Here is a 55217-nt window from a genome sequence, read left to right as displayed (position 1 = left end):
GCACAAGCAGCACGGGCGTACTGCGCCGGCCATCTTCGTGACGAACCGTTCGACGAACGACATCTCGAAGAAGAAGCAGAGGGATCGGGCGAAGAACGACTTCGGGGTGGACCTGGAGATCGTCGACCTCGGCGATCTCGTCGTCGAGCTTGAGTCGGACGACCTGCGCTGGGTGGCCGAGACCGAGCTGGGGGTCCGTCCGCGCCGGCCCAGGGCCCTGGCCACTGCGGAGGTGTACCTGGATCGGCTCTCCCGCACGGTGCCGGGGATGGCCGCTGAGCTCCGCGGCACTGCCGAAATCGAGAATCAGCTCCGCGCCCGGCTCGCCCCGGAGTCTTATGAGAGGGCGGGATGTGAGCTGATGTCCGTTTCGTCGTTGTGGATGAAGTAGCCTTCGCCTGACGACTTCGGACGTGGCAGGTGAACAGCCCTGGCTCTGGCTCGGTCAGGATGTTGCGCCCGGTCAGGCGCCCAGGTCCATCGCCTCGCACACGCCCCGTGCCCGCAATCGCCCGTGGTCTGCAGGTGGGCATCGTCTACGCGGTCTGGTCGAGTCTGGGCACCACCCTCATCGTGCTCGTCGGCGCATTGTTGCTAAACGAACCGTTGACACTGGCCAAGGTGACCGGGGTCGCCCTGGTGATCGCGGGGGTCGTGATCCTCAACCTCGGCGGTGCGCATTGACCGGCTCCGGGCACAGGTCGGCCCGGGCGGACTTCAGCGGGCGAGCAGTCCGCGGAGAACCACCCTTTCCACAGCTGCGACGAGTTCCGTCACATGGGAGGCGTCAGCGCGGAGTCGGTCGGCGCGCCAGGAGAGGCCGAGAACGCCGTTCATGGCCGCCCACAACGCGGTGGCGGTGGTGACGGGATCGAGGTCGGCGGCGAGCGAGCCGTCGGCCACCCCGTCGGCCAGGGCGGCGGCGAGTTTGGCGTTCTGCTCGTCGACGAGCGCGGCGACCCGTTCCAGGGCCGCGGGTTCGTCCGGCGGCTCGGCCAGCAGGCGGAACTGGTGCGGGCGCTCGGCGGCGAAGCGGACGTACGCGGCCGAGGCGGCCCTGATGCGTTCCACGGGGGTGCCCGGGGCAGCGTAGGCGTCGTCCATGTAGGTCCGGTTGTCCTCGAGTGCCCGCTCGGCAACCGCGATGAGAACGGCCGCGCGGCCGCCCACGCGGTTGTACACCGTCTGCACGGCGACATCCGCGCGTTCGGCGATGCCTTCCAAGGTGACCGCCTCGGGGCCTCCGGCGGCCAGCAGTTCCTCGGCGGCGTCGACGATGGCCGCACGGGTTGCGGCGGCCCGACGTGTCGTGCGTGTGACCTTGATTGTCATGGTCTTCGCTACTTTACGAGGTGTTCGAACGGCCGGACCCCCCTGGGCCGCTTCCTTCAGCGGATTTCAGTGGGAACCGGCCTGGTGGCGCTCGTGCACCGCCGGGTCGTGCCAGCCCGACGCCGAGGCGAGGCCGAGGGCGCGCTGGACCGTCTGAGGGCGGAAACCGACACGTTCGAGTACCGGCCGGAACAGACCGGGAGCGTTCGCGGTCAGGGTGAGGGACCTGGGGACGACGACGCGGTCCGCACGGCGCTCGATGCCGCGGACGATGCCGGCGATGACCTTCTCCAGCGGCACCATCTTCCACAGCCCCTTGGAGTTGCCGCCCCAGAGGGCGTGCCCGGCCGGGTCCGCGGTCACGTCGTCCATCATCGGAGTGCGGAAGAACGTGGGGTGGGCGCTGCCGACACCGACACCCAGGTGGCGAACCTCCAGGCGAAGGCTGTCGCACATCGCCCACACGCCGGCCTTGCTCGCGGTGTAGGAGATCTGGAGCGGCGAGTGCACGAAGGCGGCCATGGACGAGACGGCGAGCAGGTAGCCCTCGTGGCGTTGCACGTGGGGGAGTGCGGCACGGAAGGTGCGCCAGACCCCGTTGAGGTTGACGTCGATGACACGTTCGTAGGCCGACGGGTCGATGGTCGCCATCGGGGCCATGGTGTCGATCCCGGCGCCTGCGATGACGATGTCGAGGCGCCCGAAGTGCGTGGCGGCCTCGTCCATGGCTTGCTGCAGGCCGGCGAGGTCGCGTACGTCGGCGTGCCAGCCACGGGCGACTGTTTCGTCTCCCAGGTCCTGGGCTTGGGCCGTGGTAGCCGCGAGGCTGAGGTCGAGCAGCGCGAGGTTGGCGCCGCGCCCGCGCAGGGCCCGGGCGAGGGCAGCGCCCAGGCCGCCTGTGGAACCAGTGAGGACGACGGTGCGCCCGGCCAGGTCGTAACGGGTCATGACGGCCTACCTCGGTGAGTTGGTCTGCGGGGACTTGCCTGTGGGGTCGGCGGATTCCTCGAGTCGGCGCAGGAGTCGGCGCAGTTCGGGGTGGCGTTCGGCGATGAGATCGGTGACGGGGTTAAGGACGCCGCGCAGGGCCGAAAACGGTGCCCACCTGCGGGGGACCATGACACGGGCCGAGCGGTTCTCGATGCCGCGGACGACGGCGTCCGCGATGCGCGTGGGGGCGATGGCCTTGCCGAGCAGGGACGGGAAGGCGATCTCGCGCATGCGGGTGGTGATGTCGTTGCTTCCGAAGGCTGCTCCAGCGATGGGCGTGTGGACCCAGCCGGGGTAGAGCACCCCGGCGCTGGCGCCGTGGATGCCGAGTTCGGCGCGCAGGGCGCGGCCGAACTGCTCGACGCCGGCCTTCGACATGGCGTAGGGGGCGTTGGTCATGCCGTTGAAGTAGGCGTACACCGAAGCGGTGACCAGGACGTGCCCGCGCGCCGCGATGACGTGCGGCAGTGCGGCGCGAACGGTGCGCCAGACGCCCAGCAGGTCCACTTCGACGACGCGCTCGAACATGGCCGGGTCGATGGTGGCGATCGTCGCCGGCGGATCGGCCGCGATCCCCGCGTTGGCGAAGACGACATCCAGGCCGCCGAACCGGTCGACCGTACGGTCCACCGTGTCGGCCAGTGCGGCGCTGTCGGTGACATCCACCGACAGCGCCAGTGTCCTGTCGCCGCCGAGGTCGCGGGCGAGGGCCGATATGGCGTCGATGCCCCGGTCGGCGAGGACCACGTTGGCTCCGCGCGAGTGCAGCGTGCGGGCGGTGGCCGCACCGATGCCTCCGGCTGCGCCGGTGATGAAGACGGTCTTCCCCGCAACCGGGTAGGTGGGCATCTCGTACCTCTTTTAGGGTGTCGTGGGTCCCGGGGCTTCACCAGCTGCGGAGCCGATGGGGACGTGCCGCGCCAGGAAGGCGAGCTGGTCCGTGACAACGCGTTCGAAGGGCTCGCCGAGGTAGATGTCGAAGTGGCCGTCGGGGTAGAGGCGGATCTCGCCGCGCGGGGCCCTGCGGGCATGGCGCAGGGTCGGCCGTGCGGGGGCCACGCTGTCGTGCTCGCATACGCAGAACAACACCGGGCATGCGATCTTCGCGGTCCGGCGGCCCGGCCGGTAGCGGAGGATGTCCAGGGCGAACCGCGCCGCAACCTGGTTAGAGAAGGGCGCGTCGTTGGGCACGAGGGCCAGGTAGCCGGGCTCGGCGTCCGCAGCGGCCATCAACGCGGCGGATCCGGGCGGCCCCGCCGTCGCGACCATGACGGGAGGGCGCCCAAGGCGGGCGCCGACCACGTCACGGACCGCGCGGGCCATCACCTTCACCGAGGTGTCCGGGCGCATCGCCAGGGCAGAGGCGACACCGTCGGTGAACAGGCCCTGAGCGATGACGGCGGCGACATCCGGGTCCTGCGCGGCTGTCGCCAGGACATGGCCGCCGCCGAAAGAGGTGCCCCACAGCACCACGCGCCGGGGGGCGACCTCCTGCCGGGAGCGGGCGAAGGCCACAGCCGCCTGCCAGTCCTGAAGCTGTCGGCGGATGCTCAGGAGCTGGCGGGGCTGGCCCCCGCTGGCGCCGAAGTGTCGGTAGTCGAAGACCAGGCAGGCGTATCCCGCGGCGGTGAAGCGCTCGGCATAGGCATCCAGACGCATTTCCCGGACCCCACCGAGACCGTGGGCCATGACCACCACGGGACGCCGCCCCCCGCCCTCGGGCAGGTACAGCCAGGCGTGACACTCGTCCGGCCCTGAAGGAAACGTCACATTCAATCGGGCGGTCATCGGACCTCCGTAACACGGCTCGCATCGTGGGCTCGCGGAAACTTGGAAGTGCTTCCAATGTTGGAAGGTAATCCAATATTGCGGGGCTGTAAAGCAAGTCGGCGGCAACGAACACGCCACGTCTCCGCTGGGTCCTGAGCCACGCCCTACGTCAGCGCCGCGCTGACCGACTGGTCGGCGAAAGGGACGATGACCGGCGGAACAGCGAGGCCGGCGTGCCCCTCGGAGACGGGGCCGCCATGTCCTTGGCGGACGTCGCGACGCGCATGCGACCCGAACGCTGTCGGCCCACAGGGCGGTCGGTGGTCTAGGCAAAGAACGGCCGACGGTCCGAGTGCGCTTCCACGGCCTCGACCTGGACGCCGAGGGCAGCGTGTTGCTGTCGCGGCGTGTGGCCAACGACGAGCCCGAGCTGCTCACGTTCATCGGCGCTGTCTTGGCCCTGGCGGACGGAAGCCAGGTGACCTGGGCGATCGACATGACCGGCGCGAACTGGCGTTGCTGCTCGCCCTCCTGCGCAACCACGGCCAGGAGGTCCTCTACCTGCCTGGCCACCTGGTGAACCGGGCCGCCGACGTTTACCGCGGCGAGGGCAAGACCGACGCCCGGGACGCGCATGTCATCGCGGACCAGGCCCGAATGCGCCGTGATCTGCGGCCGATCCGCTCGGCCCTCGTCTGACGACCACGGACATGGCAGGGTGAACAGCCCCGGTTCCGGCTCGGTCAGGATGTGGCGCCCGGTCAGGCGCTTGAGCTTCAAACGGACATTGTTGATGTTGTTCGGAGCCGGGTCCAGGTCCATCGCCTCGCACACGCCCCGTGCCCGTAGCGGACCGCCTGCCTGGGCGAACACCGCCATGATCTCCTGGTAGGCCGCCCCGTCCGGCAGCTCCGGGGCGGACGCCGACGGCGCGGGCGGGTCGGGGTCGGGCAGTTCCAGCAGCGTCTTGCGGGTGATCCGCACTTCCTCGGCGGCCCGGCCGAGTTCGTCCAGCACGGCGGTGAGCCGCGTGATCTGCTCACGGGTCTCTTCGGCCTGCTCGACGATCTCCCGCTCGCGCTCCTCCAGACGTACCAGCACCGCCCCCAGGGTCAGCTCCCCGCTGGTCATGCGCCGCGCCAGGAGGTCGCACTGCCGGTCAGCCGACGGGCCATCACGCCGCTTATCGCCCAGTAGACCCGGGACTCGGCCGAGGCAGGTCAGTGCTCGTAGTCGCGTACCAGCCGCCGGTGCAGCATCAAGATCCCGTTCGTCTGCTCCACCCGCCGGCGGATCGGCTGCGGGACGAACCCGGTCTCGGCCGGGTTGCGCTCGACGACTTCGACGTCGATGCCCACCCGCTGACCGTGGTCCACGACGGTCTTCTTGAACCCCTGATCCACCAGAGCCTTCGTCACGGTGCCGCCGCTACCGGCTGCGACCTTGTCGAGCAGAGCGGTGCCGAAGGCGTTGTCGTGGACGGAGGCGGCCAGCACCACCACGGCGATCACCAGACCCAGCACGTCCACGGCAAGCCCCCGCTTACGTCCCGGCACCTTCTTCGCCGCATCGCGCCCCGTCGTCTCGGCCGGCACCCCGGCCGCCGCGTGCAGGCTCTGGGTGTCGAGCACCACCAGGCTGACGTCGGCTAATCGGCCCCTCTTCTCGCGGACCTGCCAGCGCAGAAGGTCGTGAATGACCTGGTCAGTGCCATCGTCACGCCACGTGTAGAAGTAGTACTTCACCGCCCCAGCAGGCGGCAGGTCGTGCGGAAGGTACTCCCACTGGCAGCCGGTCCGGGACTGGTAGAGCAGCGCGTTGACGATCTCCCGCATCGCGTAGCGGCCCTCATGTCCGCTGACGGGGGGTGCTGGGCCTTCCATGCGGTGATCACCGGCTCGACCAGCGCCCAGCGTTCGTCGGATAAGTCGCTCTTGTAGGACTTGCGGTCGCTCACGCAGCCAGCTCAGTACGGCGCCAGCCCCGCGACCCGGCGGAGGCGGCAAGGCCACACGTTCAGGCGACGACAGAACGGACATCACCTTTCATTCCGCCCTCTCAGACCACTGCGCCACGCGACGGCGACCATCGAACTCACCGCCATGACGAGATCCACCCCCGGCGCCCTGGCCGAACGCCTCACCGCCATCGCCACGCAACTGTCCACATCCCAGGCACCGCCACCGCACAGCTGACCCAGGACGCGAAGCGCGTGCTGGTCCTGCTAGGGCCTGAGCACGATCTTGCCGTGGGTGTGCCGGCGTTCGAGCTCGGTGTAGGCATCGCGGACCTGCTCCAGCGGGTAGACGTTCGCGATCGGCACCTCGACGTGTCCGTCCGCGATCAGGCCGGCCAGCTCGGCGAGCACCTTGGCGCCCGGCCCGGCCGCTGTCCCCCCGTCGGTCTTCACCCCGTACTTTGCGGCGGCCGCGAAATCGGCGATGGTGTCGATCCGATCCGTCGCGACGCCGAGGGCGAGGGCCAGCTCGACGTACCCGTGGCCGTAGGTGTCGATGAAGGCGGCCACGCCACGGGGCGCGACGGCCCTGATCCGGTCCGCGACGCCGTCACCGTACGCGACCGGGATCACACCGTGGCTCTTCAGCCACTCGTGGTTGCTCTCGCTCGCCAGGCCGACGACCGTGGCCCCGGTACGGCGCGCGAGCTGGACGGCGAGTGAGCCGACGCCGCCGGCGGCGCCGGAGACGACGACGGTCTCGCCCTCCTTGGGCTGCACGGCCTGTACCGCCCCCCACGCGGTCACGCCGATGACGTACAGGCCGCCGGCCACCTCCCAGGAGACCTTCTCCGGCTTGAGCGTGAGGTCGCCCTCCTCGACCAGGACCAGCTCGGCCTGGGACGCCCGCTTGTTGCTGAACCCGATCACCTCGTCACCGGGCCTGAATCCGCCGCCCCCGGCGCCCACCTCCTCGATGACTCCGGCGAGGTCGCTGCCCTGCCCGGAGGGGAACGTCGACGGGAACATTTCTGCCAAGGCCCCTGTGCGGATGACCGCCTCACTGGGGTTGATGCCTGCCGCCTTCACGCGTACGAGGACCTGCCCGTCCGCAGGCGCGGGGCGTTCCACCTCGTCGACCCGCAGCACGTCGATCCCGCCGAACTCGTTGTACCTGACAGCCTTTGGCATGATCTCTCTCCTTCGACGCCGGGTCCCGGTCCAGGCGAACGCGCGGGGGCTGGGGCTACGCCCGCCGAAGCTCAAGCACAGGAATGGTGCGGACCCCAGCGGTGCGACGTTCGTAATCGGCGAAGCCTGGGTAGCGTCGCGCCTGCTCGGCGTAGATGCGGTCGCGTTCGGCGCCGTGCACATCGCGGACGGTCACGTTGTATGTGTCGGTTCCGCGTTCGACGGCGCCGACACCGCTGGCGGTCAAGTTGCGATACCAGTCCGGGTTGGTGGGTCCTCCGCCCGTGGTTGCGAAGACGTAGACGATGTCCGGCTCGGTGTCGTGCGGGAGGTACATCGCCGGATTGACGTACTCCCGCCCGCTCTTGCGACCGCGGTGATGCAGCAGGACCAGAGGGGCGCCCTCGAACACTCTGCCGACCCTGCCCTCGTTCGCCCGGAACTCCGCGATGGTCTTCGCGTTCCAGTCGTGCGGTTCGCTCATGTCGAATTCCTGTCGTTCGGCCTGCTTCCCATGAGCGTCCACTGTGAGTCTTACCGCCGCGCAGGTGAGGAGGCATCACCGGAATGAGGTGATTCGCGCGCCTGGCACATGAGAAACACTGTTCGTGGACCGCGCGCACATCCGGGGGCGATCTACCATGAAAGCCGAGGTCTTCTTGATCCCCACACCTGCCCGCAGTGAGACGGTAGGGAGGCCGGCATGGAATTCGAGAACGGATCCGGGCGAGGGGACGGCTCACGCTATCTGCCGATTTCCGAGCACGGCCTGATCGGTGATCTTCGCACCGCCGCGCTTGTCGGGACCAACGGCACGATCGACTGGTACTGCCCGCCGCGCTTCGACGCACCAAGCGTGTTCGCGTCCCTCCTCGACGCCGAGAAGGGTGGATCGTTCGAACTGGCCGCCGACGTGCCGGCGCGTACGCGGCAGTTCTACTTCCCCGACACCAACGTGCTGATCACACGGTTCTACGCCGCCGACGGCGTGGCGGAGATCCAGGACTTCATGCCGATCCTCGACGAGTCACGCGAGGCCGCCAGGCACAGACTGATCCGGCGGGTGATATGCGTGCGGGGAAACCTCCCGTTCGGAGCGCGAATAGCTCCGCGCTTCGGCTACGGCGCCGAAGCCCACACGGCACGCGCACAGGCCCACGAGGCCATCTTCGAGTCCCCGTCGATCTCACTGGCGCTGACCTCCACCGCCCCGCTCGAATGCGACGGCACCGACGTGTGGTCGCACTTCAAGCTCCTCGAAGGCGAGTCCGTGGTGTTCGCCCTCGACCAGATCAGCGACGACGTCCGCCCGCGGGCCTGTCCGCACTCCGAGGCGGAGGAGCAGTTCCAGGCGACGGTCAAGTTCTGGAGCCACTGGCTGGGCCAGTCCCGCTACCGCGGCCGCTGGCGGGAGATGGTGCACCGCTCCGCCCTGGCGTTGAAACTGCTCACCTACGTGCCGAGCGGTGCGATCGTGGCCGCGCCGACGACCAGCCTGCCCGAGCAGGTCGGTGGCGAGCGCAACTGGGACTACCGGTACGTGTGGGTCCGCGACGCCGCCTTCTGCGTGTACGCCATGCTCCGCCTGGGCTTCACCTCGGAAGCCGAGGCATTCATGGGCTTCCTGTCCGAACAGGGCATCGGGAAGGGCACCGGCCCCACCGGCCCGCTGCAGATCATGTACGGCATCGACGGCCGCAGGGACCTGCCCGAGTCCGAACTCGCTCACCTCGAGGGGCACCTGGGATCCGCTCCCGTGCGGGTGGGAAACGCTGCCACCAAACAGCTCCAACTGGACGTCTACGGAGCGCTGATCGATTCCGTCTACCTGTACGACAAGTGGGGGCAGCCCATCAGCAGCGACCACTGGGACGAGGTCGGCGCCGTGGTGGACTGGCTCTGCGACCACTGGGACCAGCCCGACGAGGGCATCTGGGAGACCCGAGGCGGCCGGAAGAACTACGTCTACTCGCGGCTGATGTGCTGGGTGGCGATCGAACGGGCCATCCGGATGGCCAACCGGCGCGGCCTGCCCGCCGATCTTCCCCGCTGGCGGCAGAACCGGGACGCGATCTACCGGCAGATCATGCGAGAGGGCTGGTCGGCCGAGCGCGGTGCGTTCGTCCAAGGGCTGGGCGACGACGTGCTCGACGCTTCCGTGCTCATGATGCCGATGGCCAAGTTCATCTCGCCCACCGACCCCAAGTGGCTCGCGACCCTGGACGCGCTCACCACGGATCTGGTCTCCGACTCGCTGGTCTACCGCTACGACCCGGAGGCCAGCCCGGACGGACTGCGGGGCTCCGAGGGCACGTTCTCGATCTGCTCCTTCTGGTACGTCGAGGCGCTCACCCGCGCCGGACGCCTGGAGGAGGCCCGGCTTGCCTTCGAGAAGATGCTCACCTACGCCAACCACCTCGGCCTCTACGCCGAGGAGATCGGCCGGACCGGGGAACAACTCGGCAACTTCCCCCAGGCGTTCACCCATCTCTCGCTGATCAGCGCCGCCTTCAACCTCGACCGCGCCCTCGGCTGACTCCGGCCGCCACCTTGCTGCTCGCAGGCCGTCTCGGGCAGGTATCAGCGTCGCTCCGCCGCTGGGTCAGGCGTGTACCTGGGTCCCGGCACGTGTGCCCACTGGCGGGCCGGCGTGAGCCTTCAGGGGCCTTCTCCCCGCAGGGATGTCTCAGCGCCGCGACCCGCATCGGAAATCACCGGATGCCGGTGACGGGCGATCACCTCGCGGGCCGTGATCCTGGGAACGATCGAGAAGACGGGCACCGCGTCGGGGCAGGGCTCACGGCCGTGGCATCAGCACGCCTTCACCGGACCAGACATGAAGAGGTCGTCATGACCACCGCATCGCCGAAGCCGGGACAGTACGCCATCGACGGGCCCCGTTCCGAGATCACCTTTGTCACCAAGCACATGTTCGGGCTGGGCACCGTCCGAGGCAGCTTCCGGCTGCGCGATGGAAGCGTCTCCCTCGCCGAGCCGCTCACCGGAAGCCGCGTACACGCCGTCGCCGACGCGGGCAGTTTCCACACCGGCAACAGCAACCGGGACCGACAGGTCGTGTCCAAGGCTCTGCTGGACGCGGACGCCTACCCCGAGATCGTCTTCACCTCAACCCGGGCCGAGCTGGACGCGGCCGGCGCCTGGGCCCTTCCGGGGCAGCTGAGCGCCCATGGCGTCCGCGCCCCTGTCACCTTCACCGTGACCAAGGCCGAGGTCGACGGCGACGAGATCGCCGTGGTGGCCACCGCGACCGTCGACCGCTACGCCCACGGCGTCACCAGGCTCAAGGGCGTGGCGGCGCGCTACCTGCAGCTGACCGCCACCGTCCGCGCCCGCCATGCCGACGCAGGCTCGGCCTAGCACAGACGCGAGGATCGTGCCGACGCGACGATGCCGCTGTCCTGAGACTGCGCACCTCAGTTGGCACCTGCGCACTTGAGTTGGCACCTTGCGCGCCGGAGTTGGCGCGCAGGTTACTCCCGCTACACCCCTGATCTGGGACTTTCTCTGGTTTCGGCTTCTGCCGGTGTTCGGGTCGGCTGTGCTCTTCGTGTGGGATCGGCTACTGCCGCCAGGCTGCGACGAGGTTCTGCACGGGGTCGCCGCCCTCTCGTGCGAGGTAGAGCGCACGTGTGCTGACCCAGAGAACGGTCGGGCCCAGGTGTGTCGGGTAGCGCTTCAGCATCGCGTCGAAGAACTCGGCCGGGGTGTCGTGCGCGGCCAGGGCGGCCTCGGCGTCGTCGAGATACCGGCGGGTCTCGACGATGAGCCGATCCGCGTCGTCGTCGAGGTGCTTGTTCTGGTGGCTCGCCACGATGCGGCGCGGCTTCAGCGTGGCGACGGTGTCGATGGCCTTGCGCCAGGGGCCGAAGTCGCCGTCGGGGGACTCGGCGAGGTACATGTGCACTCCGTTGTAGAGCACGTCGCCGGCCACCACCAGGTCGAGGTCCGGCACGTGCAGAACCGCGTTGTCGTCGCTGTCCGCGTGCCCCACTTCGACGATGCGGAGGTCATGTCCTTCGAGGGTGAGGCGGTTGCCGGGAGCCGTGACGGCCGTGACCGGGGTCGGGGGGATCTGGCCAGGCCACAGTACGTCCCACAGCACCTCCCGGGCGTACACGTTGTTGTGCATCCGTGCGATGGCGCCTGCAGTGGCGACCACCTGGGCGCCGAAGCGCTCAGCGAGCACCCGGGCGGTGAACCAGTGGTCACCGTGCCCGTGGGTGGCGAAGATGTGCGTCAGCCGCTTCCCGCTCGCCTTGACCCAGTCTCCGACCTGCTCCGCCTGCTCGCGGGTCAGCGGCGGGTCGACGAGCGCGGCGTCCTGACGGCCGTGGATCAGGGTGACTGCGAGGGGCTGGAAGGCGCGGGGCTGTCCGTTGGGCAGCGGCCCGGGACCGTTCATCGGCAGCGGGTCCGCCACGAACACGTCGTAGCCGATGTCAGTGTGGGTGGACATGATCTCTCCCGTCGATCACTGACACGTGGTCAGGCGATGGGTGTGGTTGTCGGGGTGGTGTGCCGGCGGTCGAGGAATTCCGCGACGTCGTGCGCGAACTCTTCGTGGTGCTGGAAGAGGAAGCCGTGGGCCGCGTCCGGGTAGATCTTGATCTCCGCACCGGGGATGAGCCCGGCCAGAAGGTGGGAGTAACGCGGGAGGATCATCGGGTCGCTGTCGCCGTTGGCGACGAACACCGGCGCCTGGATGGCCGTCACCCGCTCCAGGAGCGAGAAGGTGGGGACGCCCCAGGCGGAGACGGCGTCGTACTGCGCCTGGCGGGTCTGCCAGGTCGTGGGCGCGTCCAGCTCCGCCCGGGAGAACATCCGCCCCATGGCCTTCTCGCCCGCCGACCGGCTCTCCGGCGAACGGGTGTAGAAGACGTCGAGCACGGATGCGGGTACGACCTCCGGCTCGCCCACGGCGTCGATGACCCCTTTCGTCCAGCCGTGCATGCCGGGTGCGCCCTGCGGCGCCGCCGAGGCGAGTACGACGCGCCGTGCGAGCGCGGGCCGGATCAGCGCGATCTCCTGGGCCACGAAGGAGCCCAGGGAGAAGCCGAGGATGTCGACCCTGGCCAGCTCCAGGGCTTCGGTGAAGGAGATGGCGTCCAGGGCCATCTGCGCGATCGTGCCGGGCGTCGTGCCGCTGGAGCCGCCGACGCCGGTGTTGTCGAAGGCGATGACGCGCCGGCTGCGGGCGAGGGCGTCGACCAGCGCGGGATCCCAGTAGTCGAGGTTGCCCCGGAAATGCATGAGCAGGACGAGCGGCACACCGCCCTCGCCGACCTCGCGGAACGCGTACTCGATGCCGTTGGAGGCAGACACCGTCTTGATGGGCGCCTGCGCGTAGGAGTGTGTCATAGCGGTGTCCCTTCAGGGCCGGCCCCGCCAGAGCCGCGATCGATACTCGGGCGCCAGGTGTCGCGAGCGCCATCGAAGGTATATCGATCGCTTTACTTGACACCCAAGCTACGCCGCTTCCCGGCAGATGTAAAGCGTTCGCTATACTTCTGGACATGGGGGCATCGACATCGATCACCGGGGTGGCCCGCGGCGGGCGTGGCGCGCGTGAGCGGATCCTGAGGGCTGCCGAGGAGCTGTTCTATACGCGCGGCATCCATGCCACCGGCGTGGCGGCCCTCATGAAGGCTGCACGCGTCTCGCCTCGGACCTTCTACGTGCATTTTCCGACCAAGAACGCGCTGGTGGAGGAGTATCTCCGTCGGTTCGAGCGGGATAAGTCGATCGCCTCTGAAGCAGAGCTGGAGCGCGGCGACTTGACTCCGGCGCAGAGACTGCTGGCGATCTTCACCCCCGGCGAGGGCGACCCGCCGACGCTCATCCGCGGATGCCCCTTCCATAACGCCGTCATCGAGGGCGCCGGAGAACTCACGGAGGTCGCCCTCCTCGCGCAGCGACACAAGCAGGCTTTCCGCGATCGCCTGGTGGCCACGGCCGCAGAGGCCGGAGCAGCCGATCCGGAGTCCCTCGGCAGGCAGCTCGCCGTGATCTTCGAAGGCGCGAATGCGCTGGCGGCTTCCTGCAATGACGCGCAGGCGTTCCTGGATGCCCGGCAAGCCGCCAAGACGCTCTTGGACGTCGCTCTGAGCGCTGCGCCCGGCGGGTGAACCGCAGCGGGCCCGGAGCCCGAAGCGCGCCGCCGCGCCATGCAGCAGACCTTTCTTGCGTGGACCACCAAGATCGGCGAGTTCGACGGCTACGTCTTCGTCACGCCGGAGTACAACCACTCGGCGCCCGGCGTGCTGAACAACGCCATCGACTTCGCCTACGCGGAGTGCGATACCCAGGCCGCCGCTTTCGTCTCCTACGGGACCGTCGGCGGGGTCCGAGCCGTCGAGCACCTGCGCACCATCGCGAGCGCGCTCCAGCTCGCCCACGTCGAGCAGCAGCTGTGCTTCTCTCTGCTCACCGACTTCGAGCGGCTCTCCCTGTTCAACCCGGCGCACACCACGACGGCGCGGCCACCAGGCTGTTCGAGCAGGTGGAGGCATGGTCGGAGGCCATGAGGACGCTGCGCTCCTGAGCCGACCCGTCTCTGGCCCGTCAGGCGGTCCCCGGCGAGCGGGTGGCGTCGAGCTGGGCCCACCAGGCGGGGGCACACGCCACTGCGGCGTCGACCAGGTCCTCCTTTGTGACGGACGGGTCGGCAACCCATGCCGTGATCGCGCCGGCGAAGCCGTGGGCCAGGAACTCTGCGACTACCTGGTGCTTGACGCCGGGGAGGTCGGGGCCCGCGGCGCGTGACAGGAAGGAGACGGCGTAGTCGCTGAAGTGGCGCACCAGCGCGTCGTAGACGCCCCGGTCCGCCGGATCGACGAGGGCATGGCGGTAGACGTCGCCGAAGCGCTCGACGTGATCGGCGACCTCCGCGGTGGCCAGGCGCAGCAGCTCCGGGCCCGGAGCGCCTTCGGCGCGACGCCGGTCCTCCAGGCGGTGGCCGGTCTCCAGGTCCGCGTAGAGCGCCTCGACAAGCGGATCGAGCGGGGTGCTGTAGCGGTTGTAGAACGTCGCCCGGGTGACACCTGCGCGTTCGGCCAGCTCGGCGACGGTGATCCGGGAGACGGGTCGCTGCGAGGCGAGCTCGACGACGGCCTGTCGCAGGGCGCTGGTGGTCCGGGTGACGCGCGGATCGGTTCCCTTGGTCATCGTGCTGCCTTCCCGGGACGTCCCCCGTCCGGTTGCGGTGGCCACCGGCCGGTGTTTTTATACAGATGTCAAATAGTTTCACGAGGGAGTCGACATGGCCTCCCACACCTCGATCTCACCCCAGGAAGCCGCCGACCGGCTGGCCATCCGTGAGCTGATCGACGCCTATGCGCACTGCGCCGACCGGCGCGATGCCAAGGGACAGATGGCGCTGTTCACCGAGGACACCCGCTTCCTGGTCTACATGGACGCGACTGCGGCCGAGCCGACCCAGGATCTGCACGGACGCGAGGCCCTCGCCCCGGTCTTCGAGCATCTGAACACGTACCGTGCCACCACCCACTTCAATGGCCAGAGCACCCTCTCTCTGGCCGGCGACCGGGCGACCGGCGAGAGCTACTGCCTGGCCCACCACATCTCGTCCGGCGACGACGCACAGCGCACCATCATGATCGCGTCCATCCGCTATCTCGACGAATTCGTCAAGCAGGATGACGCGTGGTACTTCGCCGAACGCCGTCTGATGGTCGACTGGACCGAGACCCGCCCCAGCACGCCCTGAACCTGCGACGTGATCGAGGAGCGGCCGCCGGTGGGGAGTTGACAGCGGATGAAGGATGAAGACGCCCCCGCCGCAGCCGGGAAACCCACGTTCTGGAGGCGGTTGCGGCACCAGCTGTGGCAGCCGCCGCGCCCCCATGGCGAGCAGCCGCGCGAACGCGCCGTGGGCCCGCTCGAGCTCTTCTACGACTTGGTCGTGGTCGCCCTGGTAGCCCAGGCCGCCCACCACCTTGCCGAGCACCTCACCTGGCGCGGTATCGGCGAGTACAGCGCCGTTTTCGTGCTCGTGTGGATCGCCTGGCTCAATGGAAGCCTCCATCATGAACTGCACGGGCACGAGGACGTCCGAGCCCGAGTCACCTTCCTGCTGCAGATCCTGGTGATGGTCCCGCTGGGTGCGTTCATCCCGGGGGCGGGCGGCGCCGAGGGCGCCGCGTTCGCCGTCGCGGCGGGGGTGCTGTTCGCGGTGCTGGCGTTGCTGTGGCTGCTGGCCTCCCTGCGCGACCGGCCCGAGTACCGCCGCTCCAGCAGGCTCTACGTCATCGGGACAGCTGTGTGCGCCGCGGTTCTCATCGTGAGCGCTGTACTCCCGGCCGCCGCGCGGGTCTGGACCTGGGGGGTGCTGGCTGCCGCCTATCTGGCATGCTTCGCAGCCGTGGTGTTGAAAGCCGCACCGGTCGCGCTCGCTGCGCTCAGCGTCACCCATGCACTGATCGAACGGTTCGGCCTGCTCATCATCATCGTCCTCGGTGAGACAGTGACTGGCGTCGTGAGCGGCCTCGCAGCCGAGCCGGTCGACGCCCTCACCCTGACCGTGGGACTGATTGCCGTCGTGGTCGGATTCGGCGCCTGGTGGACCTACTTCGACTTCGCCGGACATCGCGAGCCCCGGCGGACACCCGCGGCCACAGTCCAGTGGATGCTCACCCATCTGCCACTCACGGCCGCGGTCGCCGCCATGGGCGCGGCCATGGTCAGCCTCGTCGAGCACGCCCACGACCCCAGCACCGCCCCCGCCACGGCCTGGGTACTGTGCGGCGGTGCGGCCGTTGTGCTCATCAGTACAGTGCTCGTCTCCGCCACCCTCCAGGCATGGCGTACCAGACAGGGCCTCTACCGTCCGCTGTCACGAACCTGCGCGGCGGCTGCCCTCGCATGCCTCGCGCTCGGCGCTGCCCGCCCCGCGCCGCCGGTGCTCGCCCTCATCCTTGTCTTGATCTTCGGAATCCCTTGGGGGCTCGCCGTTGCCTACCGCCTGCGCCACGAGGAGACGGTTGCCCAGGAGTAGGCCAGGTCCGCTGGACAGATGAGGGAGGCTGGCGCGGGATCATGCGTCATGAAGGCAGCCGGCTCGGCGGGGCATCGGGCGCGGCGTCCCGGGTGCTCAGGGGCCCTCGCCACGTCGGGCAACGCACGGGGTGAGGTAGTCGCCCTGGGGGAGGGAGGTGAATGCGAGTTCTTCGGCACCAAGCACTACCTTGCGGAATCCTCGCACTCCATCAAGTCGCCGGCGAAGCCGCGCGTCCGCATTCTGAAGTGTCAGCGGCTCACCTTCCGAGTGTGGTTGCGGGGAGGTCAGTTGGCGTAGAAGCGCTGGTAGATGCGTTCTGCCAGCATCATGACGGTGACGTTGGTGGTGGCTGAGGGGACTTCGGGGATGATGGACGCGTCGGCGACCCGCAGTGCGCTGACGCCCTTGACGGCGCCGCCGGAATCGACCACGGCCCACGGGTCGGCGTGGCCGCCCATGGGTGCGGTGGAGGTGGGGTGGCCGTAGACGGCCGGGTTGGCGGCGATGATCCGGGCCAGTTCGGCGTCGTCGGTGACCGTGTCGCCAGGGGTGAGTTCTGCGGCGACGTACGGTGCGAAGAGCGGGTTACGGGCGATGGCGCGGCCCAGTTTGACTGCTTCCAGCATGCGCCGGGCGTCGCGGTCGGTGCCGAGGTAGTTGGCGTCGATGAGCGGGGCGAGGGCGGGGTCCCGGCCGGCCAGCTTCAGCGTTCCCGTCGACTCGGGACGGGTGAGGGCGGCCAGCAGGACGATCGCTCCTCCGGTGGGACTGAGCGATCCGTCCATCAGGTGGGTGGCGCTGACGTGGAGGTCCAGTTCGCCACCGACGGCCTCACTGGAGGCTGTCCACAGCAGGGAGCCGACGGCGGGGGCCGATTCCAGGTGGCCGGGGGCCAGAGCGTAGGCGTTGTAGTAGCCCGGCTGGTCCTGGAGGCGCTGTCCGACGGGCAGGTCGGCGACGACCGGGATGCCCAGCGCGGTCAGGTCGGCGGAGGGGCCGATGCCGGACCGCAGCAGGATGGCCGGGCTGCCGTAGGCCCCGGCGCACAGGATCACCTCACGGCTCCGGTACACCGTGCCGTCCGCGGCGAGTACGCCGGTGGCGGTCGTGCCGTCGAAGAGTACGCGGTCGATGTTCACGTCGCCGCGGATGGTGAGGTTGGGCCGCCGGCGCACGTCGGCGGTCAGGTAGACCAGGGCCGTGTGCTGCCGGACTCCGTCGACCACGTTCAACGGGTAGCCGTCGGTCCCGTTCTGCTCGACGCCGTTGAAGTCGTGCACTCGTTTGAACCCGTGCGCGACAGATGCCTCGACGAAGCCTCGCAGGGAGGGCGTCAGTTCCTCGTCGGTGCGCTGCCGGATCGGCAGGGGGCCTGTGCGTCCGTGGTAGGCGTCGTCGCCGGTAGGGGTGTTCTCCAGAAGTCTGAACGCCGGGAGCACGTCGTCGTAGGACCATCCCTCGACCCCGTGCTCGCCCCATGCGGCGAAGTCCACGGGCCGGGCTCGCAGGGCCACGCCGGCGTTGACCGCGGAGCTGCCGCCGATCACCTTGCCCCGCGGTGTCGGAAGCTCGGGCTGCTCGGCGCTGCCGTACGAGGTGTAGCCCCAGTCGTGGTCCGGGTCGGCGACCCTGCCGGCGTCCAACAGAGCGGGCGGGTAGGCGTCGGGCGCGTAGACGCGGCCGGCCTCCAGCAGCAGGACGGCTCGCGCGGAATCCTGGCTCAAGCGGGCCGCGAGGACCGCACCGGCCGAACCTCCGCCCACGACGATCACGTCGGCGGTCTCGGGCACATGCGACATGCCGGTCTCCTTGTGTCGCGGGCGGTCGAGTCCGGCCGCCCTGAGGCGCTTGGTGGTCTCCCGCTACCCGGTGAGCAGGTCCGCATCGGTCAGGTGGGCGGACAGGAACTGGCCGGCCCGGTTCAGCGCGGTGTCTGCTTCGTCGAGGAGCGGGCGGAAGGTCTGGAAGACGTGCGGCACCCCGGCGGTGATGTCCAGGGTGACGTCCACGTCCGCTGTGGCCGCCTGGCGGGCGAGGCGTACGGCGTCGTCGAGGAGGACTTCGTGGGAGCCGACCTGGATGAGCAGGGGCGGCAGCCCGGACAGGACCGCGAAGACGGGACTGATCAGGCCAAGGGCGGGATCCTCGCCTGCCGTGTAGTCCGTGACCCGGGGCTGGAGGAGTTCCCGGCTGAGCGTTGCGTCGACTTCCCGTTTGGTCTCGATGGTCGCCCCGGCCAGGGTGAGGTCGGCATACGGTGACATCGCGTAGGCCGCGGCGGGCAGGGGCAACCCCTGGTCGCGGGCGTTGACCAGGGTGGCGACCGAGAGCCCGCCGCCCGCCGACTCTCCTGCGAAGACCACGTCGGAAGGGGCGGTGCCGCGGCGCAGGAGGGCTTCGTAGGCCGACAGGGCATCGTCCACGGCCGCCGGAAACGGGTGCTCGGGTGCGAGCCGGTAGTCGACGGAGAAGACCTTGGCCCCGGCCCGTCGGCCGACCTCCGAGGCCAGGCCGGCGGCGCTGAACGCGTCCCCCAGTACGTAGACACCGCCGTGGAAGTACAGAACCACGTGCCGCGATGCGATTCCCTCGACCGTGATCTCGACGGTCGGGACGCCGCCCAGCTCCGTCGTGGTCACGACCACGTCCGAGGCCAGAGGCTGTGCCGACGCCAACGCATGCAGGAGCCTCCGCTGCTCGGCGACATCGCTGTCCGAGGGAATGGCCGACTGGCGCAGGATCGCGTCAAGCTGTCGTCGCTGCTCGGCAGTCATGAAGGGTCTCCCATCGGTTGAGGGCGGTCCGGCAGCACGTGGTACCGGCCCTGCCCGGACCCGTCCGCCGGCTCCTGACGGAACAGTGGCCGGACCCTGTGCACGTCGAGGAGTTCGAGGCCGAGGGCCTCGCATTGGAAGAGGACGCCGTAGAGCGCCGCAGCGTCCGGCACCGGGCCGGTGAGCACGGTCTCGGCGCCCCGCCGCTCGGAGACGAACTCGGGGACGAACGCCGGGAACGCCGTCAGCAGGGTGGGACCGAGGTGGCCGCGCACCCGGAGCTGGTACAGGACGGGGTCGTCACCCATGCGTTCATCGTCGTCACGCACCGGGTGAGAGGTCATCACCGGAATCCGGTGGTCCTGGGCAGTCACTGCCGACCGCTCGACAGCAACCCGAGCTCGCGGCCCCGCCGTACGGCCGAGGACCGGTCTCCGGCACCGAGTTTGGAGTAGATCCGGCGGACGTGGGTGCTGACGGTGTTGATCGAGACCGACAGCTCTCCGGCGATCTCGGGCCGGGTGAGATTCGTCGGCAGGTAACGAAGGACTCGAAGCTCGCTGGGGCTGAGTTCCTCGGCCGGCCCCCGGCGCGGTCGGGCGGTCCTGGCCCGGGCGCTGCCGCGGGTGGCGTCGAGGATGTCGGAGACGAGGGCGGCGTGCGAGGTCTTCGCCTGCGGCAGGGCCTCCAGCAGTTCCCATGCGCCGGTCATCGCGAACGGCAGGACAAGCCGGTCCGGCTCGGCCAGATCCAGCGCGTGTTCGACGGCCGCGTACGCCGCCGGGTCGTCGTTCAGATCGCGGCAGGCAAGTGCTTCCAGGAGATGGGCCTCGATCCGGGTGAGGTGCGAGATGACGGGGGCGGTGCCGTCGAAGACGGTCCGGAGCTCTGCGCGGGCGCCAGCGGGGTCCCGCTCGGCGAGGCGGATCGACGCGGCTGCTGTGCGAATCTCACCGGCTGCGGCCTTCCGGCCGTCGAGGCCGCCCAGAGCAGTCCGTGCCCGGTCGACCATCCCGAGACGGGCCTGCACGGTCATCTTCCAGCCTGCCACCCGGGGCGACAGTCCATGCCGGCCGACCATGTGCGCCTGCACCTGCTCGGCTGCGGCCAGCTCGGCCAGCGCCTGGCGGTGCTGCCCGCGCGCTGCCAGAAGCAGCGCGGAGACCAGACGCACGAGCAGCCGGACACCGGGTTCCCCCTCGGCACTGGTGGCGTTCCGAGCCCGGTCCAGCCACCGTTCTGCGTCCTCGAACTCGCCCGTGCAGATCAGCGTCCAGGCGAGCGCGGCTTGCGCGGGGGCGATCACCGGCTCGGCGTCCCAGCCGTACCGCGCGGCCAGCGCCACGGCCTCCTCACACCGCTGCCGAACCAGGGCGAAGGAGCGGAAGCCGGAGGCGAAGCCCAGGTGGGCCGTGCAGGCGACCTCAAGATAGGGCCGGCCGATGTCGCGGGCGAGCGCGGCACCCTCCTGGAGGTGCCGCTCGCTGTCGGCGAGCCGCAGCGACCACGCCTCGGCAACGCCCAGATCGAGCAGCGCGAGGGCCCGGAGGTCGCCGGAGAGCGCGACCTCGGCGTGGGACCGGCCGCAGGCCGACGAGGGCAACGCCCCGGACCGCTCGAACACGGCGTCGAAGTCCCCCTGCAGCCGGGCCAGCAGCAGCTCCAGCGACGCGACGGCCGTCCGCAGCCGGTGCCGCCGCTCGGGCGGTGCCGACGCGGCGTACGACCTGGCGATCTCCAGGTGTGCCTGGGCCTCCCCGAGGCGGCTCTGGCTGAGGTCGGCGATCCCGTGCACCAGGGCCAGCTCCGGCGACTCTTCACCGGTACGCGTGGGGAAAGCGCTCAGCAGCGCCGCCACGGTTGCCGCCTGCCCGTCGAGAGTGAGGCTGACGGCGTGGTCGGCGAGCAGACAGGCCGCCCCGGACCAGTCGCCCGCAGCCTGGAGATGCCGCACGGCTTCCGCGGTCTGGCCGTGTTCGGCGAACCAGTCCCCGGCGAGCCGGTGCAGTTTCGGTACGTCCTGAGGCGACGTGCGGCGCAGTTCCAGTCTGAGCAGGTCGCCGAACAGGCGGTGACAGCGGAACCAGGTGCGTCCGGGATCGAGGGACACCACGAACGCGTTGGCGTCCTCCAGGTCCAGCAGGATCCGTTCCGACCCGGTTGCACCGGTGAGCAGATCGGCCAGTTCGCCGTTCACCCGGTCCAGCAGGGAGGTGCGCAGCAGCAGCCGCTGCACGTCGGCCGGCTGCCGTTCCAGCATCTCGGCCATGAGGTAATCGGCGACCGTACGGTGACTCCCCGAGAACTCGGCGACGAAGCGCTCGGGGTCCGGGTGCCCGGCGAGTGAGAGCACGGCGAGCCGCAGCCCGGCCGCCCAGCCCTCGGTCCGCTGATGCAGCATGCCGGCCACGTGGTCGGGCAGCGCGATCCCGGCGGCGACCAGCAGCTCGCGGGTCTCGTCCTCGGTGAAACGCAGCGCCGCGGCGCGGATCTCGGCCAGCTCCCCGGCCAGCCGCAGCTTGTGCAGGCGCAGAGGCGGGTCGCGGCGGGTGGCCACGATCGCGTGGACGCTCGGCGGGAGGCTTGTCAGCAGGTCCGCGAGCTGCTCGGTGGCATCGTCGGCGGTCAGTTCGTGCAGGTCGTCGATGACGAGGAAGAAGGGCCCGCGCGACACCGCGAGCTCGGACCGCACCTCTTCCACCAGGGCGCCGGGGCTGAAACCGGGCGTCACAGCCTGTGGTTCGCCGTCGGCGCCGGACGTGGCGCGAACCGCGTCCAGAAGCGCGAGCCAGAACAGCTGCGCCTCGTTCTGGCCCGGCCGTACGGACAGGAAGGCAATACGGCGGTCTGGAGGACCGGTGCGGTCGGCCCACGCACGCAGCAGGGACGTCTTGCCGCTGCCGGCAGGCGCCGAGATCAGCGTCACCTGCTTCTCGGCCGCACGGTCCAGGGCGAAGACCAGGTCGCGGCGGTCGATGAGCCGATGCCGCCCCCGGCCCGGAGCACGGCATTGGTCCAGGGCGTCCAGTGGACCGGACAAGGACAACGCGCCGAGGTCATCAGGCACGTGGCCGGCGTAGCCGACCGGCAGCCGTGGATCGTGGCGTCGACCTGTCGCTGTTCGGACAGGCGGACGCGGCCGCTGCTTCGGCCTCCGCAGAAGATCCTTGCCGTCCTGGATCACGGCTGCGGGGCCTCCGTCACGATGGTGTAGAGCTCGACGATGACGCCGTTGTCAGTGCGAGCGATGTCCATGCCGGTTACCACCGGAGGCCGGCCGACCGGGCCGAACTCGAAACCGAGGTGGCCGATGTCGTCGAGGCCCGACGCGGGGCCTGCGGGTCGGAAGGCCCAGTCCGGGGTCTCGGCAAGCAACTCCGCGGCGCGGCGCACGAACTCCGTGCGCCCGTGGTTGACGCGGTCCGGTTCGTGCCACACCACGTCTTCGGCGTAGTTCTCGGCGATGACCGCGGCCCGGCGGACCGGATCGGGTTCGTTGAACACCTCGAGGAGGTTGACTCGCATCAGGTCGGCGGGGGATCTGGTCATGGTGGCTCCCTGCTCCCTGCTCCCTGCTCCCTGGCTCCGATCGCGGGCGGGCCGCTCAGGCCACGGCGGCTGGGGTCGTCCGCAGGGGTGCGAGTGCCGTGGTCCAGGCGACGACCTGGTCGAGCATGGTGTTGAGCGCGCCCAGGTTGTAGTCGCCGGGCTTGAACAGGGTGAAGTTCTCGAATTCGGTGATCATGGAGAGCACGACCTGCTGGCGAACGTCCGCCATCTGGAGTTCGGCGGCGACCAGGCGCAGGTGTTCGGCGGACCGTGTGCCGCCTGTGGCGCCGTAGGAGACCAGGCCGAGGGCCTTGTTGTTCCACTCGGCGTACAGGAAGTCCAGGGCGTTCTTCAGGACGCCGGGGATGCCGTGGTTGTACTCGGGGGTGACGATGACGAATCCGTCGTACGAGGCGATGGTCTCGGCCCAGCGGCGGGTGTGCTCGTTCTGGTACTGACCGAACGAGGGCGGCATCGGCTCGTCGAGGTGGGGGAGTGGATGGTCGCGCAGGTCGAGCAGATCGAAGCGCGCGTCGGTGCGGCGCGAGGCGTGCTCGAGGACCCAGCGCGCCACCTGGTCGCCGACGCGGTTGGGTCGGGTGCTGCCGAGAATGATCCCGATGGTGAGCATGGTTGGTCTGCCTTCTTGTGGTCCTTGGTTTCAGGGCCGCCTGCTCTCTGCCTGAGGCGCGTTGCCCAGAAGGTCGGCCATGGGGAGGGCGCGTCGTCCGGCAGCGTGTAGCGGGCCCGGAGCTGTTCGGTCAGCTCGGCACGACGGCCGACTCGTTGACGGCGGAGGCGAAGTCCGGCTGCACGCCGAGCTGGGCGAGCATCACACTCACGCCGACGTAGCAGTTGAATTCCTTGATCTTGCCGTCCTCGACGTACCAGAAGTCGGCGGTCGGGACGTCGAGCCTGGCGCCGGTCGGCTGTATGACGCCGGCGGGGGTCTCGAAGGGCCCGGTGAACGTGCCCTGGATCGACAGCTCGACGGCGACGACGTCGCCCATGACGTGGAACCTGTGGAGCTCGCGGTGCAGGTCGGGGGCCAGCCGGCCCATGAAGACGACCAGGTCGCCCAGGTGGTCACCGCGGTAGCTCTCGCCGGCGACGACGTTGTTGAACACGCCGTCCGCCGCGAAGAGGTCCTTGAAGCCCTGGACGTCCAGGACGCTGCCCTCGGCCGCGTGGTACGCCGCGCGGACCACGGCCTCCGCATCGGTGCTCATGGTGTCTCCCGCCTGAGAGAATCCAATCAAACCCTTGATTGAAATGTTTCTCCCGGGTGGGCGGATTGTCAAGCGATCGATTGAATTCTTCGGAAAGGTCGGGCCAGGTGGGGTACGAGTGGCGGCCTCGGACGCCTACGGGACTCCCCGGAACGCGCCGGCTACCACGGCGATGATCCTCCGCTCGACGAGCTCGGCGGGCTGGGCGGCCAGCTCGGACCCGATGGGTGACAGGGCGAGCCAGTTCAGCATCCCGGCCGCGCTGCGGGTGCGGAAGAGGAGCTCCTGCTCGTCGACCTCGGGAAGGTTCGTCGCCAGCACCCGCAGCGCCTGCCGTCGGGCCGCTTCGAACTTCCCGTACAGCCGCTCCCATCCCTCGGGCGGGTCGATCCCCATCCGCGCGACGGTCCGCATCACGGCCAGATCCCGCCCCCCGGCACCGAGTGCGTGCATCATCGGCCGTGCGAACGCCTCGGCCAGCTCGCTCAGCGTCGCGTTCGCCGCCAGAGCGTCGAGCTCCCGGATCTGCGCGTCCAGGTAACGCTCCAGGGCGTGCTCGATGGCCACATCGCACAGCGACTTCAGGGAACCGAAGTGGTAGCTCACCGCGGAGACGTTGGCTCCGGCGCTCTGGGTGATCTCCCGAAGGGTCACGCCTTCCTGCCCGCGCCGGGAGAGCAGTTCGAGGGCAGCCATCAACAGGTCGTCCCGCGTTCGCTGGCCGGCCTCGCGGCGAAGGTCCGTCTTCTCTGGCCTCACCCTTGAACTCAAGCGACTGCTTGACTTCCTTGTCAAGCAGTCGCTTGAGGAGTGCGGTGATCCCGCCGTCCCGGCCGGACCTCCAAAGCCGCCTTGCCCTTGCTGCGACGCACAGGGAATGAAGGACGCCTTCCCCGACCTCAAGATCAACGTCCGGGACCTCTTCGGCGTCGGTGACAAGGTGACCGTGCTGGTCGACTTCGAGGGAACGCACCAGGGCGCGTTCCAGCAGATCGAGGCCACGGGCCGGCAGGTCGGCTTCGGAAGCATCGAGGTCTACCGCTTCCAGGGCGACCGGATCGCCGAGGAGCGGGTCGCCCCCGACATCATCGGCCTCATGCAGTAGATCTCGCCCGCCCCTGCCGGTCACTGACCCGCCCGGGCCACCCGCCGCGTGTCTTACGCCCTGCCCCTTCGGGGCAGGCGGCTCCCGCGCCCGGGGCAAGGAGTCGGGACCCGTCGGTAGCCGCGGCGACGGTCCAGGGACGCGGTGATCGACTCCACCGACCGCAGGGAAACGGCCTCGGGAGCACTCACCAATCCGGCCAGGACAGTTCCGATGGCTCGGCACCTCCTGCCGTCGGAACTGCACGCGGAGGCCGGGGGAAGACGACCCTGAGCTTCTGGACGCGTCCGTCGTGGCGGAACATGAGCCACGTGAGGGACGGCGGGCAGACATGGGTGGCACCCTCGTGGGTCACGTCCATCTCCCAGATGTCGATGTCCTGGCCGGCCACCACATGGCGCAGGTGTTGCCGTACACCGCCCTCCAGATAGTGGCGCATGACCGGGATGGGGTGGACATGTTCTCCCGGCCGGCCGAGCCGTCCGACCATTTCGGCCTCCATCGGCCACAGCTCGGAGATCTCAAAGGGCAGGCCACCGGCTTCCCACGCCTCCAGCGTAGCCACGGCTTCCTTTCGACTGCTCTCCGTGAGCATGGCGGCGTCGTCGTGGGCTTGGGCGGCGGTCGACATCAGGACCTCTGCGAGCTTTCCCCGGGCCTGATGGAGACGGCTGCGTACGGTCCCCACTGGCACCTCGCACGCGTCCGCGATCTCCTGGTAGGAGCTGATCCCGCTGAAGTGCCGCAGCATGAGCACCAGCCGGAGCTGCGGCGGAAGTCCCTCCAGCGCCGCACCGATCCAGTCGCGCATCGCATGCCGCTCGATCAGTTGCTCAGGGTTCGACTGCTCTTCGGCGTGGAGGTTCGAGCTTTCGAGCCCCTCCAGACCGGGTGTCTCACGCCGGGCGGAGCGCAGCAACATACGGGCGTTGTTCCGCACGATCGCCCGCATCCATGCCCCGACCGCTGCCGGGTCGCGTACATCACCGATCCGGCGCAGCGCGGTCAGCGCTGCATCCTGGACTGCGTCCTCCGCGTCGGGACCGTGGCCGAGCAGGCTCAGCGCCACCGCGCGCATCGGCGCCTGATGGCGTGCCAGCAGCAGCCCGAGGGCGCCGGTCTCACCCGCCTGGGCTCTTCGGGTCAGTTCCTCGTCAGTGGGCGAGCTCATGATCGCCATGCCTGAACGCCTCCGTGGCCGGACGCAGATGATCGAGGCCCGGCGCGGGACCGGGAACGACGGCCCTCGCGCACGAGGCGGGCTCCATAGAGTAAAGCCCACCGCGGCAGGCCCGGCGGGGCTGCCAGTGGAAATACGCCGGTTGAGAGCTGTAAACGACACAGCACGTGGATGGCACGGTCGTCTGTCTGACCCGACCTACGCAAGAAGCTGCAGGGGCGGGTAGGCGCGTCGGACTAATCCATTTGGCGGGTGGCCGGGCGTACTCCGCTCGGTGTCGCCCCTCGACGAGGCCGTGGGGGTACTGCGCGGTGACTTCTGCGAGAGATGCCGACGCTCAGCCTCGGAGTGACCGCGTGCCGGGTTCCACTGTGGGCGATGGCGCCCGCAGTGGGCCACGGCCTCGCGTGATGACCGCGGGCCCACTGCGGACGGATTTCAGGAAGCAGCCGCCGACGCGGCCTTCCTGATGAGCGCGGCCACCTCGGCGGGCTTGGAGACGTAGACAGCGTGGCTACCGCCGGTCTCGGTGACCGTTGCGCCGGCCCGCTCGGCCATGAACCGCTGGGCGGGCGGCGGGATCATCCGGTCGTCCGTGGCCACCAGGTAGAAGCTCGGCTTGGTCCGCCAGGCCGGACTGGTGACCGTGCCGGCCAGCGCCTCGACTCCCCACGGCACCTGGGAGTCAGCCAGGAACCGGGCCTCGTCGGCGGGCAGGTCGCCGGCGAAGGAGTCGGCGAACTTCTCCCGGTCCAGGAAGAGGAACCCGTCGGCCGGCGGCAGGATCGGGGGAACGGGGGCGCCGGGCGGCGGATCGGCGATGAGCGTGTTCACCGACTCGCCCTTGTCCGGCGCGAACGCCGCGACGTACACGAGCGAGCGCACCTTCTCGTGATTGCCGGCCTCGGAGATCACCGCGCCTCCGTACGAGTGGCCGACCAGGACGGTCGGGCCCTCCTGCCCGTCGAGGATCAGCCTGGTCGCGGCGACGTCGCCGTCGAGCGAGAAAGTGGGGTTCTGCACGACGCTCACGTTGAAGCCGTCCGTTCGCAGAGCGTCGTATACCCCCTTCCAGCCCGATCCGTCGACGAACCCGCCATGAACGAGGACGACATTCCGCGCCTGCTGGCTACTGCTCACGACACGCTCCTTCTTCGGCCGGTCGTCGTAGGACCCGTTGCCCGCCGGCCAGGTGTGGATGTACGGAACTGGCGACCCGTCAAGGAGGCCGCAGGAGGTATGTCTTCCCGGGCTGTCCGTTGACTGGCATCAACCGGATGCATGAAAAGGCGCGAAGTTCGAACCCGTGAGTGTGATGTGCACCACATTCGCGTGGTGTTGGTCGTGCAGCTCCTCGGCCCAACGGCCCGCAGATCATGGCGTGGCGGCCGAGGCATGCAGCGGGGAGGAGCTTCTGGGCGTCAGTGGAGGTGGGGGCCTCCTGGCTGGGGCTCCCTGTCACGCATGGACTCTCGCTCACGCCAAGCACCGGGTGGTTCGCCGTGATGGCGGCGGAAGGCGGCTGCGAAGGCGTAGGGCGAGCTGTAGCCGACGCTCCGCGCGATGCCCGCCATACCGAGTTCGCCCGTGCGCAGCTGTTCGCGTGCGAGGGCCATGCGCCAGTCGGTCAGGTACTGCATGGGGGTCTGGCCGAGCGCCTCGTGGAAGGTACGTGCGAAGGCGGCCCGGGACAGACCGCTGACCGCTGCGAGTTCAGGGACGGACCAGGGGCGGCCTGCGTCCTCGTGCATGGCCTGGAGCACGGCGCTCAGGCGGGGGTCGGCGGAGGCGCGGTACCAGCGGGGGGCGTTCGGGCTGCGGCGGAAGTCGCTGCGGATGGCGAGGACCAGGAGGACGTCGAGGAGTCGGTCGAGCACGGTGGGCTGGCCCGGTTCGGGGTGGGCGAGCTCGTGGGAGAGCAGGGAGATCACGTCCCTCAGCGGATCACCGACGGCTGCTTGCAGGGTCAGGACCTGCGGCAGGGCGTTGAGCAGCCCGTTGCCGATGTCGCCGGAGAACCGGTACGCGCCGCAGAGGAACACGGTCGCTCCGGGGTTGTCCGACTCCCCGTCGGTGGCGTGCCGGGCCCGAAACTCGTCTGGTTCGAGGCAATCGGTGCCGGGCTCGTGGCCGATGTAGTGGTCGATGCCGCCGCGTACGAGGGTCACCTCCCCGGGCACGAGCTCCACCGCGCGCCCCGGGTCGTCGGCGTCAAACCACAGCCATCCCCGTCCCCGGACGACGGTGTGCAAGGACAGCTGGATCGTGCCGGCCAGTCGCAAACCCCACGGGGGCTCGGCGACCGTACGGGCGAACACCGCGCCGCCGGCGCGAGCCCGCGCGAGGTGATCACGCAGTAGGTCCATACGACCAGTATCAGCAGGGCGATCGCCGTGGGCAACAATCAGAGCGTTTGACGTAAAAGAACAAGCGAATCACGCATTGATCCGCTCCTATGGCATCTCTCACGATGAAGCCATGACCGAATCACCGCAGACCACGCTTGTTCTCGGCGGCACCGGCCGCACCGGCTCGCTCCTGGCCGAGAGGCTCATCGAGCGGGGCCGGAACGCCCGCACCGCGGCCCGTCACGGAGCTGCCGTACCGTTCGACTGGGACAACCCGGCCACCCACGCCGACGCCCTGGCCGGCGTCGACAGCCTCTACCTTGTCACGCCCGTCATGCGGGTCGCGTACGCCGATCAGGTCGCGGCCTTCCTCGACCTCGCCGAGGCCGCCGGGGTTCGCCACGTCACCTACCTGAGCACCTACGGCGCCGACCACGTGCCGCCGCAGATCGACATCAAGGCCGTCGAAGCCGATCTGGCCGCCCGAACGACCATCACCCACTCCGTCGTGCGCCCGGCCTGGGTGATGCAGAACTTCGCCGACGCCCACCTGCCCGTCATCAACGGTGCGATCACGGTCCCCACCGGCAGCGGCACGGAAGCCTTCGTGGACGCGGCCGACATCGCTGCCGTCGCGGCCGAGACGCTGCTCGCCCCCGAGGTACACGACGGGGCCGTGTACGCGCCCACCGGCCCGCAGGCACTCACGGTCGGTGAAGTCGCCGACATCATCACCGCCGTGACCGGACAGTCCGTCACACACCAGGACCTCGACCCCGAGGCGTGGATCGACGGCGCCGTCGCGGCCGGAATCGTGCCCGCCGACTACGCAGTGATGCTCCGGTGGCTGACCGGCACCATCATCACAGGACACGGCTCCACGCCGAACGACGACATCGAGAAGGTGACAGGCCAGAAGGCGACCACGTTCCGCGAGTTCGCGCAGCGCAACGCCCACGCCTGGATGGCAACGGCGGAGGTGTGACCATGTCCATCGAGAACGTCATCGAGAACCTCGAGGATTTCGCGGCCCTGGACCCGTTCTTCGGGATCATCCAGGAGGGCCTCGCGGGCCTGGTCGACGGGGAGCACTTCTTCGATCTCCTGGCCGAGGACGTCGTGGTCGAGTACGTGGTCTCCGTCCCCGGCTACCCGCGTCGAGTCGAGGGACGGCGCGCCGTCGCCGACCTGTACCGCGGGTACGGCGACGCGATGGTCCTGGCCGGCGCGGACGAGCTGGCAGTGCACCACGACACCGGCAAGTCCGTGGTCGTCCTGGAGTACGCCGTGCACGGACGGGCGGTCCACACCGGACGCGCCTACGACAACCACTTCGTCTCCGTGATCACCATCAAGGACCGCCAGGTGACCCACTGGCGCGACTACCTCGACCCCATCGCCGTCTTCCAAGCCCTCGGCTGGCCGGCAGAGCCACGCTGACAGGGCGAACCACCGCCACCGAAGTACCCGGGCGCGCCCCGTCTCCTCCCCTGTTCACCCTGGGCCGGGGCTGGGTGGCGTTCGCGGGGCGGGCTGCGGGTGTGCGTCACGGGGGCGCACGTAGGGCCCATAGTGCCCGTAATGCACATTGATCTTGAGTCCCATTTGCGCCGCGCGGGTCGCTGACCTGCGGTTTTCTTTAACGTGTTTTCTGTTGACATGTTTGCGATGACCCACCATGTCGAGTGCGTGGCGATCCTTGAGCCTGCCGCTAAGGGCCGCTGACCTGCCGCTTTGTCGAGTGTGCGTTATGTGCGTGATATGCGTTACGGGCGATATCTTGACGCATATCTGATGCACGTGACGCACGCCTGACGCACGCCTGACGCACGTCTGACGTCCGAGCTGACCTACCGTCAGCAGCAGAGAGCCGCCCTCCCAGCCGGTACGACATCCGGCTGGGAGGGCGGCTTTCCGCTGCATGTGCCCCCAAGCAACTGCGCCTCTCGCTGCACCTGTGGTCGAGGGTGTTCAGGCACGCTCCTGATCGGCCTTGAGGCCGTGGCGACGGCTGGGGGGCGGTACAGGGCAGGCCGGAGCGGCGCACCGGACCGGTGCGTTCGGGGTGCGAGCGGATCGCAGCACTGGCGAAAGCGGCGGACGAGGTCCTGCTCGGTCTCGGCGACGGGATCACGAAGGTCCAGCGCAAGCAGTACAGCGCTTACCGCCGGCTACAGAACTTTGCGAGCCTCTGTCCGCCGCAGCGCACCAAGGTGCACGTGTATCTCTCGCTCGACCCGGCCGAGGTTGACCTCGTTCCTGACTTCACCGGGGACGTTACGGGCCTTGGGCATCACACAATGGGCGACATGGAGGTACGGCTGCGTACCGAACGGGACTTGGAGCGTGCACATGACCTGTTCCGTGCAAGCTACGCGGCGGCGTGATGGCGTCATAGACGCGTCCGCGCACAACTGCCTTTCAAGGCGCACTCGGCTTTTTTGTCGTGGGGCTGCCTTCGACGGGTGGGTAGGAAGTGGCGGTGGAATAGCCATCATCCGGAGAATCCCCAGTTAGGCTAACCGGAGATTTCCGGCTATCTTTCGCCGCGCACTTAAGCCTGGAACTCGGGAGGCCGGCGCTCGGCTGGGTGCTGTTCGTGTCCGCCCCGGACGCGGCTGGGTTCATCCGGGGGCCTTTTCTCCTTGAACAGCCGGAGTGGGCCGCTTGATCGGCGGGGCGTTGAGCAGCCCGCACGCGGCGGCTGCTTCGTCTCCCGATACGGGTCCGGCGATCACCATCTCGGCCACTTGCGCGACCGCTACGCGGTGGTCGGCCAGTAGCTCGTCGGCGATGGCCCAGTGCCGCCAGTAGTCCACCGGATTGAGCTCCTCGCCGGTGTTCTCGCGTACGGCGCGCTGGGCCCATGCCCAGTCGGCCGAGCCGCCGAGCTCGGCGAAGAACAGGCGCTCCGGGGTGACGAGACCACCCTCCCGCAGGACCCAGAAGTTCGCGGCCACGCCAGCCGCGAGGACGGTGAGCGCAGTCCGCTTCGTGTGCTCGAACACGATGCCGGTGTTGGCGCCCTCGACCTTCGTGGTCTTGCCGCAGGCGCGGTCCTCCTCGGTGAAGGTGAGGGAGATCTCCGCGACGTGGACGCCGAGGAGGAAGGCGGCGACGGCGTGGCCGGCCTCGTGGACCGCGACGACCGCGGTGCGGTCGCGAAGGTCGAGGTTCTCGCCATGGACGCCGCAGCAGGGGAGCTGCTGGGGCGGCGGGTTGAAGAAGGGGCCGAGTTCGCCCCAGAAGTAGGGCGGCTGGCCGAACGCGGGCGTGCCCGGAAGTATGGAGGTCACCGCCAAAAGGGTACGACGGAGCTACGCCATGGTCGGATCGGGCGACGAGAGGATAAGCGGAGCGTGCTCCTCCCTTTCTGGCGGATTGTCGCACGATGTTTCAGTCGGCCAAGCCGACGACTTCGCCCAGGACGCTGCCGGCATCACCGCCTTCTACGACCGCGCCCAGATCACCGCCACCGAGGCCACCGCCGCGCCGCCCGCCGTACCGCCGACCCGATTCTCCAAACCCGTGCCTGCGGGAGAGCCGGTAGCACCAGCCAGCCGAGCCGGGATAATCGCTCGATGGACATAGAGCGCAGCTACCAGTTCGCCCGCTGCTCGGCGGTCTTGGACAGAGACCACGAGGTCCCCGGGGGTGAGGCCATCTTCGATCAGGCCCTGAGCAACGGGCTCCTCGCCGTTGTGGCCGCCGAGTGGCCCGGCGAAGAGCGCGAGCCGAAGGGGCCACGGATGCGTTCCGCTGCCGCTCTCCTCGGCGTCATCAAGGAGAAGGCGGACGAGCAGCCTGACGGCACCTCCCTCATACCGGGAACCGATCCCGACTCGGACGGTGTCTGCGTCGACACGACGACCCTGCGCGACGGCGTTGACAAGACTCAGGCCGCCCGCCATGGCCGCGGATCGGGAAAGCTGGAGCGACGCCACGTCGATGCGCTCCTGGTCCTGGACGAGCATCGGGCGCTGAGGCGCATCGCCGAGGTGGTGAGCGACGGCCAATGGGTCAAGGCCGAGGTTCGCGATATCTACGAGCGGGACCGGGCGCAGAAGTACCTCGAATTTCTCGGCGACGAGGAAGCGGAGTTCCGCGCCGAGCGGGCTCCCGAGCTCGTCGAGTACCCCGACCCCAAGCACAATCCAGACCGGGAGGGTTGCGACCTCGAAGACTGCGGGGTGTGCGGGTACGAGAGCTTCAAGCTCGACTATCCGGCCGAGTTCGAGGGGACCGGCAGCGGCGCCTGCCTGGTCTGCTCCTACACCCGAACCCATAGCACCGCGTACTACCTCACGCTGAACGCGGAGATGAAGCGCGCCATGGAGAGGGACGACTAGGACTGTCCGGGCGATCTCTGAAGGCAGCGGCGCCCAGCATCCGTGAATCTCGTTACCGAGGGTCTTGCCCAGTGAGGTAGAAGGGCGGCATGGACACCGCCGTACTTAAGCAGATGCTGGACGAGACCTTCGATCACGCCGTCGTGCACCACGGATACACCAACTACATGCGCGACTACGAGGTCATCATCTACGCGACGGCTGATCCCCGAACCGGCATTGCGCCGTCCCACCTGCGGTATCTCTTCCGGTACTGCGTCGAGGCCCGGTGTGAGACGTCAGTGCCGGCGGACACCTGGCGGGTCTCCTTGGACGACCGGCTCATCGACCACAAAACGGGTGCCGACCTCGACGGATACGTCTGGGGGGTGAAGTGGCACGCCCTGTACCCAGGAGCCAAACTCCTTCCTGAGTCCGAGGCGACCCGCCGCTGGTCGAAGGCCCTCGGGATCGAATTTCACGAGGTGCGCATGGAAACCAGCGCGCACAACGTGACCTTGCTCTTCTCGGACCTTCAGGTGAGCGAGGTCCCGGTCGGATACGCACCCTTCGTCACGGACTAGGGATCAGGGCTCGTGCGATCTTGTGACTGCCGTTTGTCCAGGTCGTTCTTCCTGCCATGGGACGAGGTGATCTGAGTGATGGCGAGTGGGAACGGCTGCGCCCGTTCCTGCCGGTCAGCAACGGGCGTTGTGGCCGGTGGCGGAACCACCGGCAGGTGATCGACGGGATTCTGCACCGGGTGCGGACCGGGGTGCAGTGGCGTGACCTGCCCGAACGTTTCGGGCCGTGGAAGACCGTCTACGAACGCCACCGCCTGTGGTCGGCCGACGGAACCTGGGAACGCCTGCTCCAGCAAGTCCAGGCCGCGGCCGACGCCGCAGGCGAGATCGACTGGGATATCTCGGTCGACTCCACCATTGTCCGCGCGCACCAGCACGCGGCCGGCGCCCGCACCGACCCGCCTCCGGCTCCGGCTCCGGCTCCGGGATCAAAGGGGGCCGAAGAGATGGAACACCAGGCCGAGACGCCGTGGCAGAGTCTGGTCGCCCGCCTGGTGGAGGTGGTGCTGGAGGTGAGGGCTTGGGCCGCTCGCGTGGCGGGTTCACCAGCAAGCTCCACCTGAGCGCGGACGGCCGCTGCCGCCCGCTCTCCCTGGTCGTCACCGCCGGACAGCGGGCGGACTGCACTCACTTCCAGACGGTGCTGGAAAAGATCCGCGTCCCGCGGGTCGGTCCGGGCCGACCGCGCATGAAGCCCGACAGCCTCGCGGCCGACAAGGGCTACAGCAACGGTCCGTGCCGCAAGTACCTGCGGCACCGGGGCATTCGGCACACGATCCCGGAGAAGACCGACAGCCAGGCCGCCCGCCTGCGCAAGGGCTCACGCGGCGGACGGCCGCCAGGCTTCGGCGAAGAGCGGTACAAGAAGCGCAACACCGTCGAACGGGCGATCAACAGGCTGAAGCAGTCCCGGGCCGTGGCCACTCGCTATGACAAGCGCGGCTACGTCTTCCTCGGCACGGCCACCACCGCAGCTCTGCTCATCTGGCTTCGGAGTTGAGCCGTCACCTCACAAAGCGATCGGCCGGTACGCCAGAGCCTGGTCGACTACCTCGTCAGCCGAAAGCTCCCGCGCCCGCGACCAAAAGATCAAGTCGCTGACATGACCAGACGGGCATGCCAGGGCTCTGTCCAGTCTGTCCAGCCAGCGGTCCACCTCGTCGTCCGAGGCGTAGTCCGCCTCCATGATCCGCTGCACGAGCGTGACCGCCTCCGCGCGACTCATCTCCACAGCACTCATGACGTCCCTCCGCTGAGTCACCCTAACGGGGACGCGTGATCGCCCGGACAGCTCCTAGTAGTGCTTCGTTAGGTTCTGAGTCTGGTTGTGTTGCGGGGCAGGCGTCGGCCGCAGGTGGTGCAGGTGCCGGTCCAGCACTGCAGCAGGTCCTGAAGGGCGTCGAGGACCTGGTAGAGGGTCAGGCCGGCGTGCGTGCTTTTGGGTCGAGGCGCCGCAGGGTGAGGAAGGCCTGGGCGGCGGTGACGAGGGTGACGTGATGGTGCCAGCCGCGCCAGGTCCGGCCCTCGAAGTGGTCCAGGCCCAGGCCGTGCTTGAGCTCGCGGTAGTCGTGTTCGATGCGCCAGCGCATCTTCGCCCAGCGGACCAGGTCGGTGACGGGTGTGGTGGCGGGCAGGTCGGTCATCCAGAAACCGGTCGGCCCGGCGGCATCCGCCGGCTGTTCGACCAGCAGGGTCTTCAGCGGGAGAACACCGTCCCAGCGGTTGCGTCCACCGGCCTGTTCCTGGGCGGTGCGGCAGGCTTCCTTGCCCGACGGCCGGACTTCGATCACGGCGAAGCGGGAGGTCATCAGGCCCTTGCTGCCCTGCCGCCAGGCGACTTGTTGGAACGAGGTGTCCGGGGTGACGAACGAGGTCAGGGGCCGGGCCGGCTCTCGGTAGCGGGGCAGCGTGGGCGGCCCCAGACCGCCGTAGGCGGGCTGGAACGGGTCGGCCGCGGCCGGGCGGGCGACTTCCTTCGGATCCACCGCTATGACATAGGACCAGCCGCGTTCCTCCAAAGCGAGGCGGAAACCCACGCTTCGGCCGTAACCGGCATCGGCCACGATCACCGGCACCGCGAGACCCTGCTCGGCCATCCGGTCCAACAGTCCCAGAGCCAAGTAGGGCTTCGAGACGTGCCCGACCTCGTCGGGAATCCCGGCACGCTGACGTCGTACGTGATCGGCCGCCCAGTCCTCGGGCAGAAACAGTTCCCAGTCGAGCGGGCACGATGCGGTGTCGGTGGCCGCGTGCACGCTGACGGCGACCTGGCAGTTCGCCCGCTTGCCCAACGCTCCGCAGTACTGCCGGGCCACCCCCACCGAAGCGGTGCCGCACTTGGGGAACGACACATCGTCGATCACCCACACCTCAGGCCGGATCGCCTCGCTCAACCGCTCGGCGATCCGCCGCCGCACCGGTAGCGGATCCCACGGCGACTGGTTCACGAACTGCTGCAGGGCCTGCATGTTCCCGTCCGGCAGCCGCTCGGCCATCGGCTGGATCGACTTCCGCCGGCCGTCCAGCATCAGACCCCGCAGATAACACCCGCCCCACCGGCGCTGATCCCGCCGCGGCAACGAGGCGAACACATCGGCAACGAACTCCGACAACTCATCCCGGAGCCGTTCCACCTCCCCAAGCCTCATGACCGGGAGATGCCCACCACCAGGCGAGATCACTCGACGTAACGAAGCACTACTAGGCGAATGCTGGATATGTGCCGACCCAGACCGACGGCGGCGCCTTCCCGGGCCCCGCGACAGGGCACCGTTGTTCCCCTCACTCGCGGGGTGTTCCACGGTGCCGTCGATTCGGTACGGGCTCCAGCGGTCCCGGCAAGGCCAAGGCCGCGTCGTCTGAATGATGGGACTCTGGTCACGCTGATCGGCCGGAAATCCCACTCCCGCAGGTCACACCACGCCCTAGACTGCGACCGCTCCAAGACCTGGAGATCATCGGGAGGGCGTGCAAGATGAGACGAGCACTGATCAGTGCATTCGCGGCCGCGGCGTTAGTGGTGTCCGGGGGGAGTGTCGCCACCGCTTCCGACAGCGCTCCGCCGCGCACCACGCACGGTCCCTGCCAGTACACCCAGACCCCGGACGAGCCGCCGGCGCGCCGTGTTCCGCTGCCGCCCGACCCACGGCGCACCCCTGCTCGTGGCACGGTCGACCTGGCTGTTCCGACCAGTCAGGGCCCGCTTCCGCTGCGCTTGGACCGGGCCAAGGCGCCATGCACGGTCCAGAGTTTCCTGCACCTGGCGCGGCACGGTTTCTACGACCGTACGGTGTGCCACCGCCTGACGGCGTACCCGACGCTGAAGGTCTTGCAGTGCGGTGACCCGACCGGCACCGGTGAGGGCGGGCCCGGGTACAAGTACAAGGACGAACTGCCGGTGGACCTACCGCCCGCAGCCACCGATCCCACGGGCACGCGCCGGCTCTACGGACGCGGCCTGCTGGCGATGGCCAACGCCAGCCCGAACACGAACGGCTCTCAGTTCTTCGTCGTCTACGGCGACTCCGCACTGCGACCGAACTACACGGTGTTCGGCACGGTCGGCCCCGCCGGTCTGGCGACACTCGACAAGGTCGCCGCCGGAGGCATCGAGCCGACCGCGGAGAACCCGGCACCGGTCGACGGCACACCCGCACTGCGGACCGAGCTGCTCCACGTCCGGCTGTCCTGGCGGTACTGACACACCGCGATGTCGCCGCGTCCACGACGAGCATGCCTGGCGGCTTGCGGGGTCGGCTTGCGGCGACACTCGAATGCCCAGTGAGTCCCTGGCTCCTCCATGGAGTCGGATCGATCGCGTCGCCTTCGCGTCACATCCGGGTCGACAGCAGACGCTGGTCCTTGATCCGGTTCAGCTGCGTACGCCGCTCGGTTCCGTGTCCGCCTCCGTGGTCCGCAAAGGGCCACACCTGCGTGTCCTTTGCTCCGCGGTATCGGTTGTAGGTTGCGAATACCGTGAACGGGGGACAGGTCGGGCCCTCCGGCAGCGGAGCCAGAGCGGCCACCAGGCGGGCGCCGAGGTCGCGGCGAGCGGCCTCGGTGTCCGGGCGGGCGTCGTCTACCTGAGGCGGCTCGCCGATGAGCTGCTGGCCGCCGCCGCGACGGCCCGGGCCGACGGGTGCTGCCAGCTGCTGTGTTCTGCCGCCGCCCGTGACGCCGTCGCCTTCTACGAGCGGGAGGGCTGGGCCCAGGTCACCCACCCCGCGCCCCGCGCAGCCGTCCCTCGTCCCTTCTGACCCATCGACCAGAGCAGTGAGACCCTCGCGCACTGCCAACATCCGTTGGCGCTTCCTCGACCACTTCGCGGCTCGGTGCAAAACCGCTCCGCTGGAATAGATAGTTTCTGACCTCAGAAAACGCCGGTAATGCTCAATCTGTCGGGCGGATACCCACGCCCGGACTGTGCCCCTCCCGCCAGTGAAATCCGGGAGTTCTGGTGTGGACGCGACTTCTCCTTACGTGGGGCGAGCGAGGAGGTGTCTGACGGGTGGAAGACCAGGTCCGGCGCCTCCTTCGTGCCTCTAGAAGAACCCAAGCTTCTTGGGACTGTAACTCTGCAAGATGTTCTTGGTCTGCTGGTGGTACAGACGAGGCGCCCTTCTGGCCAGCAGGAACGACGGCACGTGTCGTCCACTGCAGGGTGAGCAGTCCCCGCCGTCTGATGGCCGAAGCGGCGGTGAGGAACGCTCCGTATGGCGTGGTGGCCCTTCGTCCTCGGCGCCGCGTCAGCCCGGGCGGGGACCGGAGGAGTCGTCGTCCGGGTTCACGCCGGTGAACGCCGAGTCGTCCTTCGTGCCACTGGGGCGCTGTGTCCGACCCCTTCGGCCGGTGTCGCGCATGCCCTTCTCCGATGAGCGGCCTCGTTTCTCGCCCCTGGCCGTGTCGCCGTGAACGGTGTCGCCGGGGACGTTCCCTTCTTCCTCCTTGGAGGTCTTCCGTCCCTTGCCGGGTGGGGGCGCGTGCTTCTCGGGGCGGAAGGAACGCGAAGCGCTCGGATTCTCCTGCTGTCGCGTTTCGTCCACATCAGGGGACCAGCCGTGCTGCCCGGCCATACCGTCGCGGCTCGGCTCGCCGCGCGAGGGCCTGGAGGACTTCGGTTTCTCGGCCATGAGCCGACCTGCCTGTCCGTGCGAGGGGCATGCGTTCGCAAACCCTTGGGACTCTGATCTTCCCACGAGACGCATGGCGCGTCTCCTGGACGGCGCTCTGCGGCGATCAGGCCGCCAATCGGCCGGACGCACACCTCGAACGGGTGAGGTGCGGGCTCCGCCACCCTGCCGGCCTCCTCGTGCTGGCCGATGATCGCAGGCGGTTGGTGGACCGCGGTTCCCAGGGCCGCAACCCCCTCCGCGACCCGGAAAGGCCGCCCATGCGCATCCTGCTCGTCGCCAGCAGCTTCAACAGCCTGACCCAGCGCGTCCTGGTCGAGCTGCGCGACCGCGGGCACATCGTTCCCGTGGAGGTCACCCCCGACGGTGCCGCCGTGCGCGAGGCCGTGGCGCGCCACGCGCCCGATCTGGTCGTGGCCCCCATGCTGAAGGCCGTCGTGCCCCGCGATGTGTGGACGGCGCACCGTTGCCTGATCGTGCACCCCGGACCCGTGGGCGACCGCGGCCCGTCCTCGCTGGACCACGCGATCCACGACGGGGCCGAGGAGTGGGGCGTCACCGTCCTCCAGGCCGACGAGGAGATGGACGCGGGCGACGTCTGGGCATCCGCGACCTTCCGCGTGCCGGAGGTCGGCAAGAGCGATCTGTACCGCAACGAACTGTCCGACGCCGCCGTGGCCGCCGTGCTCCGCGCCGTCGAGAGGGTCGCCGCCGGGGCGGTACCGCGTCCGCAGACCGGCGAGATCCGCGCCCGTCCCGCTCTCCGCCAGGAGGAGCGCCGGATCTCGTGGGGCGAGGACACCACCGGGACCGTGCTGCGCACCCTGCGGGCCGCCGACTCGCAGCCCGGCGTCCCGGACCGGCTGCTCGGCGCCGAGTGGTTCCTGCACGGCGGCCACGCGGAGGACGGTCTGCGCGGGCGGCCCGGCGCTCTGCTGGCCACCCGGGCGGGCGCGGTCTGCCGCGCCACCGTGGACGGCGCGGTGTGGATCCCCGAACTCCGTGCCCGCACCGGCCCCGGCAGGCCGCGTGCCTGCAAGCTCCCCGCCACCCTGGCCCTCGCGGGCCGGCTGCCGGAGCTCCCCGAACTGCCGGCACCCGCCGATCCGGCGCCGGGCCGGCGGACCTGGACCGACATCTCGTACCGCGAACAGGGGCCGGTCGGCGTCCTGTCCTTCGCGTTCCCCGGCGGGGCGATGAGCACCGACCAGTGCCGCCGCCTGCTGGACGCGTACGAGACCGCCCGTGGGCGTCCCACCTCCGTCCTGGTGCTCGGCGGGCAGCGCGACTTCTTCTCCAACGGCATCCATCTGAACGTCATCGAGGCCGCCGCCGACCCCGCCGCCGAGTCCTGGGCCAACATCAATGCCATGAACGACCTGGTCGAGGCGGTTCTCACCACGACCGACCGGCTCGTCGTGAGCGCGATCGGCGGCAACGCCGCCGCCGGCGGGGTGATGCTCGCCCTCGCCGCCGACGAGGTCTGGTGCCGTTCGGGGGCGGTGCTCAACCCGCACTACCGGCGCATGGGCCTGTACGGATCGGAGTACTGGACCCGCACCCTGCCCGGGAAGGTGGGCGAGGCCCTGGCCGCGCGCCTCACCGAAGAGGCCACGCCGGTGTCCGCGGCCGCATCGCTCGACATGGGGCTGGTCGACCGGGTCGTCGACTGCGGACCCGGGGAGTTCGCCGCCGAGGTCACCCGATTGGCCCTCCACCTGGCATCCCGTGGCGGTCTCCAGCCGCGGATCGCGGCCAAGAAGGCGGAGCACGAGCGCCGGGAGTCCGTCGCTCCCCTCGCGGCCCACCGTGAGCGGGAGCTCTCCCGGATGCGGACGATCTTCGACGATCCCGCCGCGAGCTACCACGCGCGGCGCCGGGCCTTCGTCCGGAAGGAGGCCCTCCGAGCGCCGCTCCCGAACGGCCCAGGTGCGGGCGCGGGCGGATCGGCCGACTGTTAAGCAAGACCTAGGCCCGACATGAGGCCTTCGCCCCATCCCTCCTCAGGAGGCGACCCATGAGCGCAGTGAAGCCGGCCCCGGTCGAGGATCAGGGTGCCGCACCCGGCAGCGAAGAGAAGCCGATCCACATCCTCTGGATCAACGCGGGTCTGAGCTGTGACGGAGACTCGGTGGCCCTGACCGCCGCCATGCAGCCCAGCATCGAGGAGATCGCCCTCGCGGGGCTGCCAGGGCTGCCCAGGATCGCGGTCCACTGGCCCCTGATCGACTTCGAGTGCGGTCCGGTGGGAGGCGCCGACACGTTCATCGAGTGGTTCTTCAAGGGTGAGCGGGGCGAGATCGACCCGTTCGTGCTGGTGATCGAGGGCTCGATCCCGAACGAGGCGATCAAGCAGGAGGGCTACTGGTGCGGCTTCGGCGACGACCCGGAGACCGGTCAGCCCATCACCACCAGCGAGTGGATCGACCGGCTGGCGCCCAAGGCCCTCGCGGTGGTCGCGATCGGCACCTGCGCCACGTACGGCGGCATCCACGCCATGGCGGGGAACCCGACCGGCGCGATGGGCGTGCCCGACTACCTGGGCTGGGACTGGAAGTCCCACGCCGGCATCCCGATCGTGTGCGTGCCCGGCTGCCCCATCCAGCCGGACAACTTCGCGGAGACGCTGACCTACCTGCTCTACCAGGCGGTCGGCTCCGCACCCATGATCCCGCTGGACGACAAGCTCCGCCCCACCTGGCTGTTCGGGGCGACCGTGCACGAGGGCTGCGACCGGGCCGGCTACTACGAGCAGGGCCAGTTCGCCTCGACGTACGACTCGCCCAAGTGCCTGGTCAAGCTCGGTTGCTGGGGCCCCGTCGTCAAGTGCAACGTCCCCAAGCGCGGCTGGATGAACGGTGTCGGCGGCTGTCCGAACGTCGGCGGCATCTGCATCGCGTGCACGATGCCCGGATTCCCGGACAAGTTCATGCCGTTCATGGACGAACCTCCCGGCGGCAAGGTCTCCAGCACCGCCAGCGGCGTGTACGGCTCCGTCATCCGCCGCCTGCGGACCATCACGGCCAAGACCGTGGACAAGGAGCCGAAGTGGCGGCACACCGGCGAGCGCATCACCACCGGCTACCGGCCGCCCTGGTGACCGTGACGCCATCGCGCCACCCCGCAAGACCCCCATCCAACCCACTGTTCGTGTAGTCGAAGAGTTGACGAAGGGCATCACAGCGACCATGGCATCTCCGGCGAAGACGACGGGTGACGGCTCCGGCCTTGTGGAGATGGCCTGGGACCCCATCACCCGGATCGTGGGCAGCCTCGGCATCCACACGAAGATCGATTTCAAGCAGAAGCGCGTCGCGGAGTGCTACAGCACGTCCTCCGTCTTCCGCGGCTACAGCGTCTTCATGCGGGGCAAGGACCCCCGCGACGCGCACTTCATCACCAGCCGCATCTGCGGCATCTGCGGTGACAACCACGCGACCTGCTCCGTGTACGCGCAGAACATGGCGTACGGCGTGAAGCCCCCGCATCTCGGCGAGTGGATCATCAACCTCGGCGAGTCCGCAGAGTACATGTTCGACCACAACATCTTCCAGGAGAACCTGGTCGGGGTCGACTACTGCGAGAAGATGGTCCGCGAGACCAACCCCGGCGTCCTGGAGCTGGCCGAGCGCACCGAGGCGCCGCACGCCGCCGAGCACGGCTACCGCACGATCGCGGACATCATGCGCTCTCTCAACCCCCTCGAGGGCGAGTTCTACCGCGAGGCGCTCCAGGTCAGCCGCTACACCCGGGAGATGTTCTGTCTCATGGAGGGGCGGCACGTCCACCCCTCCACCCTCTACCCCGGCGGCGTCGGCACGGTCGCGTCCGTGCAGCTGTTCACCGACTACATGAGCCGCCTCATGCGCTACGTGGAGTTCATGAAGCGGGTCGTCCCGCTCCACGACGACCTCTTCGACTTCTTCTACGAGGCGCTGCCCGGCTACGAGGAGGTCGGCCGCCGCCGTGTGCTGCTCGGCTGCTGGGGCGCGCTCAACGACCCCGAGCACTGCGACTTCACCTACGCCAACATGACCGACTGGGGTCGGCGGATGTTCGTCACCCCCGGTGTCGTCGTCGACGGCAAGCTGGTGACCAACGACCTCACCGAGATCAACCTCGGCATCCGCATCCTGCTCGGCAGCTCGTACTACGAGGACTGGCAGGGCCAGGAGCAGTTCGTCACCCACGATCCGCTGGGCAACCCGGTCGACCCGCGCCACCCGTGGAACCAGCACACGATCCCTGCCCCGCAGAAGCGGAACTTCGACGACAAGTACAGCTGGGTCATGTCCCCGCGCTGGTTCGACGGCAAGGACCACCTGGCACTCGACACCGGCGGCGGCCCCATCGCGCGCCTGTGGTCCACCGCGCTCTCCGGCCTCGTCGACATCGGCTACGTCAAGGCCACCGGGCACAGCGTCGTGATCAACCTCCCCCGGACGATGACCAAGCCGGAGACCACCTTCGAGTGGAAGATCCCGAAGTGGAGCAACGCCCTGGAGCGCAACCGCGCCCGGACCTACTTCCAGGCGTACGCGGCCGCCGTCGCCCTGCACTGCGCCGAGAAGAGCCTGGAGGAGGTCCGCGCCGGCCGCACGCAGACGTGGGAGAAGTTCGACGTGCCGGACGAGTCCATCGGTGTCGGCTTCACCGAGGCCGTACGGGGTGTCCTCTCGCACCACATGGTCATCAGGGACGGCAAGATCGCCAACTACCACCCCTATCCGCCGACGCCGTGGAACGCCTCCACGCGGGACACGTTCGGAACCCCCGGCCCGTACGAGGACGCGGTGCAGAACACCCCGATCTTCGAAGAGAACACGCCCGAGAACTTCAAGGGCATCGACATCATGCGCGCCGTGCGCAGCTTCGACCCCTGCCTGCCGTGCGGCGTCCACATGTACACGGGCGACGGCAGGACCGTGAAGCAGATGCACGTGCCCACCGGCCTGAGCGGTCTGGCCGGATGAGCGCGACCACCGCCGAACAGGCGGGCCGGCGGGTCGAGGAGGTCCTGGGCCGGCTGGCCGAGAACGGCGACGACGAGGCCTGCGCGGCCACGGAGGAAGTGGTACGCGTCCTCATGGAGTTCTACGGCAGCGGCATCGCCCGCGTCGTCGAGCTCCTCGGGCGCCCCGCCGCCCGTCCGCCCGCCGACCCGCTGGGCCCGCTGCTCGCGGACGAACTCGTCGCGAGCCTCCTCAACCTGCACGGGCTGCACCCCGAGGACGCGCCGACCCGCATCGACCGCGCCCTGGCAGCCCTGCCGCAGCCCGTGGAGAACGCCGGATTCGACCCGGCGACGGGCGTGCTGCGGCTGCGGGTCACCGCCTCGACCGGCTGCGGCTGCTCCGGCACCCAGGAGTCCGTCCGGCAGGCGGCCGTGGACGCCCTCGCCTGTTTCGCCCCCGAGGTGACCTGCGTGCAGCTGGAGAGCCGCGCCCCGCGCGAACCGGCGCTGCTCCAGATCGGCACCCGTCCGTCGCCCGCGGGCGCGGACAACCGCTCATCGGCCGCCCGGTGAACGGGCCGCCGAACAGCGCCGTGCGGTCCCCGGCGCCCACCGGCCTGCGCCGGTTCACCACTCCCCGCCCGCCCCGCCAGGAGCGCTGCGAACTGTGCGGCGCCCCGCTGGCGGCCGAGGAGCGCCACCCGCATCTCGTCGACACGGACAAGCGGGCCCTGGTCTGCGCCTGCGGCCCGTGCGCACAGCTCATGGACCGCTCCGCCGCCTCCCCCGGGCGGTTCCGGGCGGTCCCCGGCCGCTTCCTGAGTGACCCGGGCCACCGGATCGACGACCGGGCCTGGGAGTCGCTGCGGATCCCGGTCTCGGTCGCGTTCTTCTTCCGCAACTCCGCCCTCGACCGGCCGGTGGTGCTCTACCCGAGCCCCGCCGGCGCCACCGAGAGCGAACTGGAGGAGGACGCCTGGCGGTCCGTCCTCGACGCCACCCGGCTCGCCGCCCACCTCGAACCCGACGTCGAGGCCCTGCTGCTGCGCCGCCACGAGGGCCGAACCGAGTGCTTCCTCGTGCCGATCGACCTCTGCTACGAACTGGTGGGCCGCATGCGACTGCACTGGCAGGGCTTCGACGGAGGCGCGGAGGCGCGGGCCGACCTCGACGCCCTCTTCGCCCACGTCCGCGGCCTGGCCCGCGAACCGCAGGGGAGCAGGCCGTGACCGAGTTCTCCTTCAGCTGCACCGACGTCCGCGCCGACGCCTACGCGGCCGGACCCACGCTCGTGTTCCGGCTGCGGATCACCGCCACCGGCGGCACCCGGGTCCACGCCATGGCCCTGCGCTGCCAGATCCGTGTCGAACCCGCCCGGCGCGGCTACGACGACCACGAGGCCGCGGCCCTGGCCGACCTCTTCGGCGAACGCTCCCGGTGGGGCAGCAGCCTCAACCCGGTCCAGTTCGCCCAGGCCTCCGTCATGGTGCCCGGCTTCACCGGCGAGATCGAGACCGACCTCGTCGTGCCGTGCACCTACGACACCGACATCGCCGCGTCCCGCTACTTCCGGGCGCTCTCCGACGGCGACGTCCCGCTGCTCCTGCTCTTCTCCGGCACCGCCTTCACCGGCGCCGGCGGCTTCCACGTCGAGCCCGTTCCCTGGGACAAGGAGGTCTCCCACCGCATGCCCGTGAAGGTGTGGCGCGAGATGATCGACCAGCACTTCCCCGGCTGCGGATGGATCCGGCTCCCGGGCGACGCCATGGACGCCCTGCTCGCCTACCGCTCGCGCCGGGCCCTCCCGTCGTGGGAGGCCACCGTCGAGTCCCTGCTCGAAGCGGCGGGGGAGAGGACACGATGACCACCGTCGCCTTCACCCCCGGCACCGAGGCGCGGTTCGCCGTCGCCCGGCACGTCGCCGACGCCGTCCTCTTCGAGGGGTACGTCCTCTACCCGTACCGTGCGTCCGCCGCGAAGAACCGGCTCCGCTGGCAGTTCGGGGTCCTGGTGCCGCCGTCCTGGAGCGCCGCCGCCGAGGAACACGACTTCCAGCTCACCGAGTGCCTCATGGAGCCCAGGACCGGCGCCGAACTCGCCGTGGAGGTCCGCTTCCTGCGCGCCCAGCGGCGTACCGTCGAGGAACTCCGCGAGGACGGGACCTACGCACCGACCGGCGAACTCCGGCTGGCCGACCGGGTCCTGGTGGCCTGGGACGAGGGCGTCGAGGAGCGCGTCACCCTCGTCGTACCCGTCGCCGAACTGCGGGGCGACGGCACCGTCCTGCCCTTCACCCGCCCCGCCGCCGAGGAGACGGAGGAGGTCGCCGACGCCCAGGGACGCGTCCTCGGCCGGCTCGTACGCCGCCGCGAGGAGATTCGCGGCACCCTGCGGGTCTCGGCGGCCGAACTCGACGGCCCGTACCGCGTCGAACGCCTCTCGGTCACGGTGGAGAACACCAGCGACTGGACCGCCGAGGGGGACACCGACCGCCACGCGGCACTGCCGTACTCCCTCGTCGCCGCCCACACGCTGCTCCGCATCGACGGCGGCTCGTTCCTGTCGATGACCGACCCGCCGGAATGGGCGAAGGGTGCCGTCGCCGCCTGCCGCAACCTGCACACCTGGCCCGTCCTCGCCGGCGAACCCGGACGCGACGACCTGATGCTCTCCTCGCCGATCATCCTGGAGGACCATCCGGCCATCGCGCCCGAGAGCCCCGGCGCCCTCTACGACGCGACCGAGATCGACGAGATCCTCGCCCTGCGCACGGCGGCCCTCACCGACGAGGAGAAGCGCGAGGCCAGGGGGACCGACGCCCGCGCGGCGGCGGTGATCGAGCTCGCGGACACCATGCCGCCCGAAGTCCTCGAACGCCTGCACGGAGCCGTACGGAGTCTCCAGAGCGTCACCGGGCCCCCGAAGCCGGCCGGGAACATCCTCGAACCGGAGACACCCTGGTGGGACCCGGGCGGCGACACCGCCGTCGATCCGGGCAGCGACCACGTCCTCGTCGACGGACGCGCGGTCCGCGCGGGCGGCAGGGTCCTCCTGCGCCCCCGGCTGCGCCGCACGGACGCCCAGGACCTGTTCCTCGACGGGCGCAGCGCACTGGTCGAGGCCGTCCTCCACGACGTCGACGGCGGAGTCCACATCGCGGTGACCATGGAGGACGACCCGGGCGCCGACATCCGCCGCGAACAGGGCCGGTTCCTCTACTTCAAGCCCGACGAGGTCGAAGCCCTGGAGGACATGTGAACGGCCCCGCGCCCGAGGCCCGGACGCCCGGCACGGCCCGCACCCTCGTGGCCGGGGTGGGCAACATCTTCCTCGGCGACGACGGCTTCGGCGTGGAGACCCTGCGGCGGCTCACCCGCGAGGGACTCCCCGCCTCCGTCGAACTGGCCGACGTCGGGGTCCGGGGCGTCCACCTCGCCTACGAACTCCTCGACGGCTGGGACACCCTCGTCCTCGTCGACGTCACCGCCCGCGGCGGTGAACCGGGGACGCTCTATCTGATCGACGCCTCGGCGGCCGACGACCGCGGCCGCGGCACGGAGCCCGCGCCGCTCGACGGCCACCGGATGACGCCCGACGCCGTCCTCGCCCTGCTCGACACCCTGTGCGCGGGAACCGGGGCCGCGCCGCCACGGCGGATCCTCGTCGTCGGCTGCGAACCGGCCTGCCTCGACGAGGGCATCGGGCTCAGCCCGCAGGTCGCCGCGGCCGTGCCCGAGGCGGTGCGCATGGTGACCGAACTGGTCCGCCAGGAAGCCGTCGTATGAAGACCGAAACGGAGAGCACCATGCGCAAGAACGTCCTCGGCGCCGCAGTCGCCGCCACCGCCGCCCTGGCCGTCGTGGCCGTCGTCGTCGGAGTCCTCCCCGACCTCCGGCGCTATCTGCGCATCAGCAGGATGTGACGCACCCGCGGGTCGGTGGCGGCGGCTGCACCGAACGGACGACACCGCCGTGCGGTCCCGGCGTGCCGGGCGGGACTCCGCCGCCGCCCGGCCTCTAATGGCGCCCGAGACCCACCCGCGCCCAGGACGGAGACCGATGCACGAGATGTCCCTCGCGGTCGCCGTCGTCGACCAGGTCGAGGCCGCGGCGAAGTCCCGCGGCGCCGTCGGTGTCAGCAGCATCGAGCTGGACGTGGGCGAGCTGGCCGGCGTCGTCGCCGACGCCCTCGCCTTCTGCTTCGAACTCGCCTGCGCCGGAACCGTCGTCGAGGGCGCCGAGCTGATCACCCGTACCGTCCCGGGCACCGCGCGCTGCGAACCCTGCGCCGACGTCTGGGCGGTCGGCATGCCGCCGCGACTGCTCTGCCCCGGCTGCGGCGCCGCAGCCGGGGAACTCGTCTCCGGCCGCGAACTGCAGATCCGCGAGGTCCGCTGGGCCGGCCCCGAGGCGGCGCGCGAAGAACGTCGTCAACCGATCACCGAGGAGAGCTGAGCATGTGCCGAGCAGTCGATCTCCAGCGTGCCGTTCTCGCCAAGAACGAGGCCGCGGCACAGATCCTGCGTACCGAACTGACCTCCCGCGGCACCACGGTGGTCAACCTGCTCTCCAGCCCCGGAAGCGGCAAGACCGCCCTGCTGGAGCGTGAACTGCGCCTCGCCGGTGAACGGGGCGTCGCCGCCGCCGCGCTCACCGCCGACCTGGCCACGGAGAACGACGCCCGTCGCCTGGCCCGCTCGGGCGCCCCCGTCAAGCAGGTGCTCACCGACGGCCTCTGCCATCTGGAGGCCGACATGGTCGCCCGGCACCTGCACGACTGGCTGCCCGAGTCCACCCGGCTGCTGTTCGTCGAGAACGTCGGCAACCTCGTATGCCCCGCCGGCTACGACCTGGGCGAGTCGCTCCGCGTCGTACTCGCCTCGGTGACCGAGGGGGAGGACAAGCCGCTCAAGTACCCCACCGCGTTCGGCCTCGCCCAGTTGGTGATCGTCACCAAGACCGACATGGCCGACGCGGCGGAGTTCGACGAGACGGCCTTCCGCGCCCACGTGGAGCAGGTCAACCCCGGAGTCGAGGTCGTCCTCAGCTCGGTGCGTGACGGCCGGGGCGCCGGAGTACTCCTCGACCGGGCCCTCGCCGCGACCGAGGGGAACCAAGTCCACACCCCGGTGATGGCCCGGGCCGGCGCGTGAGCACGGCGCGACCCGGACCCGCACCCGCCACGGCCCCGCTGCGCAGCCGTGTCGTCGTCCGCGGCGTCGTGCAGGGCGTGGGCTTCCGGCCCTTCGTCTACGCCCTCGCCACCGGGCTGCGTCTGTCCGGTCACGTCACCAACACGGCGGACGGCGTCGTCGCGGAGGTCGAGGGAGACCCCGCGGACGTCGCCTCCTTCTGCGCCCGCCTCGCGCCCGACGCCCCGCCCCTGGCCCGGGTGGAGTCGGTCGAGACGGCCGAGGTGACCGCGAGCGGCGGCAGCGGATTCACGATCGTGCCCTCCCGCCGGGGCGGCGCCGTCCGCACCCTCGTCCCGCCGGACACGGCCACCTGCGAGGACTGCCTCGCGGAACTCGCCGACCCGGCCGACCGGCGGTATCTGCACCCCTTCATCACCTGCACCAACTGCGGCCCGCGGTTCACGATCGTCACGGGACTGCCCTACGACCGGGTACACACCACCATGGCCGCCTTCCCGATGTGTCCGGACTGCGCCCGGGAGTACGAGGACCCGGCCGACCGGCGCTTCCACGCGCAGCCCGTCGCCTGCCCCCGCTGCGGCCCGCGGCTGCGGCTGGTCACGACGCCGGACCGGCCGGCCCCCTCCGGCCCCGAGCCGCATCCTCGCCTCACCTCCGACCCCGGCGACGCCCCGGTCGCCGCCGCGCGCAGGATGCTCGCCTCCGGCGCGATCCTCGCCGTCAAGGGCCTCGGCGGCTACCACCTGGCCTGCGACGCGACGAACCCCGACGCGGTGGCCGAACTGCGCCGCCGCAAGGCGCGCGGTGACAAACCGTTCGCGATGATGGCCGCGGACCTCGCCGACATCGAGCCCCTCGTCCACCTCGGCCCGCTCGAACGCGAACTCCTCACCGGCCGCGTCCGGCCCGTCGTCCTGCTGCGCCGCCGCGACGACGCCCGGCCGCGCCACGGGGCCGCGCCGGCGCGGGCGGTGGCGCCGGGCAGCCCGGACCTCGGCTTCATGCTCCCGTACACCCCGGTGCACCACCTGCTCCTCGGCCTCGGCGCGGCGGACCGGGAAGGGCCCCGCCTGCTGGTGATGACCAGCGGCAATCTCTCGGGCGAGCCCATCGTCACGGACGACGCGGAAGCGCTGACCAGGCTCGCCGGACTGGCGGACGCCTGGCTGCTGCACGACCGACCGATCCATGTGCCGTGCGACGACTCCGTCGTCCGCGTCTGCGACGGCGAACAGCTGACGCTGCGCCGCTCCCGGGGCTACGCACCGCTGCCGGTCACGCTGCCCGTCGACGTCGCTCCCGCCCTCGCCGTCGGCGGTGACCTGAAGAACACCTTCTGTCTCGGCGCCGGACGCCAGGCCTGGCTCTCCGCCCACATCGGGGACATGGACGACCTCGCCACCCAGCTCGCCCTCGCCTCCGCCGAGCGCCGGCTCGAGTCCGTGACGGGCGTACGACCCGAACTGCTCGCCGCCGACCGCCACCCCGTCTACCGGTCCAGCCGCTGGGCCCGCGAACACGCGGCGGGACGGCCCGTCGTCCCCGTACAACACCACCACGCGCACGTCGCGGCGGCGATGGCCGAGAACGGTCTCGACGGCACGCGTCCCGTGATCGGCGTTGCCTTCGACGGCACCGGCTACGGCCTCGACGGCGCCGTGTGGGGCGGCGAGTTCCTTCTCGCGGACTACGCCGGGTTCCGACGGTTCGCGCACCTGGCCTACGTACCCCTGCCGGGCGGTGACGCGGCCGTACGCCGGCCGTACCGCATGGCTCTGTCCCACCTGCGGGCCGCGGGCCTCGCCGCCGACCGGGCACTGCCCTGCGCGCGAGCCTGTGAGCCCGGAGAACTACCGCTGCTGGAAAGGCAGTTGGAGCGCGAGCTGAACTGCGTGCCCACGTCCAGCATGGGGCGCCTCTTCGACGCCGTCTCCTCGATCGTGGGGATCTGCCAGCACGCCGGATACGAGGCGCAGGCCGCGATCGAGCTGGAGGCCGCGGCCCTGCGCGCACCCGGCGTGGCCGAGGACGCACGCTACGCCTTCCGGCTCGGCTCACCGGAGCCCGGTGCCCCGCTCACCGCCGATCCCGCACCCCTGCTGGCGGCGGTGGTCGCCGACGTGCTGGACGGGACCCCCGCAGTCGTCGTCGCGGCGCGGTTCCACCGGGCCGTGGCCCGATGGGTGCGTGTGGTCTGCGCCGCCGCCCGCGACGAGACCGGCGTGGAGACCGTCGCCCTGACCGGGGGAGTGTTCGCCAACACGGTGCTCTCCTCGGCCTGCGCCGAAGGACTGCGGGAGGACGGCTTCACCGTCCTGCGCCACCGTCAGATCCCGCCGAACGACGGCGGGCTGGCTCTGGGCCAGCTCGTCGTGGCCGCCCGGATCACGGACGGGGCGGCCGCCGGCACACCACGACGAGAGCGAAACTGAGGAGACACCCATGTGCCTGGCGGTACCCGGAAAAGTGCTGGACGTCGAGGTCCGGGACGGCACCCGGATGGCCACGGTCGACTTCGGCGGCGTGGTCAAGGAGGTGTGCCTGGAGTACCTGCCGGACCTGAAGCCCGGTGAGTACGCCATCGTGCACGTGGGCTTCGCCCTCCAGAAGCTCGACGAGGAGTCGGCCCGGCGGACGCTGGAGCTGTTCGAGACCCTCGGCCTGCTCCAGGAGGAGTTCGGAGACCCGTGGGAGGCCGCAGAGGCCGCGGGCGGCGAGTGGCCGGCGCAGGACGGCGTCGGCGGGGAGGTGCGGCAGTGAAGTACATCGACGAGTTCCAGAACCCGGACCTGGCGGGCCGGCTGCTCGACGAGATCCGTGCGACGGTGACGCGCCCCTGGGCCCTGATGGAAGTCTGCGGCGGCCAGACCCACAGCATCATCCGGCACGGCATCGACCAGCTCCTGCCGCCCGAGATCGAGCTGATCCACGGCCCGGGCTGTCCGGTCTGCGTCACTCCGCTGGAGATGATCGACAAGGCCCTGGAGATCGCTTCACGACCGGGGGTGATCTTCTGCTCCTTCGGCGACATGCTCCGCGTCCCCGGCACGGGCCGCGACCTCTTCCAGGTCCGCGGGCAGGGCGGCGACGTCAGGGTGGTCTACTCCCCTCTGGACGCGCTGCGGATCGCCGAGCAGAACCCCGACCGGGAGGTGGTCTTCTTCGGCATCGGCTTCGAGACCACGGCGCCGCCCAACGCGATGACGGTCCATCAGGCGCGCAAGCGGAACATCCGCAACTTCAGCCTGCTCGTGTCCCACGTCCGCGTCCCCCCGGCGATCGACGCGATCATGCGGTCACCTGAGTGCCGCGTCCAGGGCTTCCTCGCCGCCGGCCACGTCTGCAGCGTAATGGGCACGGCCGAGTACCCGGAGCTCGCGCGACGCCACCAGGTGCCGATCGTGGTCACCGGATTCGAGCCGCTGGACATCCTGGAAGGCGTACGCAGGACCGTGCTTCAGCTGGAGCGGGGCGAGCACACGGTGGAGAACGCCTATCAGCGCGCCGTGACAGCCGAGGGCAATCCGGCGGCACAGGCGATGCTGAGCGACGTCTTCGAGGTCGCCGACCGGGCCTGGCGCGGCATCGGCGTCATCCCGGACAGCGGCTGGCGGCTGTCCGCACGCTACCGCGATCACGACGCCGAGCACCGCTTCTCCGTCGAGGGGATCGACACCCGCGAGCCCGCCGAGTGCCGCAGCGGCGAAGTCCTCCAGGGCCTGCTGAAACCGAACGAGTGCGAGGCGTTCGGCACCACCTGCACGCCCCGCTCCCCGCTCGGCGCCACGATGGTGTCCAGCGAGGGCGCCTGCGCCGCCTATTACCTCTACCGGCGGCTCGACGCGGGAACCCCGGGACAGCGGCCTCCCGCGTCGGCCCCCACGGCCTCCGGCACCCCGTCCCCGGTCACCGCCTCCCTGGAGGGCAGCCCCCTTGCCTGACACCGTCAGCACCACCCCGGCGGCCGACGCCGCGCCGCCGGCACCCGACATGCTCGCCTGGACCTGTCCGACGCCCCTGCGCGACCACCCGCGCATCGTCATGGGCCACGGCGGCGGAGGAGCGCTGTCCGCCGAGCTGATCGAGGGCGTCTTCGCCCCCGCCTACGGCGGACCGGCCCTCGCCCACACCGCGGACGCGGCCGAGATCCGGATCGGCGGCGCCCGCCTGGCGTTCTCCACGGACTCCTTCGTGGTGCGCCCGCTGTTCTTCCCCGGCGGCAGCATCGGCGACCTCGCCGTCAACGGCACCGTGAACGACCTCGCCATGAGCGGTGCCCGGGCGAGCCACCTCTCCTGCGGGTTCATCCTGGAGGAGGGCGTCGAGACCGACGTGGTCGCCCGCGTCGCGCAGGCCCTCGGTGAGGCGGCGCGCGCGGCCGGCGTCCAGGTCGTCACCGGCGACACCAAGGTCGTGGAGGCCGGCCACGGCGACGGTGTCTACATCAACACCTCGGGGGTCGGGCTGATCCCCGACGGAGTCGACCTGCGCCCGCAACGGGTGGTGCCCGGAGACGTGGTGATCGTGAGCGGCCCGATCGGTATGCACGGCGTGGCGATCATGAGCGTGCGGGAGGGCCTCGAATTCGGTGTCGAGATCACCAGCGACTGCGCACCGCTCGGCGGCCTCGTCGAGGCGATGCTCGCCGTCACGCGGGACCTGCACGTGCTGCGCGACCCCACGCGAGGCGGCCTGGCCGCCTCGCTGAACGAGATCGCGGCGGCGTCGGGCACGGGCGTCGTCCTCCAGGAGCGCGCCGTCCCGGTCCCCGAAGCGGTCGGCAACGCCTGCGCGGTGCTCGGCCTCGACCCCATGTACGTGGCGAACGAGGGCAAGCTCGTCGCCTTCGTCCCGCGTGACCACGCCGACGCCGTGCTGGCCGCGATGCGCGCCCACCCCATGGGCGCCGGAGCGGCGGTGATCGGCGAGGCGGTCGAGACCCACCCGGGCATGGTGGTGGCGCGTACCGGACTCGGTGGCACTCGCGTCGTGGACATGCCACTCGGAGAGCAGTTGCCGCGGATCTGCTGAGCTCAGGCCCGGCTGCCGCGTCGCTCACGGGAGGTGTCGAGGGTCCACGTGTGGGTGCAGTTCGGACACTGCAGGTGGACCCGGAGCCCGTTGTTCCCGATCAGATAGCGCCAGTGGCTCCGGCAGTTCCGGCGGTCCAGGCAGGTCGCGCAGTCACGGGCGTCGTCGCAGCCGGGACACGCGACCCAGGCCCGCCGAGCCGGGTCGGCGTGGGGGTCAAGCGGAAGACGCACGGCCCGGCACCTCCCCGGGCAGCACACCGGCCTCGACCAGCATCGCGTGAATCCTCTGCTGCTCCTCGTCCAAGCCCGAGTACAGCAGGGCGTGCGCCGCCTCCTCCTCGCGCAGAACGGCCACGGGGTCCCAGTCGGGCCCCAGGGCCGCCACGACTTCGGCACGCCGACGTGCCTCCTCGACGGTGAGGTCGATGCTGAAGCCGACCAGGTCGGAACGAGGACCGGGGTCGTGGTTCATGGGGGTGCTTTCGGGATGAATCGAACAAGTACGCCACCACGTCTACCAGAGCGCACGGCGCCCACGGAAGCACCCGAGCCGCCTTCGACGGTCCCTGTGGCGCACCTCATGCCGTATGCCACGTGCTGGGCCCTGTTCGCGGCTGCCGCCTGGTCCCTGCGCAGGGTGCCCGCCCGGCACACCACCGCCCTGGTCCTCCTCGGCGGCATCGCGGTCGCCGCCACGGGCCTGGCGGCCGCGCCCCGCACCGGCACCGATTCGTACCGCTACGCCTGGGACGGCCGAGTACAGGCGGCGGGCATCTCCCCGTACGACCACGCCCGGCCGATACCGCCCTCGTGCCGTACCGGGACGTCTGGCTGTTCCCCACCGGGCCGGAGTGCGGCAAGCCCGGCCCGGCGGCCGTCTCCGAGGGCGTCTGCACGCGGATCAACCGCCCCCAGGCGCACACGATCCACCCTCCGGCCGGCGAGCCGTACTTCCTCCTCGTCCACGTCCTCTCTCCGGGCGGTGTCCGCCGCAAAGCCCTCCAGGTGGGCGGCGCCGTCCTCTCCGTGGCCACCACGCCGGTGCTGCTGCGGATCCTGCGACGCAGAAGGGACCCGCGGACGGCCGCCCACTGGGCCTGCTGCCCGGCCGTTCCTGTCGAGGCGGTCGACAACGCCCACGCCGACGTCCTCGCCGTCCTGCTGCCCGCCGCCGCTGTCCTTGCAGCCCTGTACGTGCCGCACATCCTGCTCTCCCGCTCCTCCGTCCTGAACCACCGGGCGGATACGCCGACGGGGAGGGCTACCAGGACGCCTCCTCCGGAAACCGCTGTGCCTGCTGTTCCCCCACTTCTGGGCCGCGCCGTGCGTCGTCGCGATCGCGGGTGCGGCCGCCTATGTCACCGGCCGCGTGGTGGCCGATGCCGGCACGGTCGTACGCCGTCGCCGCCCTGGCCGTCGTAGGCGGGTGGGCGGCCCGGAAGCGATCCGCGGGACCACGCCACCCGTGGACCGGCCGACCGGACGACGACTCGGCGACCACGAGGCCCGGCAGCCGGGCCCCCGCGCGGCCGGGCAACAGCACAGGACCATTCGTGTCGGCGTGTCACGAAC

The 55217-nt window shown here is 70.1% G+C and carries 56 protein-coding genes and 3 pseudogenes (1 of these 59 only partly in view); 32 read left to right on the top strand and 27 right to left on the bottom strand.

The window, feature by feature from the left end; translation table 11 throughout:
• Together SVTN_RS00875 and SVTN_RS00870 are read left to right on the top strand one after the other, a co-directional pair.
• Positions 1-391, top strand: partial view of a hypothetical protein gene (locus tag SVTN_RS00875; protein ID WP_041127372.1) — the 3' portion only. It extends 8 nt beyond the left edge of the window; 391 of the gene's 399 nt are visible here — the last part of the coding sequence; its start codon lies beyond the left edge, outside the window; its stop codon occupies positions 389-391.
• Positions 392-498: 107 nt separating this feature from the next.
• On the top strand, positions 499-684 hold the full coding sequence (locus SVTN_RS00870) for a DMT family transporter (protein ID WP_245727408.1): 186 nt from the start codon (positions 499-501) through the stop codon (positions 682-684).
• 33 nt (positions 685-717) lie between these two features.
• On the opposite strand, the gene SVTN_RS00865 is transcribed toward SVTN_RS00870, so the two are convergent.
• The 4 genes from SVTN_RS00865 to SVTN_RS00850 form a co-directional block, all read right to left on the bottom strand.
• A complete protein-coding gene (locus tag SVTN_RS00865; RefSeq protein WP_041127371.1) occupies positions 718-1332 on the bottom strand; it encodes a TetR/AcrR family transcriptional regulator in 615 nt (204 codons plus the stop codon).
• Between the two features lie 66 nt (positions 1333-1398).
• Positions 1399-2280: an SDR family NAD(P)-dependent oxidoreductase gene (locus SVTN_RS00860; RefSeq protein ID WP_041127370.1), complete on the bottom strand. Its 882-nt coding sequence runs from the start codon at positions 2278-2280 to the stop codon at positions 1399-1401.
• A gap of 6 nt (positions 2281-2286) precedes the next feature.
• Positions 2287-3171 carry a short-chain dehydrogenase/reductase gene (locus tag SVTN_RS00855; protein WP_041127369.1) on the bottom strand — a complete coding sequence of 295 codons (885 nt, stop codon included), beginning with the start codon at positions 3169-3171 and terminating at the stop codon, positions 2287-2289.
• Positions 3172-3183: 12 nt separating this feature from the next.
• The gene (locus SVTN_RS00850; RefSeq protein ID WP_052498821.1) at positions 3184-4110 is read right to left on the bottom strand and encodes an alpha/beta hydrolase; all 927 of its coding nucleotides are present in this window, start codon (positions 4108-4110) and stop codon (positions 3184-3186) included.
• Positions 4111-4444: 334 nt separating this feature from the next.
• On the opposite strand from SVTN_RS00850, the pseudogene SVTN_RS43020 reads away from it, so the two are divergent.
• Positions 4445-4776, top strand: a pseudogene (locus tag SVTN_RS43020) (IS110 family transposase); the annotation flags it as partial.
• A 443-nt stretch (positions 4777-5219) separates the two neighbouring features.
• Here SVTN_RS43020 and SVTN_RS00840 read toward each other — a convergent pair.
• The 3 genes and pseudogenes from SVTN_RS00840 to SVTN_RS00830 form a co-directional block, all read right to left on the bottom strand.
• Positions 5220-6049 (bottom strand): annotated as a pseudogene (locus SVTN_RS00840) (IS5 family transposase).
• Between the two features lie 267 nt (positions 6050-6316).
• Entirely contained in the window at positions 6317-7240 is a 924-nt protein-coding gene (locus tag SVTN_RS00835; RefSeq protein ID WP_041127367.1) for an NADP-dependent oxidoreductase, read from the bottom strand.
• A 55-nt stretch (positions 7241-7295) separates the two neighbouring features.
• The gene (locus SVTN_RS00830; protein ID WP_041127366.1) at positions 7296-7724 is read right to left on the bottom strand and encodes a nitroreductase family deazaflavin-dependent oxidoreductase; all 429 of its coding nucleotides are present in this window, start codon (positions 7722-7724) and stop codon (positions 7296-7298) included.
• A 219-nt stretch (positions 7725-7943) separates the two neighbouring features.
• Between SVTN_RS00830 and SVTN_RS00825 the strand changes: the two genes are divergently transcribed.
• A complete protein-coding gene (locus SVTN_RS00825; protein WP_041127365.1) occupies positions 7944-9776 on the top strand; it encodes a glycoside hydrolase family 15 protein in 1833 nt (610 codons plus the stop codon).
• Positions 9777-10090: 314 nt separating this feature from the next.
• Positions 10091-10618: a YceI family protein gene (locus SVTN_RS00820; protein ID WP_041127364.1), complete on the top strand. Its 528-nt coding sequence runs from the start codon at positions 10091-10093 to the stop codon at positions 10616-10618.
• 202 nt (positions 10619-10820) lie between these two features.
• Here SVTN_RS00820 and SVTN_RS00815 read toward each other — a convergent pair whose 3' ends face one another.
• Both SVTN_RS00815 and SVTN_RS00810 read right to left on the bottom strand, forming a co-directional pair.
• Positions 10821-11717, bottom strand: coding sequence for an MBL fold metallo-hydrolase (locus SVTN_RS00815; RefSeq protein ID WP_052498820.1), 897 nt, complete (start codon positions 11715-11717; stop codon positions 10821-10823).
• A 29-nt stretch (positions 11718-11746) separates the two neighbouring features.
• Complete coding sequence (locus SVTN_RS00810; RefSeq protein WP_052498819.1) at positions 11747-12619, bottom strand: alpha/beta fold hydrolase; 873 nt, start codon at positions 12617-12619, stop codon at positions 11747-11749.
• A 155-nt stretch (positions 12620-12774) separates the two neighbouring features.
• On the opposite strand from SVTN_RS00810, the gene SVTN_RS00805 reads away from it, so the two are divergent.
• Together SVTN_RS00805 and SVTN_RS00800 are read left to right on the top strand one after the other, a co-directional pair.
• Positions 12775-13386: a TetR/AcrR family transcriptional regulator gene (locus tag SVTN_RS00805; RefSeq protein ID WP_041127363.1), complete on the top strand. Its 612-nt coding sequence runs from the start codon at positions 12775-12777 to the stop codon at positions 13384-13386.
• Positions 13387-13425: 39 nt separating this feature from the next.
• A complete protein-coding gene (locus SVTN_RS00800; RefSeq protein ID WP_052498818.1) occupies positions 13426-13785 on the top strand; it encodes an NADPH-dependent FMN reductase in 360 nt (119 codons plus the stop codon).
• Positions 13786-13822: 37 nt separating this feature from the next.
• On the opposite strand, the gene SVTN_RS00795 is transcribed toward SVTN_RS00800, so the two are convergent.
• Complete coding sequence (locus tag SVTN_RS00795) at positions 13823-14425, bottom strand: TetR/AcrR family transcriptional regulator (protein ID WP_041127362.1); 603 nt, start codon at positions 14423-14425, stop codon at positions 13823-13825.
• A 94-nt stretch (positions 14426-14519) separates the two neighbouring features.
• Here SVTN_RS00795 and SVTN_RS00790 point away from each other — a divergent pair, with 94 nt between their 5' ends.
• The gene (locus SVTN_RS00790) at positions 14520-14987 is read left to right on the top strand and encodes a nuclear transport factor 2 family protein (protein ID WP_052498817.1); all 468 of its coding nucleotides are present in this window, start codon (positions 14520-14522) and stop codon (positions 14985-14987) included.
• A gap of 48 nt (positions 14988-15035) precedes the next feature.
• On the top strand, positions 15036-16274 hold the full coding sequence (locus SVTN_RS00785; protein WP_063782230.1) for a low temperature requirement protein A: 1239 nt from the start codon (positions 15036-15038) through the stop codon (positions 16272-16274).
• A gap of 287 nt (positions 16275-16561) precedes the next feature.
• Here the strand turns inward: SVTN_RS00785 and SVTN_RS00780 are convergent, their stop codons facing one another.
• The 8 genes from SVTN_RS00780 to SVTN_RS00745 all read right to left on the bottom strand — a co-directional run bounded on the left by SVTN_RS00780 (position 16562) and on the right by SVTN_RS00745 (position 24525).
• Positions 16562-18076, bottom strand: coding sequence for a GMC family oxidoreductase (locus SVTN_RS00780; protein WP_041127361.1), 1515 nt, complete (start codon positions 18074-18076; stop codon positions 16562-16564).
• Between the two features lie 63 nt (positions 18077-18139).
• Positions 18140-19051, bottom strand: a complete 912-nt coding sequence (locus SVTN_RS00775) for an alpha/beta hydrolase (RefSeq protein ID WP_041127360.1) — start codon at positions 19049-19051, stop codon at positions 18140-18142.
• Positions 19048-19359, bottom strand: a complete 312-nt coding sequence (locus SVTN_RS00770; RefSeq protein ID WP_052498816.1) for a hypothetical protein — start codon at positions 19357-19359, stop codon at positions 19048-19050. The genes SVTN_RS00775 and SVTN_RS00770 overlap by 4 nt, the downstream gene beginning before the upstream one ends.
• Before the next feature lie 62 nt (positions 19360-19421).
• Entirely contained in the window at positions 19422-22118 is a 2697-nt protein-coding gene (locus SVTN_RS00765; protein ID WP_245727407.1) for a winged helix-turn-helix domain-containing protein, read from the bottom strand.
• Between the two features lie 113 nt (positions 22119-22231).
• Positions 22232-22600 carry a nuclear transport factor 2 family protein gene (locus tag SVTN_RS00760; RefSeq protein WP_041127359.1) on the bottom strand — a complete coding sequence of 123 codons (369 nt, stop codon included), beginning with the start codon at positions 22598-22600 and terminating at the stop codon, positions 22232-22234.
• A 55-nt stretch (positions 22601-22655) separates the two neighbouring features.
• Positions 22656-23231 carry an NADPH-dependent FMN reductase gene (locus SVTN_RS00755; protein ID WP_041127358.1) on the bottom strand — a complete coding sequence of 192 codons (576 nt, stop codon included), beginning with the start codon at positions 23229-23231 and terminating at the stop codon, positions 22656-22658.
• Between the two features lie 130 nt (positions 23232-23361).
• Positions 23362-23829: an ester cyclase gene (locus SVTN_RS00750; RefSeq protein WP_041127357.1), complete on the bottom strand. Its 468-nt coding sequence runs from the start codon at positions 23827-23829 to the stop codon at positions 23362-23364.
• Between the two features lie 135 nt (positions 23830-23964).
• Positions 23965-24525: a TetR/AcrR family transcriptional regulator gene (locus SVTN_RS00745; RefSeq protein ID WP_041133363.1), complete on the bottom strand. Its 561-nt coding sequence runs from the start codon at positions 24523-24525 to the stop codon at positions 23965-23967.
• Between the two features lie 181 nt (positions 24526-24706).
• On the opposite strand from SVTN_RS00745, the gene SVTN_RS00740 reads away from it, so the two are divergent.
• Positions 24707-24934, top strand: coding sequence for an ester cyclase (locus SVTN_RS00740; RefSeq protein WP_245727406.1), 228 nt, complete (start codon positions 24707-24709; stop codon positions 24932-24934).
• Positions 24935-25121: 187 nt separating this feature from the next.
• Here SVTN_RS00740 and SVTN_RS00735 read toward each other — a convergent pair whose 3' ends face one another.
• The 3 genes from SVTN_RS00735 to SVTN_RS00725 all read right to left on the bottom strand — a co-directional run bounded on the left by SVTN_RS00735 (position 25122) and on the right by SVTN_RS00725 (position 28480).
• Positions 25122-26114, bottom strand: a complete 993-nt coding sequence (locus SVTN_RS00735) for an RNA polymerase sigma factor (protein ID WP_041127356.1) — start codon at positions 26112-26114, stop codon at positions 25122-25124.
• 438 nt (positions 26115-26552) lie between these two features.
• Positions 26553-27254, bottom strand: a complete 702-nt coding sequence (locus SVTN_RS00730; RefSeq protein WP_041127355.1) for an alpha/beta fold hydrolase — start codon at positions 27252-27254, stop codon at positions 26553-26555.
• 281 nt (positions 27255-27535) lie between these two features.
• Complete coding sequence (locus SVTN_RS00725; RefSeq protein ID WP_041127354.1) at positions 27536-28480, bottom strand: AraC family transcriptional regulator; 945 nt, start codon at positions 28478-28480, stop codon at positions 27536-27538.
• A 112-nt stretch (positions 28481-28592) separates the two neighbouring features.
• Between SVTN_RS00725 and SVTN_RS00720 the strand changes: the two genes are divergently transcribed.
• From SVTN_RS00720 to SVTN_RS00710, 3 genes are all read left to right on the top strand, one after another.
• Complete coding sequence (locus SVTN_RS00720) at positions 28593-29447, top strand: NmrA family NAD(P)-binding protein (RefSeq protein WP_041127353.1); 855 nt, start codon at positions 28593-28595, stop codon at positions 29445-29447.
• A 2-nt stretch (positions 29448-29449) separates the two neighbouring features.
• Positions 29450-29902, top strand: a complete 453-nt coding sequence (locus SVTN_RS00715; RefSeq protein ID WP_052498815.1) for a nuclear transport factor 2 family protein — start codon at positions 29450-29452, stop codon at positions 29900-29902.
• A 614-nt stretch (positions 29903-30516) separates the two neighbouring features.
• Positions 30517-30849: a DUF5655 domain-containing protein gene (locus SVTN_RS00710; protein WP_052498814.1), complete on the top strand. Its 333-nt coding sequence runs from the start codon at positions 30517-30519 to the stop codon at positions 30847-30849.
• Positions 30850-31086: 237 nt separating this feature from the next.
• Here the strand turns inward: SVTN_RS00710 and SVTN_RS00705 are convergent, their stop codons facing one another.
• The gene (locus SVTN_RS00705) at positions 31087-31758 is read right to left on the bottom strand and encodes a zinc metalloprotease (protein ID WP_041127352.1); all 672 of its coding nucleotides are present in this window, start codon (positions 31756-31758) and stop codon (positions 31087-31089) included.
• A 285-nt stretch (positions 31759-32043) separates the two neighbouring features.
• Between SVTN_RS00705 and SVTN_RS00700 the strand changes: the two genes are divergently transcribed.
• The 3 genes and pseudogenes from SVTN_RS00700 to SVTN_RS41655 all read left to right on the top strand — a co-directional run bounded on the left by SVTN_RS00700 (position 32044) and on the right by SVTN_RS41655 (position 34374).
• Complete coding sequence (locus tag SVTN_RS00700; protein ID WP_052498813.1) at positions 32044-32811, top strand: hypothetical protein; 768 nt, start codon at positions 32044-32046, stop codon at positions 32809-32811.
• Positions 32812-32900: 89 nt separating this feature from the next.
• Positions 32901-33374: a YxiG-like protein gene (locus SVTN_RS00695; RefSeq protein WP_041127351.1), complete on the top strand. Its 474-nt coding sequence runs from the start codon at positions 32901-32903 to the stop codon at positions 33372-33374.
• 56 nt (positions 33375-33430) lie between these two features.
• Positions 33431-34374, top strand: a pseudogene (locus SVTN_RS41655) (IS5 family transposase).
• Positions 34375-34383: 9 nt separating this feature from the next.
• Here SVTN_RS41655 and SVTN_RS00680 read toward each other — a convergent pair.
• Together SVTN_RS00680 and SVTN_RS00675 are read right to left on the bottom strand one after the other, a co-directional pair.
• On the bottom strand, positions 34384-34614 hold the full coding sequence (locus SVTN_RS00680; RefSeq protein ID WP_041127349.1) for a bacteriocin immunity protein: 231 nt from the start codon (positions 34612-34614) through the stop codon (positions 34384-34386).
• 178 nt (positions 34615-34792) lie between these two features.
• A complete protein-coding gene (locus SVTN_RS00675; protein WP_078908110.1) occupies positions 34793-36022 on the bottom strand; it encodes an IS701 family transposase in 1230 nt (409 codons plus the stop codon).
• A 326-nt stretch (positions 36023-36348) separates the two neighbouring features.
• Here SVTN_RS00675 and SVTN_RS00670 point away from each other — a divergent pair, with 326 nt between their 5' ends.
• On the top strand, positions 36349-37074 hold the full coding sequence (locus SVTN_RS00670) for a peptidylprolyl isomerase (RefSeq protein WP_041127347.1): 726 nt from the start codon (positions 36349-36351) through the stop codon (positions 37072-37074).
• A 130-nt stretch (positions 37075-37204) separates the two neighbouring features.
• On the opposite strand, the gene SVTN_RS00665 is transcribed toward SVTN_RS00670, so the two are convergent.
• The gene (locus tag SVTN_RS00665) at positions 37205-37672 is read right to left on the bottom strand and encodes an acetylxylan esterase (RefSeq protein ID WP_041127346.1); all 468 of its coding nucleotides are present in this window, start codon (positions 37670-37672) and stop codon (positions 37205-37207) included.
• Between the two features lie 1091 nt (positions 37673-38763).
• Between SVTN_RS00665 and SVTN_RS00655 the strand changes: the two genes are divergently transcribed.
• The 15 genes from SVTN_RS00655 to hypE all read left to right on the top strand — a co-directional run bounded on the left by SVTN_RS00655 (position 38764) and on the right by hypE (position 53643).
• Positions 38764-40464 carry a hydrogenase maturation protein gene (locus SVTN_RS00655; RefSeq protein ID WP_041127344.1) on the top strand — a complete coding sequence of 567 codons (1701 nt, stop codon included), beginning with the start codon at positions 38764-38766 and terminating at the stop codon, positions 40462-40464.
• A gap of 56 nt (positions 40465-40520) precedes the next feature.
• Positions 40521-41603 (top strand): NADH-quinone oxidoreductase subunit B family protein, encoded by a 1083-nt coding sequence (locus SVTN_RS00650; RefSeq protein WP_041127343.1) that lies wholly within the window; start codon positions 40521-40523, stop codon positions 41601-41603.
• Positions 41604-41691: 88 nt separating this feature from the next.
• On the top strand, positions 41692-43476 hold the full coding sequence (locus SVTN_RS00645) for a nickel-dependent hydrogenase large subunit (RefSeq protein ID WP_041127342.1): 1785 nt from the start codon (positions 41692-41694) through the stop codon (positions 43474-43476).
• On the top strand, positions 43473-44030 hold the full coding sequence (locus SVTN_RS00640) for a hypothetical protein (RefSeq protein ID WP_041127341.1): 558 nt from the start codon (positions 43473-43475) through the stop codon (positions 44028-44030). Before SVTN_RS00645 ends, SVTN_RS00640 begins: the two co-directional genes overlap by 4 nt.
• Positions 44027-44686 carry a DUF5947 family protein gene (locus SVTN_RS00635; RefSeq protein ID WP_052498812.1) on the top strand — a complete coding sequence of 220 codons (660 nt, stop codon included), beginning with the start codon at positions 44027-44029 and terminating at the stop codon, positions 44684-44686. The genes SVTN_RS00640 and SVTN_RS00635 overlap by 4 nt, the downstream gene beginning before the upstream one ends.
• On the top strand, positions 44683-45321 hold the full coding sequence (locus tag SVTN_RS00630; protein WP_041127340.1) for a DUF6084 family protein: 639 nt from the start codon (positions 44683-44685) through the stop codon (positions 45319-45321). Before SVTN_RS00635 ends, SVTN_RS00630 begins: the two co-directional genes overlap by 4 nt.
• On the top strand, positions 45318-46715 hold the full coding sequence (locus SVTN_RS00625; RefSeq protein ID WP_041127339.1) for a hypothetical protein: 1398 nt from the start codon (positions 45318-45320) through the stop codon (positions 46713-46715). The genes SVTN_RS00630 and SVTN_RS00625 overlap by 4 nt, the downstream gene beginning before the upstream one ends.
• Positions 46712-47242, top strand: a complete 531-nt coding sequence (locus SVTN_RS00620) for a hydrogenase maturation protease (protein ID WP_041127338.1) — start codon at positions 46712-46714, stop codon at positions 47240-47242. Before SVTN_RS00625 ends, SVTN_RS00620 begins: the two co-directional genes overlap by 4 nt.
• Positions 47239-47379 (top strand): DUF6893 family small protein, encoded by a 141-nt coding sequence (locus tag SVTN_RS44100; RefSeq protein ID WP_159026399.1) that lies wholly within the window; start codon positions 47239-47241, stop codon positions 47377-47379. The genes SVTN_RS00620 and SVTN_RS44100 overlap by 4 nt, the downstream gene beginning before the upstream one ends.
• Positions 47380-47515: 136 nt before the next feature.
• Positions 47516-47911 carry a hydrogenase maturation nickel metallochaperone HypA/HybF gene (locus tag SVTN_RS00615; protein WP_041127337.1) on the top strand — a complete coding sequence of 132 codons (396 nt, stop codon included), beginning with the start codon at positions 47516-47518 and terminating at the stop codon, positions 47909-47911.
• A 2-nt stretch (positions 47912-47913) separates the two neighbouring features.
• Positions 47914-48609, top strand: a complete 696-nt coding sequence (hypB, locus tag SVTN_RS00610) for a hydrogenase nickel incorporation protein HypB (RefSeq protein ID WP_041127336.1) — start codon at positions 47914-47916, stop codon at positions 48607-48609.
• Positions 48606-51044 (top strand): carbamoyltransferase HypF, encoded by a 2439-nt coding sequence (gene hypF, locus SVTN_RS00605; protein WP_041127335.1) that lies wholly within the window; start codon positions 48606-48608, stop codon positions 51042-51044. The genes hypB and hypF overlap by 4 nt, the downstream gene beginning before the upstream one ends.
• 10 nt (positions 51045-51054) lie before the next feature.
• Complete coding sequence (locus tag SVTN_RS00600; RefSeq protein ID WP_078908108.1) at positions 51055-51372, top strand: HypC/HybG/HupF family hydrogenase formation chaperone; 318 nt, start codon at positions 51055-51057, stop codon at positions 51370-51372.
• On the top strand, positions 51369-52553 hold the full coding sequence (hypD, locus tag SVTN_RS00595) for a hydrogenase formation protein HypD (RefSeq protein ID WP_041127333.1): 1185 nt from the start codon (positions 51369-51371) through the stop codon (positions 52551-52553). Before SVTN_RS00600 ends, hypD begins: the two co-directional genes overlap by 4 nt.
• A gap of 49 nt (positions 52554-52602) precedes the next feature.
• The gene (hypE, locus tag SVTN_RS00590; RefSeq protein WP_052499589.1) at positions 52603-53643 is read left to right on the top strand and encodes a hydrogenase expression/formation protein HypE; all 1041 of its coding nucleotides are present in this window, start codon (positions 52603-52605) and stop codon (positions 53641-53643) included.
• Positions 53644-53645: 2 nt separating this feature from the next.
• Here hypE and SVTN_RS00585 read toward each other — a convergent pair whose 3' ends face one another.
• Together SVTN_RS00585 and SVTN_RS00580 are read right to left on the bottom strand one after the other, a co-directional pair.
• Entirely contained in the window at positions 53646-53876 is a 231-nt protein-coding gene (locus SVTN_RS00585; protein ID WP_041127331.1) for a hypothetical protein, read from the bottom strand.
• Entirely contained in the window at positions 53860-54117 is a 258-nt protein-coding gene (locus SVTN_RS00580) for a DUF6400 family protein (RefSeq protein ID WP_041127330.1), read from the bottom strand. The genes SVTN_RS00585 and SVTN_RS00580 overlap by 17 nt, the downstream gene beginning before the upstream one ends.
• Positions 54118-55217 lie beyond the last annotated feature (1100 nt).

Origin of the sequence: Streptomyces vietnamensis (assembly GCF_000830005.1) — a bacterium.
Classification (GTDB): domain Bacteria; phylum Actinomycetota; class Actinomycetes; order Streptomycetales; family Streptomycetaceae; genus Streptomyces; species Streptomyces vietnamensis.
This window is presented reverse-complemented; position numbering and strand designations above follow the sequence as displayed.

Excerpts from the sequence above, each read along its gene's own strand:
- SVTN_RS00865 (WP_041127371.1), bottom strand. The coding sequence starts at position 1,332 with ATGACAATCAAGGTCACACGCACGACACGTCGGGCCGCCGCAACCCGT.
- SVTN_RS00860 (WP_041127370.1), bottom strand. The coding sequence starts at position 2,280 with ATGACCCGTTACGACCTGGCCGGGCGCACCGTCGTCCTCACTGGTTCC.
- SVTN_RS00855 (WP_041127369.1), bottom strand. The coding sequence starts at position 3,171 with ATGCCCACCTACCCGGTTGCGGGGAAGACCGTCTTCATCACCGGCGCA.
- SVTN_RS00850 (WP_052498821.1), bottom strand. The coding sequence starts at position 4,110 with ATGACCGCCCGATTGAATGTGACGTTTCCTTCAGGGCCGGACGAGTGT.
- SVTN_RS00835 (WP_041127367.1), bottom strand. The coding sequence starts at position 7,240 with ATGCCAAAGGCTGTCAGGTACAACGAGTTCGGCGGGATCGACGTGCTG.
- SVTN_RS00830 (WP_041127366.1), bottom strand. The coding sequence starts at position 7,724 with ATGAGCGAACCGCACGACTGGAACGCGAAGACCATCGCGGAGTTCCGG.
- SVTN_RS00825 (WP_041127365.1), top strand. The coding sequence starts at position 7,944 with ATGGAATTCGAGAACGGATCCGGGCGAGGGGACGGCTCACGCTATCTG.
- SVTN_RS00820 (WP_041127364.1), top strand. The coding sequence starts at position 10,091 with ATGACCACCGCATCGCCGAAGCCGGGACAGTACGCCATCGACGGGCCC.
- SVTN_RS00815 (WP_052498820.1), bottom strand. The coding sequence starts at position 11,717 with ATGTCCACCCACACTGACATCGGCTACGACGTGTTCGTGGCGGACCCG.
- SVTN_RS00810 (WP_052498819.1), bottom strand. The coding sequence starts at position 12,619 with ATGACACACTCCTACGCGCAGGCGCCCATCAAGACGGTGTCTGCCTCC.
- SVTN_RS00805 (WP_041127363.1), top strand. The coding sequence starts at position 12,775 with ATGGGGGCATCGACATCGATCACCGGGGTGGCCCGCGGCGGGCGTGGC.
- SVTN_RS00800 (WP_052498818.1), top strand. The coding sequence starts at position 13,426 with ATGCAGCAGACCTTTCTTGCGTGGACCACCAAGATCGGCGAGTTCGAC.
- SVTN_RS00795 (WP_041127362.1), bottom strand. The coding sequence starts at position 14,425 with ATGACCAAGGGAACCGATCCGCGCGTCACCCGGACCACCAGCGCCCTG.
- SVTN_RS00790 (WP_052498817.1), top strand. The coding sequence starts at position 14,520 with ATGGCCTCCCACACCTCGATCTCACCCCAGGAAGCCGCCGACCGGCTG.
- SVTN_RS00785 (WP_063782230.1), top strand. The coding sequence starts at position 15,036 with ATGAAGGATGAAGACGCCCCCGCCGCAGCCGGGAAACCCACGTTCTGG.
- SVTN_RS00780 (WP_041127361.1), bottom strand. The coding sequence starts at position 18,076 with ATGTCGCATGTGCCCGAGACCGCCGACGTGATCGTCGTGGGCGGAGGT.
- SVTN_RS00775 (WP_041127360.1), bottom strand. The coding sequence starts at position 19,051 with ATGACTGCCGAGCAGCGACGACAGCTTGACGCGATCCTGCGCCAGTCG.
- SVTN_RS00770 (WP_052498816.1), bottom strand. The coding sequence starts at position 19,359 with ATGGGTGACGACCCCGTCCTGTACCAGCTCCGGGTGCGCGGCCACCTC.
- SVTN_RS00760 (WP_041127359.1), bottom strand. The coding sequence starts at position 22,600 with ATGACCAGATCCCCCGCCGACCTGATGCGAGTCAACCTCCTCGAGGTG.
- SVTN_RS00755 (WP_041127358.1), bottom strand. The coding sequence starts at position 23,231 with ATGCTCACCATCGGGATCATTCTCGGCAGCACCCGACCCAACCGCGTC.
- SVTN_RS00750 (WP_041127357.1), bottom strand. The coding sequence starts at position 23,829 with ATGAGCACCGATGCGGAGGCCGTGGTCCGCGCGGCGTACCACGCGGCC.
- SVTN_RS00745 (WP_041133363.1), bottom strand. The coding sequence starts at position 24,525 with ATGGCTGCCCTCGAACTGCTCTCCCGGCGCGGGCAGGAAGGCGTGACC.
- SVTN_RS00740 (WP_245727406.1), top strand. The coding sequence starts at position 24,707 with ATGAAGGACGCCTTCCCCGACCTCAAGATCAACGTCCGGGACCTCTTC.
- SVTN_RS00735 (WP_041127356.1), bottom strand. The coding sequence starts at position 26,114 with ATGGCGATCATGAGCTCGCCCACTGACGAGGAACTGACCCGAAGAGCC.
- SVTN_RS00725 (WP_041127354.1), bottom strand. The coding sequence starts at position 28,480 with ATGGACCTACTGCGTGATCACCTCGCGCGGGCTCGCGCCGGCGGCGCG.
- SVTN_RS00720 (WP_041127353.1), top strand. The coding sequence starts at position 28,593 with ATGACCGAATCACCGCAGACCACGCTTGTTCTCGGCGGCACCGGCCGC.
- SVTN_RS00715 (WP_052498815.1), top strand. The coding sequence starts at position 29,450 with ATGTCCATCGAGAACGTCATCGAGAACCTCGAGGATTTCGCGGCCCTG.
- SVTN_RS00700 (WP_052498813.1), top strand. The coding sequence starts at position 32,044 with ATGGACATAGAGCGCAGCTACCAGTTCGCCCGCTGCTCGGCGGTCTTG.
- SVTN_RS00695 (WP_041127351.1), top strand. The coding sequence starts at position 32,901 with ATGGACACCGCCGTACTTAAGCAGATGCTGGACGAGACCTTCGATCAC.
- SVTN_RS00680 (WP_041127349.1), bottom strand. The coding sequence starts at position 34,614 with ATGAGTGCTGTGGAGATGAGTCGCGCGGAGGCGGTCACGCTCGTGCAG.
- SVTN_RS00675 (WP_078908110.1), bottom strand. The coding sequence starts at position 36,022 with ATGAGGCTTGGGGAGGTGGAACGGCTCCGGGATGAGTTGTCGGAGTTC.
- SVTN_RS00670 (WP_041127347.1), top strand. The coding sequence starts at position 36,349 with ATGAGACGAGCACTGATCAGTGCATTCGCGGCCGCGGCGTTAGTGGTG.
- SVTN_RS00665 (WP_041127346.1), bottom strand. The coding sequence starts at position 37,672 with ATGTTGGCAGTGCGCGAGGGTCTCACTGCTCTGGTCGATGGGTCAGAA.
- SVTN_RS00655 (WP_041127344.1), top strand. The coding sequence starts at position 38,764 with ATGCGCATCCTGCTCGTCGCCAGCAGCTTCAACAGCCTGACCCAGCGC.
- SVTN_RS00650 (WP_041127343.1), top strand. The coding sequence starts at position 40,521 with ATGAGCGCAGTGAAGCCGGCCCCGGTCGAGGATCAGGGTGCCGCACCC.
- SVTN_RS00645 (WP_041127342.1), top strand. The coding sequence starts at position 41,692 with ATGGCATCTCCGGCGAAGACGACGGGTGACGGCTCCGGCCTTGTGGAG.
- SVTN_RS00640 (WP_041127341.1), top strand. The coding sequence starts at position 43,473 with ATGAGCGCGACCACCGCCGAACAGGCGGGCCGGCGGGTCGAGGAGGTC.
- SVTN_RS00625 (WP_041127339.1), top strand. The coding sequence starts at position 45,318 with ATGACCACCGTCGCCTTCACCCCCGGCACCGAGGCGCGGTTCGCCGTC.
- SVTN_RS44100 (WP_159026399.1), top strand. The coding sequence starts at position 47,239 with ATGAAGACCGAAACGGAGAGCACCATGCGCAAGAACGTCCTCGGCGCC.
- SVTN_RS00615 (WP_041127337.1), top strand. The coding sequence starts at position 47,516 with ATGCACGAGATGTCCCTCGCGGTCGCCGTCGTCGACCAGGTCGAGGCC.
- hypB (WP_041127336.1), top strand. The coding sequence starts at position 47,914 with ATGTGCCGAGCAGTCGATCTCCAGCGTGCCGTTCTCGCCAAGAACGAG.
- SVTN_RS00600 (WP_078908108.1), top strand. The coding sequence starts at position 51,055 with ATGTGCCTGGCGGTACCCGGAAAAGTGCTGGACGTCGAGGTCCGGGAC.
- hypE (WP_052499589.1), top strand. The coding sequence starts at position 52,603 with ATGCTCGCCTGGACCTGTCCGACGCCCCTGCGCGACCACCCGCGCATC.
- SVTN_RS00580 (WP_041127330.1), bottom strand. The coding sequence starts at position 54,117 with ATGAACCACGACCCCGGTCCTCGTTCCGACCTGGTCGGCTTCAGCATC.